Origin of the sequence: Acinetobacter defluvii (assembly GCF_001704615.3) — a bacterium.
Taxonomy (GTDB): domain Bacteria; phylum Pseudomonadota; class Gammaproteobacteria; order Pseudomonadales; family Moraxellaceae; genus Acinetobacter; species Acinetobacter defluvii.
This window is the reverse complement of the sequence record NZ_CP029397.2, coordinates 2,652,889-2,710,559: the sequence shown is the minus strand read 5'-3', so window position 1 is coordinate 2,710,559 and position 57,671 is coordinate 2,652,889. Positions and strand designations below refer to the sequence as shown.

At 38.4% G+C, this 57,671-nt stretch carries 47 protein-coding genes (2 of these 47 only partly in view); 23 read left to right on the top strand and 24 right to left on the bottom strand.

Translation table 11 applies throughout. The annotated features are described in order from the left end of the window. Window positions 1-135: the end of a cysteine peptidase family C39 domain-containing protein gene (locus DJ533_RS15395; RefSeq protein ID WP_065994446.1), read on the top strand. 393 nt of this gene lie to the left of the window's left edge; 135 of the gene's 528 nt are visible here — the last part of the coding sequence; the start codon falls outside the window, past its left edge; it ends in the stop codon at window positions 133-135. A 406-nt stretch (window positions 136-541) separates the two neighbouring features. Here DJ533_RS15395 and DJ533_RS15390 read toward each other — a convergent pair whose 3' ends face one another. The 4 genes from DJ533_RS15390 to DJ533_RS15375 form a co-directional block, all read right to left on the bottom strand. Further along, window positions 542-1,747, bottom strand: a complete 1,206-nt coding sequence (locus DJ533_RS15390; RefSeq protein WP_065994447.1) for an RtcB family protein — start codon at window positions 1,745-1,747, stop codon at window positions 542-544. Between the two features lie 414 nt (window positions 1,748-2,161). Beyond that, window positions 2,162-3,625 (bottom strand): amino acid permease, encoded by a 1,464-nt coding sequence (locus DJ533_RS15385; RefSeq protein WP_065994448.1) that lies wholly within the window; start codon window positions 3,623-3,625, stop codon window positions 2,162-2,164. Next, window positions 3,625-4,659, bottom strand: coding sequence for a class I SAM-dependent methyltransferase (locus DJ533_RS15380; RefSeq protein ID WP_065994449.1), 1,035 nt, complete (start codon window positions 4,657-4,659; stop codon window positions 3,625-3,627). Before DJ533_RS15380 ends, DJ533_RS15385 begins: the two co-directional genes overlap by 1 nt. A gap of 107 nt (window positions 4,660-4,766) precedes the next feature. Continuing rightward, on the bottom strand, window positions 4,767-6,140 hold the full coding sequence (locus DJ533_RS15375; RefSeq protein WP_065994450.1) for a uracil-xanthine permease family protein: 1,374 nt from the start codon (window positions 6,138-6,140) through the stop codon (window positions 4,767-4,769). A 174-nt stretch (window positions 6,141-6,314) separates the two neighbouring features. Here DJ533_RS15375 and typA point away from each other — a divergent pair, with 174 nt between their 5' ends. The 3 genes from typA (at window position 6,315) to DJ533_RS15360 (ending at window position 9,499) form a co-directional block, all read left to right on the top strand. Beyond that, window positions 6,315-8,153 (top strand): translational GTPase TypA, encoded by a 1,839-nt coding sequence (gene typA / locus DJ533_RS15370; protein ID WP_065994451.1) that lies wholly within the window; start codon window positions 6,315-6,317, stop codon window positions 8,151-8,153. Window positions 8,154-8,345: 192 nt separating this feature from the next. Next, on the top strand, window positions 8,346-8,771 hold the full coding sequence (mscL, locus tag DJ533_RS15365) for a large conductance mechanosensitive channel protein MscL (protein WP_065994452.1): 426 nt from the start codon (window positions 8,346-8,348) through the stop codon (window positions 8,769-8,771). A gap of 95 nt (window positions 8,772-8,866) precedes the next feature. After that, on the top strand, window positions 8,867-9,499 hold the full coding sequence (locus DJ533_RS15360) for a putative periplasmic lipoprotein (RefSeq protein ID WP_065994470.1): 633 nt from the start codon (window positions 8,867-8,869) through the stop codon (window positions 9,497-9,499). Between the two features lie 18 nt (window positions 9,500-9,517). Here the strand turns inward: DJ533_RS15360 and DJ533_RS15355 are convergent, their stop codons facing one another. Both DJ533_RS15355 and mutM read right to left on the bottom strand, forming a co-directional pair. Beyond that, a complete protein-coding gene (locus DJ533_RS15355) occupies window positions 9,518-9,802 on the bottom strand; it encodes a peptidylprolyl isomerase (protein ID WP_065994453.1) in 285 nt (94 codons plus the stop codon). Further along, window positions 9,799-10,650, bottom strand: a complete 852-nt coding sequence (mutM, locus tag DJ533_RS15350; RefSeq protein ID WP_065994454.1) for a bifunctional DNA-formamidopyrimidine glycosylase/DNA-(apurinic or apyrimidinic site) lyase — start codon at window positions 10,648-10,650, stop codon at window positions 9,799-9,801. The genes DJ533_RS15355 and mutM overlap by 4 nt, the downstream gene beginning before the upstream one ends. Before the next feature lie 306 nt (window positions 10,651-10,956). On the opposite strand from mutM, the gene DJ533_RS15345 reads away from it, so the two are divergent. Next, the gene (locus tag DJ533_RS15345) at window positions 10,957-12,069 is read left to right on the top strand and encodes an NADH:flavin oxidoreductase/NADH oxidase (RefSeq protein WP_065994455.1); all 1,113 of its coding nucleotides are present in this window, start codon (window positions 10,957-10,959) and stop codon (window positions 12,067-12,069) included. A 198-nt stretch (window positions 12,070-12,267) separates the two neighbouring features. Here DJ533_RS15345 and hemJ read toward each other — a convergent pair whose 3' ends face one another. From hemJ to DJ533_RS15310, 7 genes are all read right to left on the bottom strand, one after another. Beyond that, a complete protein-coding gene (hemJ, locus tag DJ533_RS15340) occupies window positions 12,268-12,720 on the bottom strand; it encodes a protoporphyrinogen oxidase HemJ (RefSeq protein WP_065994456.1) in 453 nt (150 codons plus the stop codon). Window positions 12,721-12,792: 72 nt separating this feature from the next. Then, the gene (locus DJ533_RS15335) at window positions 12,793-14,025 is read right to left on the bottom strand and encodes a beta-ketoacyl synthase N-terminal-like domain-containing protein (RefSeq protein ID WP_065994457.1); all 1,233 of its coding nucleotides are present in this window, start codon (window positions 14,023-14,025) and stop codon (window positions 12,793-12,795) included. 262 nt (window positions 14,026-14,287) lie between these two features. Then, window positions 14,288-18,115 carry a DUF4132 domain-containing protein gene (locus DJ533_RS15330; protein WP_065994458.1) on the bottom strand — a complete coding sequence of 1,276 codons (3,828 nt, stop codon included), beginning with the start codon at window positions 18,113-18,115 and terminating at the stop codon, window positions 14,288-14,290. A gap of 209 nt (window positions 18,116-18,324) precedes the next feature. Then, window positions 18,325-20,493, bottom strand: a complete 2,169-nt coding sequence (locus tag DJ533_RS15325) for a hypothetical protein (protein ID WP_065994459.1) — start codon at window positions 20,491-20,493, stop codon at window positions 18,325-18,327. After that, window positions 20,490-21,668 carry a VWA domain-containing protein gene (locus DJ533_RS15320; protein ID WP_065994460.1) on the bottom strand — a complete coding sequence of 393 codons (1,179 nt, stop codon included), beginning with the start codon at window positions 21,666-21,668 and terminating at the stop codon, window positions 20,490-20,492. The genes DJ533_RS15325 and DJ533_RS15320 overlap by 4 nt, the downstream gene beginning before the upstream one ends. Beyond that, window positions 21,665-24,238, bottom strand: coding sequence for a DUF5682 family protein (locus DJ533_RS15315; RefSeq protein ID WP_065994461.1), 2,574 nt, complete (start codon window positions 24,236-24,238; stop codon window positions 21,665-21,667). The genes DJ533_RS15320 and DJ533_RS15315 overlap by 4 nt, the downstream gene beginning before the upstream one ends. A 2-nt stretch (window positions 24,239-24,240) precedes the next feature. Continuing rightward, on the bottom strand, window positions 24,241-25,353 hold the full coding sequence (locus tag DJ533_RS15310; protein WP_065994462.1) for an ATP-binding protein: 1,113 nt from the start codon (window positions 25,351-25,353) through the stop codon (window positions 24,241-24,243). Between the two features lie 229 nt (window positions 25,354-25,582). Between DJ533_RS15310 and DJ533_RS15305 the strand changes: the two genes are divergently transcribed. The 7 genes from DJ533_RS15305 (at window position 25,583) to rimI (ending at window position 34,063) form a co-directional block, all read left to right on the top strand. After that, window positions 25,583-27,310, top strand: coding sequence for an EcsC family protein (locus DJ533_RS15305; protein WP_065994463.1), 1,728 nt, complete (start codon window positions 25,583-25,585; stop codon window positions 27,308-27,310). 186 nt (window positions 27,311-27,496) lie between these two features. Continuing rightward, the gene (gene rpsL / locus DJ533_RS15300; protein WP_000246374.1) at window positions 27,497-27,871 is read left to right on the top strand and encodes a 30S ribosomal protein S12; all 375 of its coding nucleotides are present in this window, start codon (window positions 27,497-27,499) and stop codon (window positions 27,869-27,871) included. Between the two features lie 177 nt (window positions 27,872-28,048). After that, window positions 28,049-28,519, top strand: a complete 471-nt coding sequence (gene rpsG, locus DJ533_RS15295) for a 30S ribosomal protein S7 (RefSeq protein WP_004655203.1) — start codon at window positions 28,049-28,051, stop codon at window positions 28,517-28,519. Between the two features lie 189 nt (window positions 28,520-28,708). Further along, window positions 28,709-30,844, top strand: coding sequence for an elongation factor G (gene fusA, locus DJ533_RS15290; RefSeq protein ID WP_065994464.1), 2,136 nt, complete (start codon window positions 28,709-28,711; stop codon window positions 30,842-30,844). Between the two features lie 93 nt (window positions 30,845-30,937). After that, a complete protein-coding gene (gene tuf, locus DJ533_RS15285) occupies window positions 30,938-32,128 on the top strand; it encodes an elongation factor Tu (protein WP_065995613.1) in 1,191 nt (396 codons plus the stop codon). 483 nt (window positions 32,129-32,611) lie between these two features. Further along, complete coding sequence (locus DJ533_RS15280; RefSeq protein ID WP_065994251.1) at window positions 32,612-33,493, top strand: metal-dependent hydrolase; 882 nt, start codon at window positions 32,612-32,614, stop codon at window positions 33,491-33,493. Between the two features lie 111 nt (window positions 33,494-33,604). Then, window positions 33,605-34,063, top strand: a complete 459-nt coding sequence (gene rimI / locus DJ533_RS15275) for a ribosomal protein S18-alanine N-acetyltransferase (protein WP_065994250.1) — start codon at window positions 33,605-33,607, stop codon at window positions 34,061-34,063. A gap of 13 nt (window positions 34,064-34,076) precedes the next feature. On the opposite strand, the gene DJ533_RS15270 is transcribed toward rimI, so the two are convergent. From DJ533_RS15270 to trxB, 4 genes are all read right to left on the bottom strand, one after another. Further along, complete coding sequence (locus tag DJ533_RS15270) at window positions 34,077-34,892, bottom strand: arginyltransferase (RefSeq protein ID WP_065994249.1); 816 nt, start codon at window positions 34,890-34,892, stop codon at window positions 34,077-34,079. A gap of 39 nt (window positions 34,893-34,931) precedes the next feature. Continuing rightward, the gene (gene aat, locus DJ533_RS15265; RefSeq protein ID WP_065994248.1) at window positions 34,932-35,663 is read right to left on the bottom strand and encodes a leucyl/phenylalanyl-tRNA--protein transferase; all 732 of its coding nucleotides are present in this window, start codon (window positions 35,661-35,663) and stop codon (window positions 34,932-34,934) included. A gap of 61 nt (window positions 35,664-35,724) precedes the next feature. Then, window positions 35,725-37,272: a class I SAM-dependent methyltransferase gene (locus DJ533_RS15260; RefSeq protein ID WP_065994247.1), complete on the bottom strand. Its 1,548-nt coding sequence runs from the start codon at window positions 37,270-37,272 to the stop codon at window positions 35,725-35,727. 220 nt (window positions 37,273-37,492) lie between these two features. Further along, a complete protein-coding gene (gene trxB, locus DJ533_RS15255; protein WP_065994246.1) occupies window positions 37,493-38,449 on the bottom strand; it encodes a thioredoxin-disulfide reductase in 957 nt (318 codons plus the stop codon). A gap of 272 nt (window positions 38,450-38,721) precedes the next feature. On the opposite strand from trxB, the gene DJ533_RS15250 reads away from it, so the two are divergent. After that, window positions 38,722-41,784: a DNA translocase FtsK gene (locus tag DJ533_RS15250; protein ID WP_065994245.1), complete on the top strand. Its 3,063-nt coding sequence runs from the start codon at window positions 38,722-38,724 to the stop codon at window positions 41,782-41,784. Between the two features lie 30 nt (window positions 41,785-41,814). On the opposite strand, the gene DJ533_RS15245 is transcribed toward DJ533_RS15250, so the two are convergent. Further along, window positions 41,815-42,360: a hypothetical protein gene (locus DJ533_RS15245; RefSeq protein WP_228716489.1), complete on the bottom strand. Its 546-nt coding sequence runs from the start codon at window positions 42,358-42,360 to the stop codon at window positions 41,815-41,817. A gap of 122 nt (window positions 42,361-42,482) precedes the next feature. Here DJ533_RS15245 and DJ533_RS15240 point away from each other — a divergent pair, with 122 nt between their 5' ends. Next, window positions 42,483-43,115 carry a LysE family transporter gene (locus DJ533_RS15240; protein ID WP_065994243.1) on the top strand — a complete coding sequence of 211 codons (633 nt, stop codon included), beginning with the start codon at window positions 42,483-42,485 and terminating at the stop codon, window positions 43,113-43,115. Window positions 43,116-43,178: 63 nt separating this feature from the next. Here the strand turns inward: DJ533_RS15240 and DJ533_RS15235 are convergent, their stop codons facing one another. The 6 genes from DJ533_RS15235 to DJ533_RS15210 all read right to left on the bottom strand — a co-directional run bounded on the left by DJ533_RS15235 (window position 43,179) and on the right by DJ533_RS15210 (window position 47,746). Beyond that, on the bottom strand, window positions 43,179-43,466 hold the full coding sequence (locus DJ533_RS15235; RefSeq protein ID WP_065994242.1) for a PA4642 family protein: 288 nt from the start codon (window positions 43,464-43,466) through the stop codon (window positions 43,179-43,181). 255 nt (window positions 43,467-43,721) lie between these two features. Next, window positions 43,722-43,994: a cell division topological specificity factor MinE gene (gene minE, locus DJ533_RS15230; RefSeq protein WP_065994241.1), complete on the bottom strand. Its 273-nt coding sequence runs from the start codon at window positions 43,992-43,994 to the stop codon at window positions 43,722-43,724. Between the two features lie 2 nt (window positions 43,995-43,996). Beyond that, window positions 43,997-44,809 (bottom strand): septum site-determining protein MinD, encoded by an 813-nt coding sequence (minD, locus tag DJ533_RS15225; RefSeq protein ID WP_065994257.1) that lies wholly within the window; start codon window positions 44,807-44,809, stop codon window positions 43,997-43,999. 69 nt (window positions 44,810-44,878) lie between these two features. Then, on the bottom strand, window positions 44,879-45,610 hold the full coding sequence (minC, locus tag DJ533_RS15220; RefSeq protein WP_065994240.1) for a septum site-determining protein MinC: 732 nt from the start codon (window positions 45,608-45,610) through the stop codon (window positions 44,879-44,881). A 140-nt stretch (window positions 45,611-45,750) separates the two neighbouring features. Next, window positions 45,751-46,800: a hypothetical protein gene (locus DJ533_RS15215; RefSeq protein ID WP_065994239.1), complete on the bottom strand. Its 1,050-nt coding sequence runs from the start codon at window positions 46,798-46,800 to the stop codon at window positions 45,751-45,753. 28 nt (window positions 46,801-46,828) lie between these two features. Continuing rightward, the gene (locus DJ533_RS15210) at window positions 46,829-47,746 is read right to left on the bottom strand and encodes an acyltransferase (protein ID WP_065994238.1); all 918 of its coding nucleotides are present in this window, start codon (window positions 47,744-47,746) and stop codon (window positions 46,829-46,831) included. 243 nt (window positions 47,747-47,989) lie between these two features. On the opposite strand from DJ533_RS15210, the gene DJ533_RS15205 reads away from it, so the two are divergent. The 9 genes from DJ533_RS15205 to DJ533_RS15165 all read left to right on the top strand — a co-directional run. Then, window positions 47,990-48,622 carry an OmpA family protein gene (locus DJ533_RS15205; protein ID WP_065994237.1) on the top strand — a complete coding sequence of 211 codons (633 nt, stop codon included), beginning with the start codon at window positions 47,990-47,992 and terminating at the stop codon, window positions 48,620-48,622. 150 nt (window positions 48,623-48,772) lie between these two features. Then, window positions 48,773-50,812: a UvrD-helicase domain-containing protein gene (locus tag DJ533_RS15200; protein WP_065994236.1), complete on the top strand. Its 2,040-nt coding sequence runs from the start codon at window positions 48,773-48,775 to the stop codon at window positions 50,810-50,812. A gap of 111 nt (window positions 50,813-50,923) precedes the next feature. Then, window positions 50,924-51,376, top strand: a complete 453-nt coding sequence (dut, locus tag DJ533_RS15195; protein ID WP_065994235.1) for a dUTP diphosphatase — start codon at window positions 50,924-50,926, stop codon at window positions 51,374-51,376. Between the two features lie 207 nt (window positions 51,377-51,583). Continuing rightward, window positions 51,584-53,011, top strand: coding sequence for a phosphomannomutase/phosphoglucomutase (locus DJ533_RS15190; protein ID WP_065994234.1), 1,428 nt, complete (start codon window positions 51,584-51,586; stop codon window positions 53,009-53,011). A 27-nt stretch (window positions 53,012-53,038) separates the two neighbouring features. Beyond that, window positions 53,039-53,947: an acetylglutamate kinase gene (argB, locus tag DJ533_RS15185; protein WP_065994233.1), complete on the top strand. Its 909-nt coding sequence runs from the start codon at window positions 53,039-53,041 to the stop codon at window positions 53,945-53,947. A gap of 206 nt (window positions 53,948-54,153) precedes the next feature. Further along, a complete protein-coding gene (locus DJ533_RS15180; protein ID WP_065994232.1) occupies window positions 54,154-54,933 on the top strand; it encodes a GNAT family N-acetyltransferase in 780 nt (259 codons plus the stop codon). A gap of 97 nt (window positions 54,934-55,030) precedes the next feature. Continuing rightward, window positions 55,031-55,879, top strand: coding sequence for a class II glutamine amidotransferase (locus DJ533_RS15175; protein ID WP_065994231.1), 849 nt, complete (start codon window positions 55,031-55,033; stop codon window positions 55,877-55,879). A 379-nt stretch (window positions 55,880-56,258) separates the two neighbouring features. Next, on the top strand, window positions 56,259-56,714 hold the full coding sequence (locus DJ533_RS15170; protein WP_065994230.1) for a bacteriohemerythrin: 456 nt from the start codon (window positions 56,259-56,261) through the stop codon (window positions 56,712-56,714). 152 nt (window positions 56,715-56,866) lie between these two features. Then, on the top strand, window positions 56,867-57,671 hold the 5' portion of the coding sequence (locus DJ533_RS15165; protein ID WP_065994229.1) for a hypothetical protein. It continues 260 nt past the right edge of the window; the window shows 805 of its 1,065 coding nt (coding positions 1-805); it begins with the start codon at window positions 56,867-56,869; its stop codon lies off the right edge, out of view.

Genomic DNA, 57,671 nt, shown 5'->3' with positions numbered 1-57,671 from the left:
GAAGATGAAATTTGCTTTTTTGATAGCTTAGAACCGATGTCACGACAAGTTTTTGAGCGACAACGTCGAGCGGAGGGTATTTGTCAGCAAGCGATTGTAATTCATTGTTATCATACAGTTGAACAACTGAGTTAAAAGCATATTAAAAGTAATACTCAGCCTAAAAAATAAATTTTTCTTTTATGTTGGCATAACTTATATTGTGTTGAAAAATAATGAATATCTTTTAAAGTCGTACAAAACTCTGTACTGTATTTTTGTTATAAGAATCAATACAGCCACAAGATAGCTAAGATATTTTACTAATGCTAATAATCCTATTATTTAACCTAAGAGTAGCACTCACATATTAAGTCATTATAAAAAGCAATTTTTATTAAATTTATTTCAAAGACCACTAAAACTTTAAAAAGAAAGAATTCAGTAAGTTGATTTACTGAACTCTTATCTCAAAGAGGAAACTTAAGACGTTATGCAAGTGTTTAATCGCACTTATATACCGTACCTTAAGACGCGAGAAGTTGGATATTGTATTTTAGCTTTAACCTTTAACGCACATGACTTGTTTGAGGGTGTGAACGACCTCAATTAAGTCAGTTTGATTAGCCATTACTTCATCGATATCTTTATAGGCACTCGGAATTTCATCCACTACACCTTTATCTTTACGGCATTCGATTCCTTGTGTTTGCGCAATTAAGTCTTGCTGACTAAACAGATTTTTGGCTTTACTGCGGCTCATACGACGACCTGCGCCATGCGAACATGAGCAAAATGAATCTGGGTTGCCTTTACCTTTGACAATGAATGATTTCGCACCCATTGAACCTGGAATAATACCGTATTCATCAGTACCTGCACGAATTGCACCTTTACGTGTCACAAAGACTTCTTCACCAAAATGTAGTTCTTTCTGCACATAATTATGATGACAATTGATGGCTTCTTTGGTCATTTGAAAGCTTGGTAAAAGTGGACGAATTGCTTCTAAAATAAGGCGCATCATTTCACGGCGATTCTCATAAGCATATTCTTGTGCCCATTCTACAGCTTCAAAATAATCCTCAAAACTGTTTGAACCTTCAGCAAAGTATGACAAATCTTTATCAGGTACATGCCCGAATCGATTTTGCGCTTCTTTTTTGGCACGTTCGATAAAGTAGGTGCCAATCACATTTCCTAGCCCTCGACTCCCAGAATGCAACATGACCCAAACATCATCATTTTCATCTAAACAAAGTTCGATAAAATGATTCCCACCACCCAACGTGCCAATTTGTTTTTGCCATGTTGAATCAAAATGACGTAACATGCGTTTCAGTGCAGGATGCTTATCGGTGATCAGTTTTAAGCGTTTGTCCAATGGTGCGAGAGTCGAAGCTTTAGCTTTGATTTGCTTATGCATTTCAAAACCGACTGGGACTTTTCGTTCAATCGCGTTACGTAATGCACTTAAATTATCAGGTAATTGCTCTGCTTTTAAACTTAATCGCATTGCGTTCATGCCACAACCAATATCTACACCGACTGCCGCAGGAATAATAGCATTTTTAGTCGGAATGACACTGCCTACTGTTGCACCTTTACCTAAATGCACATCTGGCATCACTGCAATATGGGAGTGAATAAACTGTAATTGCGCCATTTTTCGCAATTGTGTCATGCTTTCTTCATCGACATCATTGGTGTAGATTTTTACAGGAACGCCATACTCTGCTTTGGCGTTCAAAATTTTTTGTATGCCCATTTGAATTTCTCTAAGCAATTTTATATTTGTCCGAATATTCTTTTGCCTTATATTTTTAGACATAAAAAACCTAGCGAATGCTAGGTTAAGAATCTTGGCATTCGGACACTTTGGTGAGCAAGTGTCCGTGAGTGACATCTTGCTGTATTAGTTTGTGTTATTTTCCAATGTCAGCATGTTGATGTCCTCCTATAAAATCTTTTTGGAAAAGATGGATCGAATTTGGCGTCATTTTAAGCAATAAAAAGCATCTGTCAAGATGAATTAATGATTTATTTTTTAATTTTTAAATAAGTTTAGAATTTAACAAATTTTAAGATATTGATTATTAATGAGTATATTGAATTTAAATATTTATTCTGCAATAAAAAAGCCCTATCGAAATAGAGCTTAACTTGTGTGGACTATCTTAGATTAGGCTTTATCTTCATCCATGGGTTTTACATCCATTTTTTCATAAGGAATGAGTTTAGTTTTGTGTTTCCATTTATAACCAAGCCAAATTGCCAAGAATAATGGAATACTGATATAGGTTGATAAAACACCCAACCAATCACCCTCAAGAACAGCTTGATAGTTTTGTCCGAGCACGACAATCGTACACAAGATAAAAGCGAACCACGGTGCGAATGGGAAGAATTTTGCAGTATACGCTAAATCTTCAAGCTTATAACCTTGGGCTAAATAACCTTTGCGGAAACGATAATGTGAAATCGCAATCCCTAACCAAACAATAAAGCCACACATCCCTGACATATTTAGCAACCAAGTAAAGACTTGATTTTCACCAATAAAAGTCGTTAAGAAGCAGAAAGCTGCAATAAACGTAGTAGCATAAAGGGCATTCATCGGCACGCCACGCATATCTAATTTGGCAAACCATTTAGGCGCACGACCTTGGCGTGCCATGTCGAATAACATACGTGTTGACGAGTACATGCCTGAGTTTCCTGCAGATAAAATTGCAGTTAAAATCACAGCATTCATCAAGCCTGCTGCGAAGGCTAAGCCTGCTTTTTCATAGAGTAGGGTAAATGGCGAAAGAGTAATATTACCATCGCCTTCAGCGGCAAGTTGTAGACTTGGATCGGTATATGCAACCAATGTTCCAATAATGAAAATACACAAGATATAGAACAGTAAAATACGCCAAAAAATCTGTTTAATAGCAATCGGAATGGTCTTTTTCGGATCTTTGGATTCCCCTGCAGCAACCCCGACCATTTCAGTACCTTGGAAAGAGAATCCAGCAATCATGGCTACACCGACCAGTGCTTGAAAACCTCCAACAAAAGGCGCTTCACCAATCGTCCAGTTTTTTGTGACAGACTGAGTGGGATCAAGCATGATTTTACCAATCATGAATAAACCAATCGCAATGAAGAAAATAATCGCAATCACTTTAACCAGCGAAAATAAAAATTCACTCTCACCAAAGCCTTTGACTGTTAAGGCATTGATACAGAAGATGATTGCAAGGAAGATTGCACTCCACCACACCCCGGGGATATCAGGAAACCAAAATTTCATGATGAATTGTACAGCAACCAATTCAAATGCAACCGTAATTGCCCAGTTGTACCAATAGTTCCAACCCAGTGCAAAACCAAAACCTTCCTCGACATATTTATTCCCATAGGTAAAAAATGCGCCTGAAGTTGGGTTGTGTGTTGCAAGCTCACCCAGACTAGTCATCAAGAAATAAATCATGACACCAATCAAGGCATAGGCAAGTAATGCACCGCCTGGACCCGCTGTTGCAATGGTTTGACCCGATGCTAGAAATAAACCTGTGCCAATCGAACCGCCTATGGCGATCATATTTAAATGTCGAGCGCCGAGCTTACGCTTGAGTTGTGGATGATCTGTTCCGCTCATCATGCTTCCTTAAGGTTTTTTTGAGTGTTGGCAAACAACACTTTAAAACCTTGTTGATCTGCTTTGGTCGTACATTGACCAAAACTTTGTTCAATAAGTAATGGGTAATTTAGAAAGCGGTTTGCCACAATCCATAATTCGCCACCTGATTTTAAATGTCGTCTTGCAGTTTTACACAGTGTTTCACTGGCATTGTAATCGGTCTGAATACCTTGATGAAATGGTGGATTACTGACGATGGCGTGCAAAAATAAGGGTGCATCCTCAATTCCCGTAACCGCTTTAATTTCAAGTTGTTCTAAAGGGAGATTATTTTTTTCAAACGTCATTTGGGTGGATGCTAAAGCAAAAGCATCAACATCTAAAGCAAAAACACGATTTTTAGGATTTATTTTGGATAAATAGGCACTGATCACACCTGCACCACAACCGAAATCAGCGATTTTTCCTGAAGTGACTTGTGATAAATATGGCAACAATACTGCTGTACCAACATCTAAGCGATTTTGGCTAAAAACACCAGGAAGGGCACAAATACTGAGTTCACCCGCTGGCGTAGCCACAGAATAATTTTGTACCCATTCTGCTAATGCTTTGACTTTAATGGTTTTGTCGGTTGTGAGTTGCCACATTTGACAATGTCGGGCACTGTCTAATTTGATGGCATTTCCAAAAGGTTGTAGTTGTTTTGCCGCACGTTCTACCCCCCCTTTTTTCTCACCGACGAGGAAGATGGTTGAGCCTATCGCAAGACGACTGACTAAATTGTGCAAAATATAATTGAGCAATTCTTTTGACTTTGGCACAAATACAATGGCTTGATCAAAATCTTGTTTGGGTACATCTGTTCCAAAATGAACCTGAGCATTTAGTTTTTGGAAATATTGAAATTCATTAAAATTCCATGTCCAAATGCTGGCTTCGATGTCATGAGCTAAATTTGAAAGTAGGTCATCCGTTGGCGCATTCACCAATAATACACGTCCAGAGAGATAGTCATGCTGTCGAATGACAACTTCACTGCTTGGCTCCATATTCACCATCCATCATAAAAAATTAAAAAGGTATGTTTTCATTCAAAAAAGAAGCACTAACAAACCAAATGCCCAGACTCGGCTGGGCATTATAAAGAAAGACTGAATTACTTTTTAGTTTCTGGTAAGACTAAATTTAAAATTAAAGCAGCAAGTCCGCCTGTTGCAACACCTGAGCTAAAAATATTACGTGGTAATTCAGGAAGATGCTCTAAGATCTGGGGAACTTGTGCAACCCCTAAACCCAGTGCTAAAGAAATCGCAATAATCAATAAAGCTCGGCGATCAAGTGTCACACCAGACAAAATGTTGATCCCTGAAGCAGCAACCGCACCAAACATGACCATGACAGCCCCCCCGAGAACCGCTTGTGGAACTGCTTGAATGACACCTGCAACTGCAGGGAATAAACCCAAAATGATCAGCATGATCGCAATCCAAATGCCGACATAACGGCTTGCAACACCAGTCAGTTGAATCACGCCATTATTTTGAGCAAAGACTGAGCTTGGAAAGGTATTGAAAATACCTGCAAGGAATGAGTTTGCACCATTCACCAATACACCACCTTTAATACGCTCCATCCACACAGGACCATCGACAGGTTGATTGGAAATTTTTGAGGTTGCTGTGACATCACCAATCGCTTCTAGAGAAGTTACAAGGTAAATAAATGCCATTGGAATAAATAAACTCCAAGAAAAACTCAAACCAAAGTGCATTGGTGTTGGAATTTGAACCAAAGGTGCATCTTTTAAACCTGAAAAATTTAAATAACCCATATAGCCTGCAAGTGCATAACCCATTACCAATGCAATTAAAATCGCTGAGCTTTTTACCCACACGATTTTAAAGCGATTCAGTAAAATAATAATGGCCAATACAGTGCACGACATAATTAAGTTATCGGCACTGGCAAAGGTTTTATTTTCCATAGCTTGATAGCCTCCCCCCATACTGATCAGACCTTCTTTGATTAAAGTCAAACCAATGAGGAGAACGACAATACCTGTGACCAATGGTGTAATCAGTTTTTTCACCCAAGGTAAAATGCGTGACACGCCCATTTCAATAAATGAACCTGCAATCACTACACCAAAAATAGATGCCATTACGGCTTCTACAGGTGTGCCCGCTGCAACCATGGCAGAACCAATTCCAATAATGGGACCAATAAAGTTAAAACTTGTACCTTGAACAATCAGTAAACCTGCACCAAAGGGACCAATTTTTTTACATTGTAAAAAGGTTGCAATGCCCGAAATCACCAAAGACATAGATAAAATCATGTTGGTATCGTGTGTAGAAACACCAAGTGCCAAACAAATGAGTAAACCTGGGGTCACAATTGGGACAATAATGGCAAGCAAATGTTGCAAGGCGGCAAAAAAAGCAATGAGTGGTTTTGGGCGATCATTTAAGCCATAAACAAGATCAATTTGACCTGCTTGTGGGGCTTTGGTGGTATTTATATCGGACATGGAGATTGGGAGAACAACGGCAAGATGCTGCTATTCTAATCTCTTTACACTCGTTTACAAAATAAAAAGCGGGCTATTGTGAAAAAAACTTGTAACTGTCCATAAACTGTCACTACTAAAAGTTAAGATTTTTCTGTATAATTTGCCCTCAAACTTTAGGCGTATCGAATTTACATGTCAGATATTAAAACTCTCCGCAATATTGCTATTATTGCTCACGTCGACCACGGGAAGACAACTTTAGTTGATAAACTTTTACAACAATCAGGTGCGCTCGGTGAACGTGCGGGCGAGATTGAACGTGTCATGGATTCTGGCGCTATTGAAAGTGAACGTGGTATTACCATTCTTGCAAAAAATACTGCAATTAAATGGTTAGACAAACGTACAGATACTGAATACCGCATTAACATCGTGGACACCCCAGGACACGCAGACTTCGGTGGTGAAGTTGAACGTGTAATGTCAATGGTTGACTGTGTACTTCTTTTGGTTGACTCTCAAGAAGGTCCAATGCCACAAACACGTTTCGTAACGCAAAAAGCGTTCGCACGTGGTTTGAAACCAATCGTGATCATTAACAAAGTAGATAAACCAAGTGCACGTCCAGATTGGGTGATCGATCAAGTATTTGATTTGTTCGACAACCTTGGCGGTACTGATGAACAATTAGACTTCCCAGTGGTATATGCTTCTGGTCTTCGTGGTGTGGCGGGTCCATCTCCAGAAGAACTTGCTGAAGATATGACACCATTGTTCCAAACAATTGTAGATATCGTTGAGCCACCAGCAGTTGATGTTGATGGTCCATTCCAAATGCAAATTTCTTCACTTGACTATAACAGCTTCGTAGGTGTTATCGGTGTTGGTCGTATCCAACGTGGTTCAGTGAAAACCAATACGCCAGTGACTGTGATCGATAAAGAAGGTAAGACACGTAATGGTCGTATCTTAAAAATCATGGGTTATCATGGTTTAGAACGTGTCGATGTTGATTCGGCGTCTGCAGGTGATATCGTATGTATTACTGGGATGGACGAGTTAAACATTTCTGACACAATTTGTGATCCGAAAAATGTTGAAGCTTTACCTGCATTGTCTGTCGATGAACCTACAGTATCAATGACATTCCAAGTCAACAACTCTCCATTTGCGGGTCGTGAAGGTAAATTTGTGACTTCACGTAACATCCGTGAGCGTTTAGATCGTGAGTTGATCCATAACGTTGCATTACGTGTTGAAGATACTGATAGTCCAGATAAATTTAAAGTGTCTGGTCGTGGTGAGCTTCATCTTTCTGTATTGATCGAAAACATGCGCCGTGAAGGTTTTGAGATGGGTGTATCTCGTCCGCAAGTGATCATGAAAGAAATCGATGGTGAAATGCAAGAGCCATACGAAAACGTAACATTTGACGTTGATGAACAACATCAAGGTCCAATCATGGAACAAATGGGGAACCGTAAAGGTGAACTCACCAATATGGAAGTTGACGGTAAAGGTCGTATCCGTATTGAAGCAACAGTTCCTTCACGTGGTTTGATTGGTTTCCGTTCTGAATTCATGACCATTACTTCAGGTACAGGGATCATGACTTCAAGTTTCTCTCACTATGGTCCAGCGAAAGCAGGTCAAGTAGCGAAACGTCAAAATGGTGTGTTGATCTCAATGGTTAATGGTACTTGTTTAGCATTTGCATTGTTCACACTCCAAGATCGTGGTCGTCTATTTGCTGAACCACAATTGGAAGTATATGAAGGGATGATCGTGGGTATGAACTCTCGTTCAGATGACATGACTGTGAATCCAACCAAAGCAAAACAGTTAACGAATATGCGTGCATCGGGTACAGATGAAGCATTAACCTTAACACCTGCAATCAAATTTACGCTTGAACAAGCTTTAGAGTTTATTGAAGATGATGAATTGGTTGAAGTAACTCCTAAATCAGTACGTATTCGTAAAAAATACTTAACTGAAAATGAGCGTAAACGTGCTGCACGTGGTATGTAATTTTTAGAAATTTCATTCTTTCGAAGCAAAGCCGCAATTTGTCAAAGTTGCGGTTTTTTTTATAAAATGTAAACAGATATTTGGGATTTTCAAAAAACCAAGTAAATTAGGTGGAATTGTATTTTAAATAACTAATGTAATAAACATCACATTAAAATACAGCCATAAAAATTCCTATGTTGGAGCGATCACATGAGTATTATTCAAGAATTTAAAGAGTTTGCTGTAAAAGGCAATATGATGGACATGGCAATCGGTGTGATCATCGGTGGTGCTTTTGGTAAAATCATTGATTCATTGGTAAAAGATATCATTATGCCATTAATCACGGTCATTACAGGTGGCGGTGTTGATTTCACACAGAAGTTTTTTGTACTGGGAGACAATCCAAACAACTTAACATCTTTAGATGAACTTACAAAAGCAGGTGTTAATGTTTTAACATATGGTAATTTTATTACAATCTTCTTAAACTTCTTGATCTTGGCTTGGGTGGTTTTCTTGTTGGTTAAATTCTTGAACCGTATCCGTAAACCTGTAGAGGCAGCACCTGCTGCAACACCAGAAGATATTGAATTGTTACGTGAAATTCGTGATGAATTGAAAAAGCGTCAATAAGTTTAGAAAAAAATTATTGAAAAATTAAACGGTACTTTCAGGTACCGTTTTTTGTGTGTACTATGCAATTGGTTATTTACGAGGGAAATGAGATCATGCGCAAACGACTCATTTTAAGCATATTTATATTGAGTTTGGTTGCATGTGCTGAACCTGGAACCAATAAAATAGAACAAGAAAAAAATCAACTGGCAAATGCTGACAATGACAGCAGCTATCAAGGACTTACTTTTAAAGACATTCCTAATCAAGATACAAGCTATGAAACGATAGAAGCTAACAATATTGATGAAAATGAAATACTGATGAATGCCTTGCAGACCGAGTTATTAAAAAATCAGTTTGAGTTATTTGAAAATGAAAGTGGTAAAACTTGGTCAGAAAATGATTGTGATCTGAATAAAGTGATCCAAGTGAAAGGCGAAGGACTACGAGTTTATAATGCTAAAAGTAAAGTGGGTATTGGTGAAAAGAAAAATTATTTCCCAGATTTTACCATGTTAGTTTTTGGATTCGATGATGAAGCACAAGCGATTCAACATTTCACCACATTAAAATCAGCAGTTTTTTCAAATCATGGTTTTTGTAATGGTAAAACACCTGAAAATATTGTTAGACATGGCAATGAGATCTTTTACTTTGCTACACGTGCAGAAATGTTTAGAGATTACATCAATGAATATGCAGACTTTATTCAAAACTATAAAAGCATAGAACAAAGTCCTTAATTTATTTTCAGTTTAATTTTAAAAGTCCATGCGGAATTTTATTTCGAGTAAATGAAAACCAAATTGGCTTTTGATTGGTCCATGTAATTCACGTTCAGCCAAACTAAAAACGGCTTTGTCGATGGGAGCAACCAAATCCCCTTTTTTCACTTCACCAAGTTCTCCACCACGTTTGGCAGAGTTACAAGTAGAATGTTGTTTTGCGATTTTAGTAAAGTCAGCACCATCCAATATTTTTTGTTTTAACTGTTGGGCTAGGTCTTTATCTTTCACCAAAATATGTCGAACAATTGCAGTTTTCATTGGGTTTTACCTGTCGAAATTTTCTTTACAGTTTTTACTTTCTTTAAAGGTTGGCATTGTGGACAAAACACACTTGCACGTTGTCCTAGTTTTATATTTTCTAAGGTTGTTTCACAATTTACGCACATTTCACCTGCACGACCATAAGCTAAAAGTGTTTGTTGAAAATAACCATTTTCCCCCATCGCATTGCTATAGTCACGTAAGGTAGAACCACCTAAATCAATCGCTTGTTTTAAAATACGTTTAATTTCAATAACGAGTTGCTGAATTTGTAATGAGCTTAAACTTGATGCTGGCTGGGCTGGATGAATGCCAAGATGAAATAAACTTTCGGTCGCATAAATATTCCCTACGCCCACCACAACATGGTTGTCCATGATTGCGACTTTAATTCCAACATTTTTACTTTTTAATTTCTCTGCTAAATATTGCGCATTAAAATCTTCACTTAAAGGCTCAGGTCCAAGCGTATCAATCAGTTTGGTTTGAGAATGCTCATCTAACCATAAAATACAACCAAATCGTCTAGGATCATGATAACGCAGTTGAATATCTTCAAAGTCAATAATCAGGTGATCATGCTTGCGTAGTTCTTCCTCTGCCTCACACAGCCGAAAACTACCAGACATACCCAAATGCCAAAGCATGCTGTCTTGTTCAAAGGTTGCCAAAATATATTTAGAACGGCGATCTAGCTGAAGTAGCGTTTGCCCGACTAATTTTGAAATATCATCAGGAATTGCCCAACGTAAACGAGATTCTCGTATATGCACAGATTTCACTTTTTGATTTAGCAAAGGAAATAGGCTGACTTTCGTCGTTTCAACTTCAGGTAATTCAGGCATAAATATTCAGACAATCAGGAGAGTGACCAAATCAATATTGTAGTCAAGTTTGGTTTTTCAAGGAAGCTTAACATCTCAGTTACCATTTTACTTTAAATGAAATGTTTGATCTGAAGAGTTGATCAAGCTTTTTATATGTTAAATATTAACTAAAAATTCAAAATATATACCTCAGTAGATAATTTATTTGATAAACCCTATATTGGTTGAGTGAGTGTAAATGATGGAAATAGGCAGTTATTTTTTAACTTATACGGGTTAAATTAAAGGGTCGCTTGCCATAGCAAATTTATAAGGGAGTTTTGCATGTCGTTATTATTTCAACCGATTCAATTTGGCACACTCAAACTGAAGAATAAAATTGTGATCGCACCTATGTGTCAATACTCAGCAAATGAACAGGGTGAAGTCAGCTATTGGCATGAACAGCAATGGGCGAATTATGCTTTGTCGGGTGCAGGCTTATGTATTGTTGAGGCAACTGCGGTACAGGCTCAAGGGCGTATTAGTTATGCAGATATAGGTTTATGGAATGACTTACAACGTGCGCAACTCAAAGCAATTTTGCAAAAAGTAAAAACTATTTCACCCATGCCTTTTGGTGTGCAATTGGCACACGCAGGGCGTAAAGCCTCTACAGATAAGCCGTGGTTAGGTAAAGGGCAGATTGCACAAGATCATGCTTTGGGATGGCAAACAGTTTCAGCCAGTGAGATTGCATTTAACCAAGGGGATATTCTACCGCATGCGCTGACCATAGATGAAATTCAACAGGTGATTGCAGACTTTGCAACAGCAGCCAAACGTGCAGTAGATGCTGGCTTTGACTTGATTGAAATCCATGCAGCACATGGTTATTTGTTGCATCAATTTATGTCACCCTTATCAAATCTACGGACTGATGAGTATGGGGGAGGTTTTGAGAATCGCATCCGTCTGAGCTTAGAAGTGTTTAGCGCAATTAAAGCAGTTGTTCCAGAGGATTATCCGATTGGGGTGCGTATTTCAGCCAGTGATTGGATGGATGAAGAGGGCGGTTGGAACATAGAGTCTAGTGTAGGAATTTCTAAAGCTTTGGAACAATTAGGCGCAGTCTATATTCATGCCTCTTCAGGTGGTTTACATGCTCAACAAAAAATTAAACTGGGTGCAAACTATCAAGTTCCTTTTGCAAATCAAATTAAAAAGCATGTGAATATTCCTGTGATTGCAGTAGGTTTAATCACTGAACCTCAACAGGCGGAAGATATTTTGCACAATCATCAAGCAGATGCGATTGGGCTGGCACGTGCAATTTTATATGATCCACGTTGGCCTTGGCATGCAGCGGCAGCTTTAGGTGAGAAAGTTGAAATTGCACCGCAATATTTACGCTGTCAACCACATGCTTTTAAAGAGCTTTTTACTCAGTTTCAGTAAGACGTTATTTTAATGTGAGTTCGATGGAATATTTTTATAATTTTATAGAGATAAGAGAAAATCATGCCAGAGTCTTATCAAATTTTGGGTGAAATTCTACTTCGAACTCAGATTATTTTAATTACTCAGAAATTAAAGGCACTGTGATAATCTTTAGAAAACCAATTCTAAAAAGAATTGGTTTAGATTTTCCATGAATTAAAATGTAGGTTTAACTACCACTAAAATCACAACAGCCAGTAAAATAACCGTTGGCATTTCATTAAAAAATCGCCAAAATTTATGCGATTTATAATGTGCATTTTCAATCAGTTTCTTACGATAATAGCCACAAACCAAGTGGTAAATGACCAATAAGCCGACTAAACCCACTTTAAGATAGAACCAAAGTGCTTCGTGATAATGACGGGTTGCATCTCCCCAATCCACCAAAAAATGGGCGGTAATCAACGTGATAATCATCGAGGGCCACATGATGCCACGATATAATTTGCGTTCCATCACTTCAAAGCGTTGATGACTTACCGCATCATCGCTCATCGCATGGTAGACATAGAGGCGTGGGAGATAAAACAATGCAGCAAACCAACAGACCACTGCAATAATATGAAATGCTTTTACCCAGAGGAAAGCGTCAGAAGGAGCATCCATCAAATTACCCTTGTATAAAGGGCAGTGCGGAAGTGGTTGACCTACTGTTGTAATAGGTCAACCAATTTCAAATTAGCCTTCCCATTTTTTGAAAATGAGGCAAGCATTAACACCGCCAAAACCGAAACTGTTACTCATTACAGTATTCAGTTTTGCGTCACGTTTTTCAAGTACGATGTCATAACCTTTTGCACCTTCATCTAATTCTGTCACATTAATGTTTGGTGCAATAAAGTCATTTTGCATCATGAGAATAGAATAAATCGCTTCTTGTACACCTGCAGCACCTAAGCTATGACCTGTCATTGACTTGGTTGAGCTAAGGGGTGGCACTAGACCTTCACCAAATGCACGCTCCATCGCTTTAAGTTCAGTTACGTCACCTGCTGGTGTCGATGTACCATGCGTATTAACATAGTCAACTTTGTCTACGCCATGCTGTTTTGCTTCATCTAGTGCCATCAAGATACAACGTGTTGCACCTTCACCTGATGGTGCAACCATATCCGCACCGTCAGAATTGGCAGCATATGCCACAACTTCTGCAAGGATGTTAGCACCACGTGCTTGCGCATGTTCAAGGGACTCAAGTACCACAAAACCACCACCACCTGCGATCACGAAACCATCACGATCCGCAGAGTATGGACGTGAAGCAGTTTCAGGTGTGTCGTTGTATTTAGAACAAAGCGCCCCCATTGCATCGAACAATAAACTTTGTGACCAATGATCTTCTTCACCACCACCTGCAAGCATTAAATCTTGTTTACCAAGTTGAATCAGGTTGTATGCATAACCGATTGCATCCGCAGAAGTTGCACAAGCACTGGTAATCGAGTGTGCTACACCTTGTAATTTAAATGCTACACCGACATTTGCCGTGATGGTGTTTGACATGTTACGTGGCACAAAAAAAGGACCGATTTTACGTGCGCCTTTTTCTTCAAGCAGCTTAACCATTTCAGCCACAGAAGCAGTTGAGTTTCCGCCTGAACCGCCTGCGATACCGTAACGAGGATTGCCGCCTAGTTGTTCTGGGGTTAAACCCGCATGTTCAACCGCAGCCACCGCAGCATTGTAGGCATACATGGCACATACACCCATGAAACGTTTTAGTTTACGGTCAATCCCATCAAAATCTTGTTCAGCAGCAGCACTGACATGGCTTTTAAAATTGAGTTCTTCATAAGTCGGATTATGACGTGTGCCTGAAATTCCATTTTGTAAAGAATGGGTCACATCTGCTAAGGTGTTTCCGATACATGAGTTGATTCCCATACCCGTAATCACAACACGACGATTCATACAAAGTCCTTTATTTTAAAATAAGCAATACAATGGGCTCATTTAAGCGTTTTTAGATTTCTATCGCAATGGCGAAAGATATAGATTCTGTATAGATTGACTTTATCTACACAAAGCTTGGGCGTTTAGGTCAATACTTGGCTATAAGTTAGTTCTACACGATTTTAAAGGAAATGTGAAAAATAAAATATTTGCAAAATAAGACAAAACTGCCCAATTTTACCTGAAAAAAATGAGCAGTTTTTTGTGAGTATTTACATGCTTACCAAGGGGTCTTTTTTTGCCACTCGGGATCAAAACCATTACATGCATCGGCTACTTTTAAATAGTCTGCATAGCTTTCAGCCAATAAAATTGGCGGAACTTCACTGAGAAGTAGGCTGTGTGAGTTCCAAGAGCGACTGCCTAATTTATTAAATTCCAACTCATACAGGACTGCGGGGATATTTTCCTCAGGGACATAACTGCTACTAAAAACGATTTGTACGTCTATGCCAAGTTGTTTAAAGGACTTGGTATAACGGTCAAATGAGCCAGCGTCTTCAATACTTGAACGTTGATAGCCAAGTTTGTTAACCACACCCCGTAATGTAAAGGTATCGGTAATCCAGCCTTTACGATCTTCGATTTGAGTCGCTTTTAAATCCGCCATTTCAGGTAAATGATGGCTCATTTGCTCAAATAAAAACTTCACTTTGTAGTCTTTAAAATGATCTAGCCATGCCTGTGCATTTTCTTTGCCAACAATCACGGCATGTGCAATTTGAATGTAACTGTTGTTTTGAATTTCAATCTCATCATCATCAAGGTTGAGTAAACAACCATCATCACTTGGACGAAAAGCGATTTTTTCACCTGATTCAGTTACCTCAATCCACACCAAACGTTGAATCAAACGGCGTACAATCGGATGCGCATGTAAATATTCAAACCATTCAGCTTGTTTCCATTGGCGTTCGCTGCACATTGCTTCATATAAGCGTTGTGTTTGTAAATCAATCACTTGTTTAAGTTCTTTTTTACTGCTGCTGAACAGCGCTTTGGCTTCTTTAATTAAGCTTTCATCATCATTCTGACGTGCCGCAGGTAAGGCTTTTACGACTTTACCTTCTTCATTTTTGAGAACAAATTTATCTTTATCATCCACAATCGCAGTAAATAAACGTGAACCATACTCTAAGTTTAAAATGCCATTTTCATCTAAACCTGCGGTAGGAATGGTACGATCTGCGAGTTCATCACTGGTCCATTGGTTACGCTCAGCAATTTCAGCAACTAGTTCAGTTGCTAAGTTTTGCACAGATGTGGTGCGATAGCGACGTGATAGTGACAATAACAGTTGAATAATAAGAGGGTCATTGCTGATCGACAACGCAGAAATCATGGCTTCAATTTGTGAACGGCGTTGATAATGCTGTTTCATATAGTCTTGCAAAGTTTTTACTGCAAAACTGCCTTGTGCAGGATAAGTCAATGCCAACATGCCTTTACTTTTAATCGCTGAACCTAAGTAAATTGCCAATTGCTGACGTTTAATTTCTTCAATGACCTCCTCAAGCGTAATCGTTGCATAATGCCCATAATATTCAGGATATTTATGTCCATAATTTTTATAGCTATCACGATAACCTTGGAGGCGTTGAGGCGCTTCTTTAGTAGCAACCTCCATCGCTTGGTCTAAAGTTGGCGAAAGTGTATCTTGTTGAATAAACGTGTGTAATAGATGATTGGCGAGTTTTTGTTGGCTTTTCTCATCAAGTAAATCCAAATAACGTTGGAAAAGCGCATTGGCTTTCGGGTCTTTCAATTTTTCAGCAAGTACTACCCACCAATGGATAATTTCAGCTTTTACAGTCGTACCATTTTTCCACTGTACTTCAGGCAAAGTTTTGGCATCAAACCATGCAAAACTACTGGAGAGTTTGGCTTTTAGACCTTGTTCAGCTTCTGCCATTAAAACTTTTTCAGACAGATAAGGACTGATGTCTTGCCCAAGTTTTTCTAATGCAGTTAATAACGCTGCACGAACAATTTCTTTTTTCTCTTTTTTAAGCAAATCATTTAAAGGTTTGATGGCATCTGGATGTTGCAAACGTGCAAGCCATTCAATCGCTGTGATACGAATCTCTTGTTTACCAGAGCTCAATGCTTCAATGGCACGTAGATGAATATCTGGTAAAGTTTGTAAGGCTTGCTGTGCATCGAAACGTAAGCGTTTATTTTCCCCTAATGCATATTCAAGCAAACGGGGAATATATTGCTGTGGAATGCTTGGGAAATATTCTAAAATCTTAATCGCTTTGATCTCTTCAAATTGATAATAGCTATTTTCCTCCAAAGACGGACTTAAGCCCAATGCTTCAGAAATAAATTCAGGATGTTCCGCAAAGAACGGCCAAATTTGTTCAGGTTCGGTGATGTAATCATCCAAATCATTCCAATAAGACATCAGCATGCCTTGTGCAATCTGACGTTCAGTATTGCCATAACCTGTTTCTTTGAGTGCCTGATTAATTTGGCGTAGATCTAAGGTGCTATATTGGGTGGGCGGTAAGTCCTCAAAAATTGAACTCCAATGCGCACTTTGATCGTGACGGCGACTGGCATGAATGCGTAAGGCATGATGCAATGAATATTCAGGAAAACTTTGTAGCCTTTTTTGATGGTTAATGATTTGAATATCAGACTCAAAGGATTTACGTGGTGACTGACCATTAAGTTGTTCTAATAAATGATCAATGTTTCCCATTTTTAAGTTTTTTAGGCGTTTCAGGTTTTTTTGTGCCCAATCTGAGCGGTAGCTATTGGTTTTATTGTCCTCAATTTCAGCAGCAGCGGACTGTTCCGCTTTTTCTAAAATTTTCTGATAATTTTCATGCATGACTTCAATAAAGTGAGGAGGAATATCTTGTGCAATCAAAGGAGTAAAGGCAGGAATTTCAATACTTGTATCATTGACACAATCGTTCACTGCTTTTAAGCGTTGCACCGCCATTAAAATGATTTGCTGAACTGATTTTTGTTTTTCATTTTTAAGTGCTTGTTCAAGAACAGTGAAGTTATGTTCACCTAAACGTGCTAAAAGCTCTGCAGCAAAACCGCGCTCTTTACTTGAACCATTGACTAAATATTCTTGTAAATAACGCTGACTATCTTCAGCATTCAGTTGACTCAATAAACTAACAGCCAGATCACGAATAGTTTTAGAGCGCCCAATGGTCAGTTTTACGATCAACTCAGGCAGTTGTTTTAAAAGCTCAGGTTTACGTTTTAAATAATCTAAAAATACGGTTTGACCATCGACACTGAGATTTGGAATCTCCTTTTTTAAAATATCAAGATGCTGTTCGATATAAGCATCAGTATCAGACAATTCAAAAATCAAATCCATACGGTCTGTATAATAACTACTACAACCTACACGTTCAAAAATAAATAACGGTAAGTATTGCACCAATGTCGCTTCATCTGCTGCCAAAAGTTGCTCTAACTTGGCTAATGTCCACTGCTGTTTAATGTGTTTTTTGGCATCAATTTCACTAAAACCATGGCGTTGCTGCAACGTTACTAAAGCATCAACCACGATATACGTGAACCATTTTGGTATCGGTGCATAGAGTTCTTTATAATTTTTCAGTTGGGTAATGCTTTCGTACACTTTACCTAAACGGATGATCTGCTCATGATTTAAAGTGGTAAATAAATGATCATTGAGCTGTTTACGGGCTTTGATAGATTGATTTTTTAATTTTTCTTGCGCTTTGCTGAGTTGCGTTTGTGACCAATACCATTCATAAGTACCAGGATGACCAATCAAATCGCTGGCTTTTTCATCAGACAGTTGGTTGAGTTTTAATAGAATTTGCGGTTCTTCTGCCTCTACAATATAAGCGATAATGCTTTTCATCAGATTTTCATCGACCTCATTGAGTACTTTGAAAACCTCATAGAGGGGTTTGATGGTTTCGACCATTTTTTGATTATATTCTTGAATATCTGTATGTTGCGATTGTTCTGGATTGCTATTGTTTTGTTTATTGTCTTTATCAGTAAATAAAGATTCGATTTTAGATATAAAATTACTGAGCATTATAAACTTTCCTGTTATGAAAAAAGATCTACGTGTTATTCAGCAGCGTTGATTAAAAAAGTATGTTTCTATCTTAGAAAAATAAAACAAAAATAAAAGCGTGATTTTGTTGTTGTGCGACATAACTTGACTTGCTAAGGCAATTTTATTGCACGCTTGTTTCGCTGATATTCATGCTTTTATTTTGCTTTATCCCATTTTTATCGATTCTAAATTGAATTTTCTATTGGTAAGCGATAAGACAGACGTTGTATTTGTAAAAATAAATGTCGCCATTTCAGTAAAGTGGCTGCCAAATTTTCACTCGCGACTCCTGTTTGAATACTACGTTGCAACATGTCCAAGCCCAAATCTTCATACAACTGTGCTGCGTGTTGCAATTTCTGTTTGTCATCAGGATCAAGCACAGCACGCCCCGTATTGGCATAAAACTCAAGCACAGATTGGGTTTGCTGTGTGGCGATGTCCAAAGCAGAATAGTGCTGTTGGCTTTGCCACTGCTTTTTCTGTTGCAGTAATTTTTCAATCCGACCTGTGATCAATTCACCCAAACTGCTTTTTTTATAGGGTGGATGATGATAATCCAAACTGAAAATTTCCAAACCTTGCTTTTTTTGTATCATCACACTGCATGGAATCAATTGAATATTTTGCTGTGATGTATCCAAACGCACGAGGGTTGCCACGATTTTTTCATTTTGTTGAATGAGGGTTGTGAGGTGCTTAATACGAACTTGATATTCGATTTCAATCGGCAAAGTCAGTTTTAAACTTTGCCCAGCATCATCCTGAATACGACATTCAAAACATTGTTGTTGCTCGTTCAGTTCAGGTGCAAAAATCTGTTGATGACGCAGTAACACATAACGATATGGATTGATTTCCAAACTTGAGGTCGGTTGCACATATTGATACAGATCTGCCCAACGACTGATGCCGATATTGAGCTGCTGAAAATCATCCATATTCAGCGCTTTAAAGGCAGCAAGTTGACTAAATCGAGTTTCTGCGCTTGCACTGAGATTGACTTTGGAGCTTGCTTTGGAAATATTCAGTTGAATTTGATGACTGAGCAAATAATCCAAAGATGTGCCCCAAATGCCCGTTTGCGCCACATTATGTTTATCAAATGTACTGTCTAAGCGATTGGCTCGGGCTTGCGTCACTTCACGGCTATGTTGTTGTTCTACATCCCAAAAGGTTACGGTTAAACCTTGTGCACCACTGTCAGTTTGCCACCATTCACAGCCCAAAGGAATCAAACGTTCAGTGCTGTTTTCCTGATAATCACGTTGCACGACACCTTTTAGACGAGTGAAATTTTCCGCTTGGTTTTGGCTATTTTGTAAAGCAAATAAATAAGCATTCAGATAGGCGAGTTGTGAGAAAATTTGCTGTTCATCAATCTGAATATCATCTTCCAAAAACTGTCGCATCATGCCATACAGTTGTCTTAACTGCGTTGCAAGACGAGGTAAATTTTGTGCACGTGCCTGCATATTTAAAATGTGCAATGACAACACCGATTCTTTGGCCAAATGTGATAAACCTTGCTGAATAAAATGTTGGCAAAGTTGTTGTAACTCTTGAATAAATTCAAAATCTTCAGGGTTTAAAATGTGCTGATGTTCTTGGCTGAGTTGTTGCTGTAAATCTTCCGCCCATTGCCATTGTTCAGGCGCATTTAAGTGAAATAAATAGGCAATACAGGCAAGATGCACCGCATTTTTCTTATTGTCTGCAAGGTCTGACAGAATCCCATCAAAACCTGTCGGTGGAAAAAATAAAATGGCATTGTCACTGAATGTGGTTTTAAAACTGATTTTTTCAGGGGCGATGTCGATTTGACAATGCTCAGCGTTTTGACAAAAACTCTGCCAAATTTCAAAAGCCAAACGGGTTTGTGCTTTGCCTGCTTTTTTAAATAATGCACTGTCTTTCAGCGTTAAGGCGGTATTTAAAGCTGTATGTGTTGCAATATTTGCAGTTGAGCTGTGTTGGATATTGTCTACAGTGGCATCAATATTTTCCGTAGCGCTTTTATTATCATTTTGATTGCCATTTTTATGGCTTGGTTCGGCGGATGTTTCAGTGCTTTGTATGGTATTTGCAGTTAGATTTTGATTTTGCTGTAACCAAAAAATACTGATGAGAATGTGTTTACAGCAGCTTTGCGCAGGGCAATTACATTGTGCTTCAGTAATGCCTTGCTCAGGTAAAACAACCTCAAATTCTTCCACTTTGAACTGTAAAGGTGCAGTATTTCCCTGAACGAGTTGCACATCTTCAAGCGACTTTTTAGCACGACGAATCAAGCCTGCATTGCTGTGTAATGCCAAACTGTCTTCATCATAATGCAGATAAATTTGCCCAATCATTGCATCACCTCCGCAAACCAAGTGGCTAAATGATCAGGTGTCATTGCTGCGATTTGCATACCACGTTGTTGTAATTTTTGCGCCATATTACTGTCATACACAGGATTGGCTTGGCTGTCCAATGCGGCAAGCCCAAGCAATTTACAACCTTGTTCATTCAGTTGGGCGGTGGTATTTAACAAATGCTGCACCGATGCACCTTCTTCAAAATCACTGATCAAAATCAAAATACTGCGATTTGGTTGGGTAATTTTTTTGGCACAATATTCCATCGCTTTGCCAATATTGGTTCCGCCACCAAGTTGTACCGTGAGCAAGACCTCGACAGGATCATGCGCCAAATGACTGAGATCGACAATTTGCGTATCAAACAGCACCAAGCTGATTTTCACCGCAGGCAATGCCGCCAAAATACTTGCACAAATCGCGGCATACATCACCGAATCAAGCATTGAACCACTCTGATCCACACACAGTACAATTTCCCAAGACAAATGCTTTTGCACTCGTGCATTAAAAATTGGATTTTGAATAATCAGCTTTTTATGCTCAGCTTGATAATTTTTCAGATTGTTTTGAATGGTACGTTTCCAATCAAAATTTTGCGCTTGTTTGATATGCGTACGACGAAAACGGTTACGCCGACCTTGTAGGGACTGCAAAAACTGTGTGCGAATTTTTTGTAATAATTCCTCAACCACCTGACGAATCACATCCCGCACCGCTTCTTTGGCTTCGGCACTCAAACGCCCACGCATACTGAGCAGTGCTTTGGCAGTGGCAGGATTGGGTTCTAATTCACGAATACTTTGCGGGTCTTTCAGTAAGTCTTTCAACTGATAACGTTCAAGCGCATGCTTTTGCATCCGCTCAAAAGTGGATTTGGGAAATAATTTTCGACTTTGATTGAGCCAATTGATTGCAGTCAGTTGTGAACCCTCAAGCCCACCATGTCGGTTTGAACCTTGCTGAACCCCTCGGCGTTTATATTCATTTTGATATAAATAGTCGAGATTGCGTTCCAATTTAAGTTGTTCGCCTGATAAATTGGCTGCGGATAAACTTTGATCCGAATAACGTCCTAAAATCAGTCGCCAACGCCGCGCTGCATCTAAGCTGTCCAAAGCGGTTTCTTGTTGATCTAAATCGGATGGCGCAGTGTTGTTTTGTGTCATTTTTCAACTCCTGTGATCCAATCTTGCAGTTGATCATGCTGTAAAAGTTGTTGTAATTGTTGATTTAAATGTGCTGCATTCAGCATGTCGTGTTCATTGATATGACTATGGACTTGATCTAAAACCACATCTTCGGCAAGTCCTGCCATACGGGCAACATTTTGCGAAACGGATGAATTTTGCTTTGGACTGAGTTGACTGAAAATGTAACGCAGATCAGGCAAAATCTGTAAAAACGTATCTTCTCGCCAATGTTTGACCAAATCATATAAGGCATTGATCGCAATCGGGGATTGCACAAAAATCTCAGGCGCAATGGCAAACATACCTTGAATATATTGTACGGCTTCATCGGCATCACAGCCGATGGCAAAGGCAGTTTTTAAATATTGCTGTAATTGCGCTTGATCAATGCGATGATCAAGAAACATCAACGTATCCAAAGCACCTTTTAATTTACTGAGATGGTATTGATCAAACTGTTGACGTTCCACATGCTGATAAAACAATGCCAAGAGTGAGTCATTGTCTTGTTGTGATTTGAGCTTAGAAACAGACAAAATCAGATCATGCAAAGTCTTAAAACTTTTCAGATTTTCTTCGATTTTATCTTCATGCGTGTCATACAGTTGGTCGAGTAAAAAACAGGCTTGCTTCACTGCCTGAACCAAACTTTGCTGTAAAATATGTTCAGGCAATTGCAATAATTGGCGACCACTCCACAGATAATACAATTGCTGTGCTGCAGCAACGACAGAGTGTAGGCTTTGATCGGTTTGTAAATAATCATCCAATTGTTTTTGCAAAATATTCAGTTGTTCTTTTAAGCCCAAACGACAGGCTAAAGTCAGTAATTTTGCAGTTTCAAATGCCGAATGCCCAAGTCCATTTTCCTGATTATGTTGCTGTAAAGCGAGAATTTTTCCTAAGGCAATTTGCTGTAACTGATCACCCAATTCTGCAAGTTCGATCAAACGCGCTTCAACCGAGGGCGACCATGTATAACGCCATTCTTCAAACAGCAAATCTAGACCTGCGCCATGAGTAAAATCAGGACCTGACAGACGCTGTGCAAAACCACAATCGACAAATTCAAGTAAATTCAGAAATTGACTGATGTCTTGATGTAATGGTTTACGGTAAATATCAAGTTTTCGGTTGCGTGGAATGGTATCACTGACATTGAAACGATATTTTTCAATTTGTTTAAAAATATTTTGTAATAGCGCAGGGCTGTGCTGATGTGCAGCAACTTTACCAAGCTGTTGCCCACTTAAATAACTGTAAATTTCCTGAAATAACAGGTGTTGTCCATCATCCAATTCACCTTTGACCAAGGCACTTTGCAAGGCATCCAACAGGTCATAACGACTTGGGCGATAATGTCCCCGTAAATGTGCCAATTGAAATGCCAATTCTGCGGTATTTTTCAGGGCAATATAGGCTGTAACATCCAACACTTGTTTCTCATCCAAATGATGACAAATTTCGGTCAGATATTTTAGAAATTGTTGTTGAATCAAATGTTCATCAACATGTGTTTGTGACTTTTCCTGCTCATCTGCTTGATTTAAGTCTTGCCAAAACTGTTGATAAAATGCAGGCGATGGCATACCCGAAGCATAACCATTTAACGCATCCAAACGGTCAAAACTATAACGAATTAACCATGCACTTTCCTGCCATTTTTCCTTTTTATTGACTTGAATGGGGTAGCGTTTTACTGTGTCTTTTTGCGCTAAATTTTCAATCAAAGCCAAGGTATGAAAACCACCCGTGACCACTAAAATTTTATGTTTAGGGTTTAAACAGGCTTGGATTTTTTGCCACATGCAGTCTTCACGATGCAAGGAGGCTTCCTGTAACAGAACATCTTGTTCATAGTCTAAACGTGCCAAAGAGCACCATGTAAACACATCATCGAAAAATTTTTCAGCTTGTTTGAGCTTGGAAATGCTTTGTAATTCAAATAAATGATCCCAAAGTTCATCATGATTGCGACAATGCAGCTGCTGTGCAAGATTTTGAATATATTGACTGTGCGCTAAATAACGCTCAGAAATCAGATTTTTTTGTGACCAATCTAAGGATGCATTTTCCAATTTAAACGCACTTTGTTCTTGCCAAGACAGATCAATAAATTCGATCTTGGCATGTTGAGTAGTACCTTGTTTTAATGCTACCCATTCAGGTGAATATTCACAGAAAGGATAATAAGCCGAAAAGAGCGCAGGCGTTTGATCTTCTTGCGGTTCTTCATCCTCATCCGATTTTTTGTTTTGCGAAGATGCTTGAGCTGCTTTGTGTCGCTGTGCTTGTGCAAAAATCGCAATCGGTGGCTGCGTATCCGCATCCAACAAAGCTTCAAGTAAAAATTGAAAACTATGCGGTGCTTCGATCAAAATATGCGTGGGTTGGAGTGCCTGAATATACTGTTGCAAGGCATAGGCACAGGCAGGACTATGATGACGAACAGGTGCAAAATAAACCTGTTGTGCGGCAAGGCTTTGCTTGGCTTGAAATGCCTGTTGCAGTCGTTCAGGCAGTGCTGCTGCATGAAATTCTGCCATGATTAAAACTCACGGCTCGCATCAAAAAAGGCTTTCCAATCTTTGTCTTTACGGGCACGCTCTTTGACCACACTGTCCAAATAATAACGCAGACGTTTGGCATCTTCAGGATTGTCTTTAAACACTACACCGATCAATTGCTGTGCGATATGCTCAGCTTGCAGCACACCATTGCCCAAATAAATCGCTTGTAAACTTGCAGCATGGGCAATATTCACCGCTTCCGCAGTCGACATGACTGCATCAGGAGTTTTTAAATTTGCACCTTGTAGACTTTGACCTGTACGCAATTCATTGAAAATGGTGACAAGCAATTCAATCACTTGCGGTGGTACGGTCAGTTCTGAAAATAAATCACCGACTTGCTGTTTTAGTTGTAACTGTACCAATTCCGCTTCAAAGTCACGGTTTTGAATCGGTTTTACGGTTTCAAAATTAAAGCGACGTTTCAATGCAGCAGACATTTCATGCACACCACGATCACGCAAGTTGGCAGTAGCAATCAAGTTAAAACCATGCTGCGCTGAAACACTAAAATCCTGTCCCATTTCAGGAATCATCATTTGTTTTTCTGACAATAACGACACTAATACATCCTGAATCTCAGGTGGACAACGGGTAATTTCCTCAAAACGTGCCAATTTGCCTTGTTGCATTGCAAAATAAATCGGGGAGGGAATCAAGGACTTATCCGTAGGACCTTCCGATAAAAGCAACGCATAATTCCATGAATATTTAATGTGATCTTCGGTTGTTCCTGCTGTCCCTTGCACTGTGAGTTGCGAGTTGCCACTGATTGCTGCACTAAACAGTTCAGATAACATGGATTTTGCAGTACCGGGTTGACCGACAAGCATCAAGCCTTGATTGCCCATTAAGGTGACTAAAGCACGATCGACCAAGGCATCATCGCCATAAAATTTTTTTTGAATATTGAGCTGTGGATTACCTAAAATAAAATCCCGTACCGCATAGGCAGACAGTTGCCAACCTTGCGGTTTACGCTTTTGATCATGTTCTTTTAGACGTTGTAATTCATCATGATATTTTTGCTCAGCACTAAGTTTTAAAATGTGCTGTGTTGGTATTGCATCGTGTTGTGAATTGTTATGCATATTATTCAATAATCTTTTGAAATCTTGACATAAGCATAACGATGGCTTGACTGAAGTACCAGTTGTATTCGCAGCAATGCGACAAATTATGACTCAAGTGTGTTTTAGCGTTAAGCAATTGTCATGATTTTGTATTTTTAGCTCAAGCATACACAAATATAGTTGAGATAATTTTAGACTATCCTTAGTATTCGACTAAGCCGATAAAAATGAATGGAGTAGAGTGCAAATGGCAGATTCTAATAATAAACAATCAAGTAGCATGTTATCCAATACATTTGGTCTCGCTAAAAAAATTGGTACGACAGGTTTAAATTTATTCAATCATGTTGCACCAAACTCAGTGAGCAAACTCAGTCAAGCGCCAGAAAGTGACTCCGTGGTGGAAGGTAAAGCACGTACTCAAAGTATCTTTGAAAAAAAACAGTATGATAATCCACAGCAAATGATGCGTGAACATTTACCTAAAGTGTCGAGTCAGTTACTTGGTCGTCATTATAAGAAAATCAATAATGTTGCGTCATTTATCTCGCCACAGTTGAATGACAAAATGTCAGATTACTTTTTTGAGAAGTTAAATGACTTTGTGTCAGACAGCAGCTCAGTAGAAAAGCTGTTAAAAGAAGTAGGTGTGAAAGATATCCAAGAGTTGAGCCAAGATTCGGCACGTTCACAACGTATTAGCCAAGCGCTCGCCAATCAAAATAAAGTTCTTGCTGCGATTCAAGGTGCATTGACAGGTGCAACGGGTGTTATTGGTTCTGCGATAGATGTTCCAAGCTCAATTGCTTTGGCATTACGTAGTATTTACCAAACAGGGCGTGCGCATGGTTTTGAGTTGAAACCTGAAGATCATGAAGTGGTTGAATTTATTTTCAAAACAATTGACATTGGTTCTGTGGCGGAAAAACAAGCGTTGTTGATCGCCTTGCGTACATTTGCAAATACTTTAAAAACTCAGGATATGAGTCAATTTCAACAGCTACTTGGTTCAAGTAATTCAACCGATGTCTGGAAAAACTGGATTAGCAATGAAGATGGTACATTTAAGTGGGCATGGTTAGAAAATTTTCCACAATTCAATATTATTTCTAAACTTACCCCATTTGCTTGTATTGGGATTAGCGCAACGTATAGTTGGAAGTTGGTTGATGATGCAACTGAAAAAGCGCAAATCGTCTTTAAAGGTGCGCAGCAGTATTTAATCCAACATCCTCAAGAAAATATTAGTGCTTTAGCTGCGTTTGAGAAGTCTGAAATTTTGCTTGCACAAGCCAGCCCATTATTACAAGCACCTGAGCATGAAGGTGCTGCACCTGAGTTAAACACAGCAACTACAGCACAGCTCTCTGAAAATGAAATTATTCAAGATGTCCAAGTGTTGAAAAAAGATGAAGCACACAACTTAAAAAGTGATGAGGCAGAAATCAATATTGCTGATTTAGCTAAACAACACATTGCTACTGAAAATGAAACAACTGGCGATGAGCAGACTACTGAATCAGCGGATAAAGTAGAAAAGGTGGCTGAAAAATCGCAAGTGAGTCAAAAGAGTGCCACAAAAGATACTCAAGTCGATAAGAGCGACGCAGTAGCGGAAAATGCAGTTGAGCAGTCAGAGGATAATGAAATTATCCAAGATGTCCAAGTGTTGAAAAAAGATGAAGCACAAAACCTAAAAAGTGATGAGCCAGAAATCAGTATTGCTGATTTAGCTAAACAACATATTGCTACTGAAAATGAAACAATTGGTGATGAGCAAACGACTAAAGCAGCAGATAAAGTTGAAAAGTTGGCTGAAAATTCACAAGTGAGTGAAAAAAATGCAACAAAAAATACTCAAGCCGATAAGACTGTAGCAACAGAGAAACAAGCCGTTAAACAATTAGATGACATTGAAAAGGATACGCAAAAGCTTGAAGCTAAAACAAAATCAAAGGATGAAAAGAAAAGTTAATCTAATATAAACTTTTTCTTATTTTAGATGTGGTGAAGAAAACAGCTAAAAAAGTGAGAGAAATACACAGATGGTCAATATTTGATAAGTGTCGAATGTTGACCATTTTTGCATCTTGACTTACAATTGCATGCCCTCAAAAAGTGGTAATTTTTTGAGGCTTTTTATTAACGGGAGAATTGCCATATGGCAACAACAAATCAGTTGATCCGTAAGGGTCGCACAACTTTAGTTGAAAAATCTAAAGTTCCTGCGTTGAAGGCTTGTCCACAACGTCGTGGTGTTTGTACACGTGTTTATACAACTACACCTAAAAAACCTAACTCAGCAATGCGTAAAGTTTGCCGTGTGCGTTTAACTTCAGGTTTCGAAGTTTCTAGCTACATCGGTGGTGAAGGTCATAACCTACAAGAGCACAGTGTTGTTCTTATCCGTGGTGGTCGTGTTAAAGACTTACCAGGTGTACGTTACCATACCGTTCGTGGTTCTTTAGACTGTGCTGGTGTGAAAGATCGTAACCAATCACGTTCTAAATACGGTGCTAAACGTCCTAAGAAATAATTCTTTAAGAATTAAATCTTAAGATCGCAAACCGCAATCCTTTATCGTCTCGCTTGTCTGATTTCTGCATTTAAATTTGTGAAATTCAAGCGACGTGTAGTAAGGCCAGCGAATGCACCTGACACTTGGTGCTCATGCTGGATTAACCTGAAGTGTCATATTTATAGGTAGTTTAAAATGCCAAGACGTCGCGTAGTCGCTGCTCGTGAAATCCTTCCGGATCCTAAGTTCAGCAGCCAAACAATCGCTAAATTCATGAACCATGTAATGCAAGATGGTAAAAAATCTATTGCTGAAAGTATCGTTTACGGTGCTTTAGACCGCGTTCAAGAAAAAAACAAAGTAGACCCAGTTGAATTTTTCGAGACTACTCTTGAAAAAGTTCGTCCTATGGTCGAAGTAAAAGCACGCCGTGTTGGTGGTGCTACATATCAAGTTCCTATGGAAGTACGCCCATCCCGTCGTACTGCCTTAGCGATGCGTTGGTTAGTAGATGCTGCTGCTAAGCGTTCTGAAAAAACTATGGCTTTACGTCTTGCTGGTGAGTTGCTTGATGCAGCTGAAGGTAAAGGCGCAGCGATCAAAAAACGTGAAGATGTGCATCGTATGGCTGAAGCCAACAAAGCCTTCTCTCACTACCGCTTCTAAGCGGCTAAAACAGTCCCTAATCAGGAGAATACTTATGCGAATTACAGCACGATTTAACATCGCCCTCTACCAAAGTGGGGGATGGGCGGGAATTTAAGTTGTCCTTAAATTCGTATTAAGTATCCGTACGCATCAATACTTATTGATGCGTCCTGTTTTAAACAACAAAATTTAGGAATGCTAGAAATCATGGCTCGTCAAACCCCAATTTCTCGTTACCGTAACATTGGTATCTCTGCACACATTGATGCGGGTAAAACAACAACTTCAGAACGTATTTTGTTTTACACAGGTCAAAGCCACAAACTTGGTGAAACTCACGAAGGTTCGGCAACTACTGACTGGATGGAACAGGAACAAGAACGTGGTATTACCATTACTTCAGCAGCAGTAACATGCTTCTGGTCTGGTATGGGTAACCAGTTCGATCAACACCGTATCAACGTTATTGACACCCCAGGACACGTAGACTTCACGATCGAAGTTGAACGTTCTATGCGTGTTCTTGATGGTGCGTGCATGGTTTACTGTGCGGTAGGTGGTGTTCAACCTCAGTCTGAAACTGTATGGCGTCAAGCAAACAAATATAAAGTTCCACGTATTGCGTTCGTAAACAAAATGGACCGTACTGGTGCGAACTTCTTCCGTGCTGTAGAACAAATGAAAACTCGCTTGGGCGCAAACCCAGTGCCGATCGTTATTCCAGTTGGCGCTGAAGAAAACTTCCAAGGTGTTGTTGACCTAATCGAAATGAAAGCGATTATCTGGGATGAAGCATCTCAAGGTATGAAGTTTGAATACGGTGAGATCCCTGCTGACTTAGTAGAATTAGCGCAAGAATGGCGTACTAACATGGTTGAAGCTGCTGCAGAAGCATCAGAAGAACTCATGGATAAATACCTAGAAGAAGGCGATCTTACGAAAGAAGAGATTGTTGGTGGTCTACGCACACGTACTTTGGCAAACGAAATTCAGCCAATGATGTGTGGTTCTGCATTCAAAAACAAAGGTGTTCAACGTATGTTGGATGCTGTGATTGAATTCTTACCAGCACCAACTGACGTTGAAGCGATCAAAGGTATTCTTGACGACAAAGACGAAACTGAAGGTTCTCGTGAAGCGTCTGATGAAGCACCATTCTCTGCGTTAGCGTTCAAAATCATGAACGATAAATTCGTTGGTAACTTAACGTTCGTACGTGTTTATTCAGGTGTTCTTCAAGCAGGTAGCCCTGTTTACAACCCTGTGAAAATGAAACGTGAGCGTATTGGTCGTATCGTACAGATGCATGCTAACGATCGTCACGACATCGAAGAAATTCGTGCAGGTGATATCGCAGCGTGTGTAGGTCTTAAAGATACAACCACTGGTGATACATTATGTGATGAAAACCACGTAATTACACTAGAGCGTATGGAATTCCCAGAGCCAGTAATTGCACTTGCAGTTGAACCTAAAACTAAAGCTGACCAAGAAAAAATGTCAGTTGCTTTAGGTCGTTTGGCGAAAGAAGATCCATCATTCCGCGTTCGTACAGATGAAGAATCTGGTCAAACGATTATTGCGGGTATGGGAGAGCTTCACCTTGACATCATTGTTGACCGTATGAAGCGTGAATTCGGTGTAGAAGCAAACATTGGTAAACCAATGGTTTCTTACCGTGAAACGATTAAAAAATCGGTTGAACAAGAAGGTAAATTCGTACGTCAAACTGGTGGTAAAGGTAAATTTGGTCACGTATACGTACGTTTAGAACCACTTGCTGAAGATGCTGGTAAAGATTACGAGTTCGCTGAAGAAGTTGTTGGTGGTGTAGTACCTAAAGAATTCTTTGGTGCGGTTGACAAAGGTATTCAAGAGCGTATGAAGAATGGTGTCCTTGCTGGTTACCCAGTTGTAGGCATCAAAGCGACATTATTCGACGGTTCTTACCACGATGTCGACTCTGACGAATTATCGTTCAAAATGGCTGGTTCTTATGCCTTCCGTGATGGTTTCATGAAAGCGGATCCTATCCTTCTTGAACCAATCATGAAAGTAGAAGTAGAAACGCCAGAAGACTACATGGGCGACATCATGGGTGACTTAAACCGTCGCCGTGGTATGGTTCAAGGTATGGACGATTTACCTGGTGGTACTAAAGCGATTCGTGCTGAAGTTCCACTTGCTGAGATGTTTGGTTACGCAACTCAAATGCGTTCTATGTCTCAAGGTCGTGCGACTTATTCTATGGAATTTGCTAAATATGCTGAAACTCCACGTAACGTGGCTGAAGGCATCATTTCTAAATTCCAAAATGGTGGTAAAAAAGGTGACGACGAGTAATCTTTCGATTACTATAAGCCCAACTAATACATAGTTAAAAAACCAAGTGCTCATGTAGTGACCCTGCATGAGTAGTTTAAAAAGGAAGAACTCATGGCTAAGGCTAAGTTTGAACGTAATAAGCCACACGTAAACGTGGGCACAATCGGTCACGTTGACCATGGTAAAACAACTTTAACAGCTGCAATTGCAACTGTATGTGCAAAAACTTTTGGTGGTGAAGCGAAAGACTACGCTGCAATTGATTCTGCACCAGAAGAAAAAGCACGTGGTATTACAATTAATACGTCTCACGTAGAATACGACTCTCCAATCCGTCACTATGCACACGTAGACTGCCCAGGACACGCCGATTATGTTAAAAACATGATCACAGGTGCTGCTCAAATGGATGGCGCGATCCTTGTATGTTCAGCGACTGATGGTCCAATGCCACAAACTCGTGAACACATCCTTCTTTCTCGTCAAGTAGGTGTACCTTACATTATTGTTTTCTTAAACAAATGTGACATCGTTGATGATGAAGAGTTAATCGAATTGGTTGAAATGGAAGTTCGTGAACTTCTTTCTACTTATGACTTCCCAGGTGATGATACTCCGGTGATCCGTGGTTCAGCTTTAGCTGCACTTAACGGTGAAGACGGTCAATACGGTGTTCCAGCTGTTCTTCAACTTGTTGAAGCACTTGATACTTACATCCCAGAACCAGAACGCGCAATCGATAAAGCATTCTTAATGCCAATTGAAGACGTATTCTCTATCTCTGGTCGTGGTACAGTAGTCACTGGTCGTGTTGAATCAGGTATCGTGAAAGTAGGCGAAGAAGTTGAAATCGTAGGTATCAAAGACACAGTTAAAACAACTGTAACTGGCGTTGAAATGTTCCGTAAACTTCTTGATGAAGGTCGTGCGGGTGAGAACTGTGGTATTCTTCTACGTGGTACTAAACGTGAAGACGTACAACGTGGTCAAGTATTGGCTAAACCAGGTTCTATCAAACCACATACTAAATTCGACGCAGAAGTATATGTACTTTCTAAAGACGAAGGTGGTCGCCATACACCATTCCTTAACGGTTACCGTCCACAATTCTATTTCCGTACAACTGACGTAACTGGTGCGATCCAGTTGAAAGAAGGCGTTGAAATGGTAATGCCAGGTGACAACGTAGAAATGTCAGTAGAATTGATCCATCCAATCGCAATGGACCCAGGTCTACGTTTCGCGATTCGTGAAGGTGGTCGTACAGTAGGTGCTGGTGTAGTTTCTAAAGTTACTGCATAATCACTTTATTGTGTAAAAGAGCGTTCCTTTGGGGCGCTTTTTTTATGTCGATATTTTTGAGTAGTCATTTTTGATCAGTTCAAATGTGATCAAGAGAAAAATATACTCATTATTAAAATAATGTAGTGGTTATTTTAAAAGTTTGATCACTAAATAAATTTCAATTATCTTCATTTACTTATCCTAGTTTTATCTTGCATCATAACCAAGTTGATACTTCATTTCTTTATATCCTAATTAACTAGCTAATTCATTCCATTGCGCTGTATTAGGTTGTTGTTTTATCTCCTTGTGGCGTAATTAACTAGGGGGCTTTATTCCCTTGCGTCGTAATAAAGCAGTGCTTTATTACTCCTCATGTCCTAAACTGATATTTGTATGACCTTATTTGCACTTATCTATACTTCATAAAGTCGTAATATAAAAATGTAGAAAAACAAACATAAGTTTTTGGTGTGAGAACACCATTTAGGAGTAAGTGTAATGAATGCCAAAGTAAATATCTCCAATAGAGCAGGTGCTACTTTCCCTGTTCGTCGCATGAATTTTAATTTTGAAAATGTTCCTGAATATTGGATGAATGGATCGGCAGGTTTGACTCATTTTATGACAGCTTTATCAGCATTATTTCCAGCGGGTGAAAAGTTATTTATTGACTCTGTGCGTGCAGTGCGTCATTACCCTGAAATTAAAGATAATGAAGCATTACAAAAAGAAATCAGTGCTTTTATTGGCCAAGAAGCGATGCATACTCAAGAGCATGTAGGCTTTAACCAGTCAGCACAAAAATATGGTCATGATGTTAAAAGTTTAGAGCAACATACTGACTGGCTTATTCAGGGTGCGCGTAAGGTTTTTGGTAAAGTTGTTAAACCATTTGGTATGACACAGGAAATGGTAGATTTAACAGCAACTACAGCTTTGGAACATTTTACTGCAACAATCGCTTCTGAATTATTGCGTAATCCTCATATTCAGGAGTTGATGACAGATGAAACCATGAAGTATTTGTGGTTGTGGCATGCGATTGAAGAAAATGAGCATAAAGCAGTAGCATATGATGTATATGAAGAAGTTTTTGGACGTGGCGTAAAATCGTATGCACTACGCAATACCGCTTTAGTAGTAGCGATGGGGTTGATTCTTCTTGAGCAATCCTCATTCGTTTATAAACTTTTAAAAGCTGATAATAAAATAAATATGAAAGAGTTAGGTTCTATCTACAAATATGCTTACAGCCCATCAAAAGGGATTATTGCTGGTATGGCCAAAGAAATGTTGATGTATTTTAAACCAGGCTTTCACCCAAATGATTTGGATACCCAAGAGTTATTAGAAACATGGAAGGCGAAATTAGGTTTTTAAACTAAGGTATTAAAAATAAAAGGAAGATTTTTATAAATTTTCCTTTTTTATTAGACTTCTATAGATAAACTCTTATAATTCGCTTTTTACTTGAAAATATGATGAACACAGATGATTCGCTTGATGCAAACAGCTGACTTAAAGACTGTTTCTGAGATTGAAAATTTAGTTCAATCTCACCCTTGGACACATCATCAATTTCAGGAAGCGATTGAAAGTTATCAAAGTACAGTATTTGAGAAGCAAGGTGAAGTTGTCGCTTTTTGTATTTTACAGCCTGTTTTGGATGAAGCGAATTTACTCTTAATGGCAGTTCATCCTCAGCATCAAGGTCAAGGTTTTGGCTATCAACTTTTAGCAGAATCTATTCAATTATTAAAAAATAAACCGATCCAAATTTTTTTAGAAGTACGTGAGTCGAATCACGCTGCAATAGCTTTGTATGAAAAATCTGACTTTCATCAAATTGACCTGCGTAAAAATTATTATCCAAATAAAGATGGTAGTCGAGAACATGCCATTATCATGGTGAAAACCTGTGCTGAGGATTTTTCACAACTGTTTAAATAATAAAGTAAATATTTTATTTTATAATTGGTTCATTCCATTCTGAGGGAAGGGTGGTCATGAGCATATCGCCTAGTTTTTTAATTTCTTCTTGATCTAGATGTCGACTAATATGACGCCATTGTCCATCTAATAATAACTCAAAAGGTGCGTATTGTGATTTATAATTCATTTTTGCAGAGTGTGGAACCCAATAGCCTAAGTAAACATAGTTTTGTTGCAAAGACTTAACATATTCAATCTGTTTTAAAATTGCAAAAACACCGAGAGAACGACGACTTTCATCAGGATCAAAGAAGGTATAAACTGCCGAAACGCCATCATCAAGGTTGTCACACGTAGAAACACAAATTAGACGATTGTCTTTCCATAGTTCTAAAAAAAAGCTATCACTACAACTATGAATTAAAAATTTTTCAAATTGATCATAACTGGGTGGAAACATGTCGCCATCCGCATGGCGTTCATTAATATAGCGTTCGTACAGCTTGTAATGGGTAATGCTTGCATTTTGTGTAGAGGTAATTCTTATCTCTAAGTCTTGATTACGTTTCCATGCTTTTTTTTGCGAACTGTTCATTTCAAATTCTTTTACAGGGACACGGCAGGACAAACACTGGCGACACAAATGACATTCTGGGCGATATACAAAATCACCACTACGGCGAAACCCCATACGTGATAGTTCTGATAAAGTCACCACATTAATACGATGTGCAGGGTCTAAGAAAACCATCCGTGCTGATTTATTTTCTAAGTAGCTACAGTCGTGCGGTGGGGTTATATAATATTGTAAGTCATTCAAATGGGACTTTGGATGATATGAGTTCATAACGAGATGCCCCTCTTGGTTTTCCTATCCAGTTATTTTTCAGTCCATAAGTTTTGCAGTAAGTGCTATTGTTTTACTTGAAAATACACGTTCTTGATAGCTTTTCCAATCTATAGCAGGGTGTTTAATTACATCTTGTAACGATTTTAAGTATGTTTGGCGAGAAAGTGTACATGCACCTAAGCGAAGTAGGTGATCATTGACCAATTGGCAGTCAATCCAAGGCAGTTGATTTTCTCGTCCAAGTAACATCAGCGTATAAAAAGCCATTTTAGACACGTCAGTTTGTGTGCTAAACATAGATTCACCAAAGCAACCATGTCCTATGGTTACGCCATACAAGCCACCGACTAGTTTTTCTTGATCCCAAACTTCAACACTGTAAGCATAACCTTCTTGAAATAACGCACAATAGCCTTGAATGATGCCTTCAGAAATCCATGTTTCATCCGCATAACTACGAGGTAGGGAGCAAGCACGAATAACTTGATCAAAAGCTTGGTTAATCGTGATTTTATAATCCAGCTTTTTCATATTACGAATTAATGACTTACTAGGATGATAGTCGAGTGGCCGAATAATACAGCGCGGTTCAGGACTCCACCAACAAATCGGATCACCTTCAGAAAACCAAGGGAATAAGCCACGTGAATAGGCTTCAAACAAAGTAGAAGGGTGTAAGTCAGCACCGATACAAATCAGTCCTTCACCTTCAGGATCTGTTTGTACTGGATCTGGAAAAACAAATTTTGATGGAATTAACATAGACATTAATTTAAAAAAAGATCAGCTTTATATTAGCTGATCTTTTTCTTTAGCGTATAGCAAGCGTTTAGGCAAATAATTTTAATTGTTTGGCAATTTTGATTAAATCGCTATCTAAAAATACTTGAGCTTTATGCTGTAAAAAATTCAAGCTTAGCGTTTTATCTTGAATGGTTGTACCTTGATCGACCACAAACCAACTGAGTTGATCTAAAACATTTTGGACATATTCAGCAAATTGTTGTGCAGTTTTTAGACCATCCATAAAATGTGCACGATAAAACAATTGCGTAAATTGGTCTGTGCTTAAACCTATACCCGAAATCGGACAAGCTAAGACTTGATAGTTGTTATGAAAGCTGGCTTGTTCAAGAATAAAACGATTCAACTGATGTGCATGGTCAAGCATTTCTTGTGAAGTTTCTGCTTGACAAGGTTGCGCTAAACCTAGATGACATAAAATCACCAAAGCATTTAAGATCTTAGCATAGGATTGACCAGGCAGTTGTTTTTCTATATTGGCAATGGTTTGTGGTGCATAATTTTCTTGTTTGAAAAACTTGCCAAGCGGTTCATACACATCTTGAATTAAATTAAATTCACCTAAATACCCAGAAATCGTTTTAGGGAAATTTTCAGGCGCAGTTAAAATCACAAAAGCAGTATTTCGCAAACGTTCCTGAGTTTGTAAAGGTGTTAAGGTGTTTTTACCACGAATAAATAAATCACGTCTAAATTGGGTATTCGCAAAATAATCACGACATTGTTCTTTAAAAATCGGATGTTCGATTTGATTTAAAAACTGCTGATGTTCCTCAGAAAAGTTGATGTTATCTAAATGTGTATTTAAATCGGTTGAACCTGCATAAGTGAGTTTGACATCTTCTAAAATACGCACAACTTGTTGAAATGAAAAACATTGCCAATCTTGGTTGAGGTATTCATGAATTAAATAATTCGGATTTTGTTTTTGTAAATCTTGAACTTTATTTAAAGCATTTGGATTACGTTTAGCAAAATTTGGATTTTGTGCCAATAATGCCTCACTGAATGTCAAAGAATCTTTTACTTTTTGAATGGGATTGGTACTGGTGCTGTTAAATTTAAAATGGCTATGGAACAGTTCACGAATCGGCATATTGGCTGCCCAGCCTGTCAGACAATTATAACTGATATACACGATACCATTCGGTTTTAGGTATTTACGAATAAATTTTAAAATAATGTGTTGATTTTCATGACTAATCCAACTCCAGATCCCATGTAAGCTAATAGAATCTAACATTGGTAAGTCTTTATTTAATAACTCTTCAAAACTGGCATCATAAAATTGATGTGGTGTATGACTCTGTTCTGCAAGCATGGTGGCATGTGCTGCGTGTGCAGGATTAAAATCTGTGCCGATAAATAAGCCTAAGTTGGAAGCAGCATGAATATTTAGACTAACCCCTTGCCCAAAACCCAATTCACAATGTAAATGTGATTCATTAGAAATTGGGCTATCTACGCCATTGAGTAATAAGCAAAATTTTTGATAATTCGGACTTAAATCTTTGTAATAACCGTAAGTATAATTCACTTCAGTTTGGTAACCATCTGTCCAAGTGTTGCTCATTTTTTTAGCCTTTAAAATGCAATTTTAATAAAAAATTATTGTGAGAATGAATCGTATAAAAGTTCTATTAAGATGCAACAAATGAGTATTAAAAAGCAATATTAATTTTTATCTATGAATGAGGTATTTGTCTGTAAAAATAAAAAATGAATAGCTTAAAATACTCAATTGCTTATGAATAAAAAACCGCCAGTATTGGCGGTTTTCTAAGCTTTGAAAATTACTTTTCTAAACTGTCTAAATAACGATCTGCATCCAATGCTGCCATACAGCCAGAACCTGCAGATGTAATCGCTTGACGATATACATCATCTGCTACATCACCTGCAGCAAATACACCTGCTACAGAGGTTGCTGTTGCATTGCCTGCTGTACCACTGTGTACTTGGATATAACCATTGCGAAGTTCAAGCTGACCGTCAAACATGGCTGTGTTTGGTTTATGACCAATGGCTACGAATAAACCTGTGACAGCCACTTCTTGAGTAGAATTGTCTTGGGTTGATTTTAAGCGTACAGACGTTACTCCAGAAGCGTCATCGCCCAATACTTCTTCAACGGCATGATTCCAAATGATGCTAATTTTACCTTCTTTTTCTTTTTCAAACAGATGGTCTTGTAGAATTTTTTCAGAACGCAATTTGTCGCGACGATGCACCAAAGTAACATGAGATGCAATATTTGATAAATATAATGCTTCTTCAACAGCAGTATTACCACCACCGACCACCATGACATTTTGGTTTTTGTAGAAGAAACCATCACAGGTTGCACATGCACTGACGCCTTGTCCCATAAAAGCTTGTTCAGACTCTAAACCTAAATACTGTGCTGTTGCACCTGTTGCAATAATTAAAGCATCACAGGTGTATTCTTCCATATCGCCTTTTAGGACGAATGGGCGAACTTTTAAATCCACTTCATTAATATGGTCATATAAAATCTCTGTACCAAAACGTTCAGCATGGGCTTGCATACGCTCCATTAAGGCAGGACCTGTTAAACCTTCTGGATCGCCTGGCCAATTATCTACTTCAGTGGTTGTGGTGAGTTGACCACCCAATTGCATACCCGCAATTAACGTGGGTTTTAAATTAGCACGAGCAGCATAAACAGCAGCACTATAACCCGCAGGACCAGAACCTAAAATAATTAAACGTGAGTGACGAGCGCTCATTTATGCCTTCCTTTTTATATCAGAAAATATAGAATCTGTTAAAATTATACGTGAAAGTTTAGTCGGATTGGGGTGGTTTAATGTCGATAAAATTGATGATCTAAATCGAATTGAACCATATACCGAATATATACAAATAAGTTAACAACATACTGCAACAATCTTGCATCTTTTTTGTAAGAACAGGTGCATAATATAAAGATTTCTTCTTTAAAGATAGCGCTACGCTTCAATAAAAGAACATTGATGATTCATTGGTTACAGGACAGTATATGACTGCGGTGTCAAGTGTTTACCCACAGCGATTGGTATTAACCTTATTCTTGATTTCATTTGGGATATATCTGTTTTTGGCAACAGTGACCTATACGCCTTTTGACCCAGGCTGGATGCATATTTCAAGTGATACACAACAGGTATCAAATGCCAGTGGTGTGGCGGGGGCATGGATTGCAGATTTACTTTTTGGCTTTTTAGGATGGGCAAGCTTACTTATTCCATTTTATTTATTTGCTGAAGCCATACAAGTTTGGTGGCCAAGAAGCTTTTTGAATCGTCCTTTTCGTTATGCTGCGCAATTTTTTATTTTATTGACCACTGCAAGTTTATTGTATTTGCTGTGGAATGTCCCAGCGGATACGTTAGATAATGCTTCAGGCGGCATCATTGGTTATGAACTGGGGGAAAGTTTATCCCAATTACTGACCATTTATGGTGCATGTGCGTTTTTATTGTTATTGCTGGGTGTTTTATGTACCTTGGCTTTTGGCATTCAGTGGAATAAAACATGGGCGACCCTAAAAGCAACTCCTGCGTATTTACAGGATTTATTCTATAAAAATGTACCTGAAAGTGAATCTGCTTATGATTTAACCGCAACCGCCAAACCCGTCCTAAAATCTAAAAAGAAAGAAAATAATCAACAACAAGAGCATACTGAAGTTGTTGCAGAAATGAATGCCAGCAAATCGCCGTTAGCAAGCAAACATGAGCAAGCAGCAGAACGTTTGTTTGAGGATATGGTGGATCAACAGCAGCAAGTTCAACACACTTTATTGGTTGAAAATGAAATTGATGATGAAGAGCTAGAAAAAACTTTAGCCAAAGCACACCGTTTAGAACAAGAAAGTAAAAGATTTGTTCCTACTGGCGAGGTTTGGAAGCCGTTAGATCAAAATCAAGATCATAATCGAGATATTGATGCTTTGCTACGTGCATCAGAAGATGATCAAATTACTTTAAACACTCAGTCTGAGAGCATCAATCCCACCATTCATACAGCACAAAATACCACGACTTTTAAACAGTCAACGCATGATACTAAAGACTTGGATTGGGATGATGATCAAGTCTTTGATGATTTATTGGCAGTTGTTCCAAGTGATCAGATTGCAACCGATGTACATCGCCCATTTAGTCAAACCGCAGCAGAAAATTCAGCTACGCATTTTTCAGAGTTTGATCAAGTTGCTATAACCTCTGAAAATCATACAGTGAGCAACCAAAATGCACATAATTTAGCTGCGGAATTAGATAATCTGGCACATCTTGCTGATGTGTCTGTAGAGGAGCCTCTTATTCAGACAGAGGTTCGTACAACCAGCAGTTATGCACAATCCTCACCTTTGGTTAAGGCTGAAATTCAAACTCATTTAATGACTTCAACAGTATCAGATGAAGAAAAATCACGTATTTCTTCAAATAAAGATGCATTTAGAGAAGCTTGGCAAGAAACAGCAGGTAAACCTGTCGATGAAGAGCTAGAGGAGGAATTTGATCTTGATGCGCCTCTGACAGATGCTTTTGGTCGTCCTATGTCACGTGCTATGCAAGTGGCACAGAAGCGTAAAGATTTACCAACCTTGCCAGGTTATGAATTATTAGACAAAGTTGATCCGAATAAAAAAGTAAATTATACCGCTGAGCAGTTGGCTCGTTTATCTGAGTTATTAGAGATCAAATTACAAGAATTTAATATCAAAGCGAAAGTGATTGAGGCGCAACCAGGTCCAGTTGTCACACGCTTTGAGCTAGATTTAGCACCAGGTGTAAAAGCCTCTAAAGTGACGAATATTTCACGAGATTTGGCACGTTCTATGTCAATGGCATCAGTGCGTGTGGTCGAGGTTATTCCTGGCAAACCTTATATCGGCATCGAAGTGCCGAACAGCGCCCGTGAAATGGTGCGCTTGATTGAATTATTGGAAATGCCAGCTTTCAAAGACCCTGCTGGTTTGCTTTCAATGGCAATGGGGAAAGATATTTCAGGTAGTCCTGTGATTACTGATTTGGGTAAAGCTCCCCACATGTTGGTTGCAGGAACAACAGGTTCTGGTAAATCCGTCGCAGTCAACTCGATGATTCTCTCTATGCTTTTGAAATATACTCCTGATCAATTGCGTTTAATTTTAATTGACCCAAAACAATTGGAACTTGCCAACTATAATGATATTCCACATTTATTAACACCGGTTGTGACGGACATGAAGGATGCTGTCAGTGCGTTGAATTGGTGTGTAAATGAGATGGAGCGTCGTTATAAGTTGATGTCATTTTTAAAAATTCGTAAATTGGCAGACTATAACCGTAAAGTTGAAGAAGCCATTGCCAATGGTGAGGATTTGATTGATCCAACGTGGAAAGCTAGTGATTCAGCAACACAAGAACGTGCGCCACGTTTGCAACCGTTACCTTCGATTGTGATTGTTGCCGATGAGTTTGCGGATATGATCATGCAAGTCGGTAAAAAAGCAGAAGAAATGATTACTCGTTTGGCACAAAAATCTCGTGCAGCAGGAATTCATTTGCTGCTTGCAACACAACGCCCTTCAGTTGACGTAATTACGGGTTTGATCAAAGCCAATATACCAACACGTGTGGCTTTACGTGTAAATAGTAAGATTGACTCCCGTACCATTTTAGATGCAGGCGGTGCAGAGGACTTACTTGGTCATGGTGACATGTTGTTTTTAGGACCAGGTAAAATCGAACCTGAACGCGTGCATGGCGCATTTATTTCAGACGATGAAGTGAATCGAATTTGTGACGCATGGCGTGAGCGAGGTGATCCAGATTATGTGGATGAAATTTTAACGCCATACGATGAAGAACCCACCTCGAAAGGCTTTGAAGATGGCGATGGTGACCCAAACCGAGATGCTCTATATGACCAATGTGTGTCATTTGTGCTAGAAACACGCAAAGTATCTGTATCTTCTTTACAACGTAAGTTTAGTTTGGGATATAACCGAGCTGCACGTATTGTAGATCAAATGGAAGAACAGGGGATTGTCAGCAGTATGGGGCCGAATGGTAAACGAGAAATTTTAGTTTAATTCAAATGCCAAGTTGCAATGTGCTACGGTTCATTGCAATTGTCCTGTCAGTTCTAAATAAATTGACAGGAGTAACAATAGCCAAATGATTACTCCAAAAACCATTAAAATAATGTGTGTGGTTGTAAATTTTTCTTGCTCAATCGTTTCCATATTTTCAGTACGCCGTTTGGCGTAGTTGAGTGCCATAAAAGCAGGAATATAAAAAAGCACACTACAAATATACAAAATGAAATAAGGTGCAGGTAGATAAGATAAATATGAAAAAACCATCACACCTAAAAACATCCAACCTGATGAAAATTTTTTAGAATAGCCTTGTTGTTGTGCATATTTTTGGATTCTTTCAAAAAGCCCATAAAGAAAAAATATTGAAAAAATGGCACGAAAAGCAGGTTGAATATCAAGTTGATCTTTTTGTAGAAAGAAACGCCAAGTTTTAAACATCCACCAAATATTGTATAAACCCAATGAGAGTACTGAAAGCAATATAAATTGATTTAAATTTAAAAGTGTTCGATCTTCAGTTCGAATATGTTGGGAGTTGAGCATTGAAGTTGTATTTAAATTTGTCATGTTATTTTTCATTATAAATTGTGACGAAATTCTAAAATTAATTTATTGATTTCGCAATCCATGAATTTAGCTTAAATCTCTTTTTGAGATAAAATAGTTTTTTATCCTCAAGGTCGTTCAGCATGTGGTTAGCATTAAGTACCTTAGTTTTTATTCATTTTTGTGCTTTGATTACTCCTGGTCCAGACTTTTTTGTGGTGACACAAACAGCGATTAGCCGTTCTCGTACTCAAGCGATGTGTGTGGTGTTTGGAATTACCGTGGCTGTGTTGCTGTGGGCATTTTTTGCATTGGTTGGTTTGAATATAATTTTTGAGAAGTTTGTTTGGCTGAAACAAATCATGATGATTTTAGGTGGAATATATTTGTGTTGGCTCGGTTTTCAAATGTTGAAATCCGCATTTTCAAAGCAAAAAGTTAATCAATCACCCAATGAAGCCGTCAATATAGAACTTCCACAAAGTTATATTCGATTTTTTGTCAAAGGCTTATTAACCAATTTATCCAATCCCAAAGCTGTGATCTATTTTGGAAGTGTATTTTCGATGTTTTTAGCCAATCCTCAACTGGATCATTTACATGCAGTGATGTGGGTGATCATAGGTATAGAAACGTTGTTGTGGTTTAGCTTCGTCGTGTTTGTATTTTCATTACCAAGCTTTAAAACAGCGTATCAAAATGCAGCCAAATGGATTGATGGTGTATCAGGAGGGATTTTTACAGCTTTTGGTGCTTATTTGATTGCGAACAAGTAGTTAAAACTATTTCAATAAAAAAACCTGCATAAATTGCAGGTTTTATTTTTTATCTCGTTTAGCTTAAGCAAATTTTGCCAATACTTCTAAAAAGCCATCTTTTTGACGTGGAAATTGTGCGATCACATCATGAATACGTTGACCTTCAGGATTGGTTGCATTGATATCACGACCATCCGCTTTAAACTGAACCAATAGACGTTCATAGTCTGCTGGACGCATATGTTTAAAAGCGTGATAAAGCACATGAAAATCGGCATTTACGCCTTCAGGAGGAAGTTGATTGAGATAGGCAAAAACACGCTCGTCTGACCATTCTTCATTGAAAGTTGCTGGCTGTGAAAGTGCCATAATAGCATCTCCTCAAATTCTATTTTAGATATTAAAAAGGCAAAAATAGGGCAGAAAAAGCTTATTTAGCTCAATCTGCCCACTCGAAGCATAGCTTCTTGTCTTGCGACAAAGCCTTAAAGCCATGCTTTAAGTTTACTTATCCAGTCTACTCGAAGCACAGCTTCTCGTCTTGCGACTGGACAAAGCAATGCTTTGTTAATCCAGTCTCATATTTTGCCTTGAATCAATTCACTTGACTAATCAATAATGAAATTAACGTTCTTCAGGTAAATTGATATTCATTTCTAACATTTCAATATTTGCTTCTGAACGAACAGACATTTGAATGTGTTGTTCATCAACACCACGCACATAACGGTTAACCACCTGCATGATTTCTTTTTTCATTTGGTCAATTTTATCTTGACTCAAACGTTTGCCTAAACCTTGTTCAGATGCAACAATGACTTTTAAACGATCTTTAGCAGTTTGTGCACTCGAAGGCTTTTCATCACCACTAAATAACTTACTCCAAAATCCTGCCATTATTACGCTCCAAATAATCTCGCTAACCAACCTTTAGGCTTAACAGTAATATGTCGATATGGACGCTCTTCGCCCAGGAAACGTGCAACTAAATCGTCATAAGCTTGTCCTGCACTAGCATCTGTATAAAGAATAACGGGTTTACCTTCATTTGATGCTTGTAACACGCTTGGGCACTCGGGAATCACACCTAAAGTCGGAATGCGTAAAATGTCTTTAGAAATATCGTCAATGGTCAGCATTTCTTGTTTATCAGCACGTTCTGGGTTAAAACGCGTGATACATAAGTGCTTGCGAACACGTCCTTCATTGTTTTCGATTTTCTTCGTTTTACTATCAAGCATACCGATGATACGGTCAGAATCTCGAACTGAAGAAATCTCAGGATTGGTGACAATAATTGCTTCGTCAGCATGGTACATTGCTAAAATCGCACCACGTTCGATCCCTGCAGGTGAGTCACAAATAATATAATCAAACTCTTGTGAAAGCTCATCCATGACACGTGCTACACCTTCATCGGTTAAAGCATCTTTATCACGGGTTTGTGAAGCAGGTAAAATATAAAGATTTTCAATATCTTTATCACGAATTAAAGCCTGTTGCAGACGTGCTTCATTATTTAAAACATTCACGAAATCATAAACGACACGACGCTCACAACCCATGATCAAGTCTAAGTTTCGTAGACCGACATCAAAATCTATCACAACAGTTTTATGACCACGAAGGGCTAGTCCTGTTGCAAAAGATGCACTTGTTGTAGTTTTACCTACGCCACCTTTGCCTGATGTAACGACAACAATTTTGGCCACCGAATCCACTCCTGTTATGGTCATTCATCCCCTTTGCGAGGGGAGTTTATTATGGTGTTAATTTATACATTAAAATTGCAGAACTGAAAACTCAAGTTCTTGTTGGTCATTCAAGTAAATATGCACAGACTTTTTAATGAATTCCGCTGGAATATCATCTGCTACGCAATATGTTCCCGCAATAGAAACCAATTCGGCTTCTAAGGAATGACAAAAAATTCTTGCTGCAGTATTTCCACCTGCACCTGCGATGACTCTACCACGAACACTGCCATAAATATGTATATTTCCTGAAGCAATCACTTCAGAGCCACTATTTATGCCTGCGTTCAAAATAATATCACCATGGTCTTGTACTAGACATTGCCCAGTTCGCAAAATTTCATCATGATATGACGTAATATGACTAATCGTTGTTTGTTGTTGTGTAACAGTCGATGGCGTATCTGTACTTTGGCTAGCATCAGGGGCTTTTACTGCGGCTGCGATAGCTTGTTCCTTGGTTGCTTTAATACGCTGTAAAGGGCGATCAGCAGGTAATACGGGGAACTGAATGGCACGTGCTTGATCACCTAAGACACCATCAATCACGCCCATCGGTTGTAAATCTAGGCTAATTAAAAGCTGAATGAGTGCAATGAGTTCCTGCTCAACACTACTGTCGAGGATCACTAAAGCCCCTTGATAAGAGGTTTCTTTCATCATTGCGCTAAGTTGCTGGCGGATGGCATCTTGATCATTTGTATCAAAGGTTAATCGGGTAAAATTAACCATTCTGCCTGTAATCCGTATATCAGCCATAACTATTCCTTAAAGGCTTATCACCTGAAAATTATAAATAAAGTCAAACGGTCAAAACTGCACAAATGCTAGAGCAAAATGAAGGATTTCTCTAGCATAGATACAAATATTTGCATTGATTTGTTCAATCTTTGAATCACTTAGTCTTTGCTTTGATCGTATTGTTCTAACTCGATCTGCCATTGTTTAATTTTGACTTGTTTACGCAAGGATTCTAAGCTTTCATAAACCGCCGACTCAACTAACTCTTCCAAGGCTTTATTTTCAATATTTAAATGACTGACTTTGTCAGAGATCAAGGTATAAATTTGATTGGGTTGTGTGGCTGTCCCTTCGGTCAAAGGATCAATTAAGCCATTGGTAATATTTTCACCTAAGCGCTGACCAATACTTTGAATTTGATTTTCAATCATACCACCCGCAATTGGAATTAATCTCAGTAATTGAGTTAACTGCGGTGTATCTTCAATCGCTTGCTTGACGATATGTCCAACATTATCAGCAATTAAACGTTGTTGAGCCTTCAATTCTGTCGCCAATGCTTCTTGTAAAATTTCAGCCAAAGCCTGTGCAAACATATCTCGGTGATGATCGACCAAATCATGAATAATTTTTTTATGGCTCGAACTATTATCCAGTTCATATTTAATACCATCAATTACTGAAACAACTACGCGATCAGACAACTCCTCCATAACCACACGATAGTAAAATAAAACCTTTTTCATGATATTGTCAGGGATGACTTTATAACCCAGTTCATGTAAACGGTAGGCAATAATCCCTGCACGAATTAAACGTAAAAAACGTAAATAAGGAATAATCGCTAATACTTCATACCAATGAATAAATGGAAAAAAGAACCAACGTTGATGATGTTTATAGACGATTGCAACCAACCAACGGATACTGAGCTCAGCCACCAAAAATAAAATAAACCATCCTTCAGTTTTAATCACCCACGGATGTAAGTCCGATTTATAAAAGGCTAAAACCTCAGGTAAATGGATTTCATCAAAAAATAATTTCCCAAAACTGCTCATGAGAAATAAATTGGCGCATAGACAAAACAGGTTGAAGACAATGATGCCCATCATAAAAATGTCATACACTAAAAAGAGTTTCCAGCCCAAAGTATTATGATTGTCTGGACGAAAAGTCTTTTTCTTTGTTGCAGCCTGTTCTGTCATAACGATCCTTGTATTTGTGATGCTATTTTTAGTGTTGATATTTCTGTTTCATGGTGGTGATGAGTTGATCTTTATCTTGCCATAATTCATCTACCCATTTTTGAAACTTGGCACGATATTCAGCATCTTCTTCATAATCGCCACCTAAGACCCAAGTCGGGATCTCTATTTTACGCAGATTAACCGCAATACGAGGTACTTCACCTAACCAAAACTCACCATAACCAGGCGCACCATCAGGATAGACAATGGTCATGTCAACCAAAGCGTCAATTTGATCTCCTAATATATTCAAAGCCAAAGCCAAACCACCAGCTTTAGGCTTTAATAAGTTGGTAAATGGAGAGTGTTGCTGTTGATGTTTCTCTGGAGTAAATCGTGTACCTTCTAAATAATTTAACAAGGTGAATGGTTGACTCAGCAATTGTTCACATGCTTTACGAGCCTCTGCCATATCTTTATGTTTTAAATCAGGATTTTTTTTAATTTGTGCTTTGCTGTGACGCTTCATCATTGGAAAACCTAAAATTTTAAAGGCTTGCCCAACAAATGGGATGAAAATAAGTTCCCATTTGGTAAAGAAACGGGTAAGTGGCATACGTGTTAAACCAAAATATTGGTTGACTGTGGTATCCACCCAGCTTTGATGATTACAGGTCATTAGATAACGCCCCTGCATATTGAGATCAAGCGCATCATCGACAGAAATATCCCACTGGGTTTCTGGTAATATGTGATCAATTAACCAATTATTCACACTTAACCAACTATTGGTAATTTGGATATTAGTTTCATCGACTTTCTTGGATTTTTTAAATAACTTGGTCAAACCTAGCGCAAGTACTGGCGGTCCATGAAAAAAAGTACTTCCTGTAATCACAGAACCCACAGTTAAGCCTTTGCTTATTTTTTTTAAAAAAGGTTGTTTCTGTTGTTGAGATGACATAAAAAAGTCCTAGAAAAGAGTTTTATTTGTACATGAGTTGTCCTAAATATAGACTTTGTTCATGCAATTAAAAAGTCCGAATTCTGAACTATGTATAAATTATGATGAACTACGCTGAAAATACTCGCTTATTTATTTCAAAATGTAACGAATTGCGGTATTTTTAACAAAATGTCAATGGTTTAAGCGCATGATTTAAATCATGATGATGACATAGAAAAACACTAACCTTGGAGGCATGTAATGCGTGCACTTGTAATCTCAGCTGTAGTAGGGGCTTTGGCACTTTCAGGTTGCCAAAACATGGAATATGATAAAGCAGCCATTGGTACTGGCTTAGGCGCATTATTAGGCGCTGGTATTGCTTACTCAAATGCCGACAAAGACAAAATGGGTCAAGCGGCTGCAATTGGTGCGGTCGTGGGTGCGGGTGCGGGTGCGCTTCTTGACCAAAAAGAAAAGCGTTTACGTCAAGAACTTGCTGGTACAGGTGTTGATGTAAACCGTAACCAAGATGGTTCGATCAACATGATTATGCCGAGTGTAACTTTCGCAACTAACTCGGCATCAATTCAACCGCGTTTCCAATCTGCGTTAAATGACGTAGCACGTGTATTAGCGGAAGGTGGTACTGCTGGTAAATTAGCACTGGTTATTCATGGTCATACAGATAACACAGGTAATGATTCAATCAATATTCCATTGTCTCAAAACCGTGCTAACTCAGTATTAAATTATCTTGCAGGTCAAGGGATCTCAGCTTCTCGTATGACCGCACGTGGTTATGGTTCAACTTCTCCGATCGCAGATAACTCAACAGCTGCAGGTCGTGAACAAAACCGTCGTGTAGAAATTACAGTTTATGAAACTAAATAATGCTCGTTATTAATTCGTAATTAAGCGGATTTAAGAAACCACCTTCGGGTGGTTTTTTATTTGTTAAAAAGCTTGGAAAATGTCATGAAAAATTAGGCAAGACTTGTTTTGATGACTATAATCGAGCTCGAAGTTTTTAGAGGATCAACAATGTCAAAAGCAAGTCAGTTGAATGACAAGCAACTTGAAGCCATGAAATATACTCAAGGACCCTTGTTAGTACTTGCAGGGGCAGGTTCAGGCAAAACTTCAGTGATTACGCGTAAAATTGCCTATCTTGTACAACAGTGTGGTATTCCAGCATACCGTATCACGGCAATGACATTTACCAATAAAGCTGCACGTGAAATGAAAGAACGTGTGGGCAAATTACTAGGTAAAGAAGAAGGCAAAGGACTTTCAGTTTCAACCTTCCATACTTTTGGCTTAAATCTCTTACGTTTAGAATTGAAACATACGCCATTAAAAAATAATTTTTCGATATTAGATGCAGATGACTGTAAACGTATTCTAATGGATTTGATGCATCGTGATAATTTATCAGGTGCGGAAAGCAAAGATTTAATTGCTAAAGCCATGAAGAAAATTTCGGATTGGAAAAATGATCTGATTTTACCTGAGCAAGCACATAATACGTGTGAAACCACAGAAGATGTTCAGTTTGCACATTTGTATCAACTCTATGAACGTAATCTACGTGCCTATAATGCAGTGGATTTTGACGACTTAATCGTGATGCCAACACGCCTTTTGCAAGAAAATGCTGAAGTACGTGAGCGTTGGCAAAATCGTGTACGTTATTTATTGGTGGATGAATATCAAGATACCAACACCGCACAGTACATTTTAGTGAAATTATTGGTGGGTGTGATGGGGCAATTCACCGCAGTTGGTGATGATGATCAATCTATCTACGCATGGCGTGGTGCAAAGCCTGAAAATATGGCGTTGCTTAAAGAAGATTTTCATAATTTAAAAGTGATTAAGCTTGAGCAAAATTACCGCTCAACCAGTCGTATTTTAAAAGCAGCAAACCATGTAATTGATAACAATCCACATATCTTTGATAAAAAACTGTGGAGTGACAAAGGACATGGTGAAGTGATTCGTGTCATCACTTGCCGAAATGATGATGATGAGTCTGAACGTGTGGTGAAGGATTTGCTGACACATAAACTCATGAATGGCAAAAATTGGAAAGATTATGCGGTGTTATATCGTGGAAATTTCCAAGCACGTGTCCTCGAAACACAACTGCGTCAGATGCAAATTCCATATAAACTCTCAGGTGGTCAGTCTTTCTTCGCACGTGCTGAAATCAAAGACATCATGAGTTATTTAAGGGTGATTATTAACCCTGAAGATGACAGTGCTTTTTTACGCATTATCAATACCCCAAAACGTGCGATTGGTCCTGTTACACTCGAAAAACTGGGTCTATTTGCCCAAGAAAATCATTTATCACTTTTAGCTGCAGCAAGTGATCAGCGTTTAAGCATGGTTATGCCGAAAAAAGCCACCACTCAACTTGCTGAGTTTGCGGATTTTATCGCTAACTTTACCCGTGAATTGTTAGATGATGATGAGCCTGTACCCAAAATTCGTCAGATGATGATGGAAGCAGGATATATTGATTATTTACGTGAAACGGCAGCCACACCTGCACAAGAAAAGACTAAATTGGACAATGTGGAAATGCTGTATAGCAGTATCCAAAGTTTGATCAATCGTGCTGAAGATGTGGATGAAAAAAATATCGAAAGTGTGATTCGTAAAATGGTGCTGCTCGATATGCTGGAGCAACAACAGGAAGAAGAAGATACAGATAAAGTCAACTTATTAACACTACATGCGTCAAAAGGTTTGGAGTTTCCATTTGTCTACATTATGGGCTTAGAGGAAGAATTACTACCCCATAAAAATTCGATTGCAGCTGAAACCATCGAAGAAGAACGTCGTTTGATGTATGTGGGGATTACCCGAGCACAACAAGGGCTGACATTGACGCTTGCTGAACAACGTAAAAATGGCGGGCAAATGAAGCAAATGACCCCAAGCCGCTTCTTGGATGAGTTGCCACAAGATGAGTTGGATTGGCTAGGTCGTAAGAAAAAACTGGCTGAACATGTCGATCCGAAACAACAAGCACAACATTATTTGCAAAATTTAAAAGCATTATTAAAGCGTTAGTGCCTGAATATATTTTGATTTAATTTGCTTTAAAGCGCTCTAAGACTTTTGAGTTTTTCAAAACTAGAGCGCTGATGACTTTTTCTGTTTGATTGAATATAGGATTTTAATATGAAAGTTCAAGTAAAGGTACTTGATCCACGTCTAGGTCAAAAATGGCCGATGCCAACCTATGCAACGACAGGTTCAGCAGGTTTGGATCTTCGTGCATGTGTTGAAGAGGCGACACAAATTGAGCCTGGACAAACAGTTTTAGTGAAAACAGGTTTGGCGATTTATATCCAAGACCCAAGTTTCGCAGGCTTAGTGCTACCTCGTTCAGGTTTAGGACATAAACATGGCATTGTTTTAGGTAACTTAGTCGGTTTGATCGATTCAGACTATCAAGGTGAGTTAATGGTATCTGTATGGAACCGTGGACAAACGACATTTACTTTAGAGCCAGGCGAGCGTTTAGCACAATATGTATTGGTTCCTGTAGTTCAGGCTGAGTTTGACCTTGTAAATGAATTTGAGGCAACTGCACGTGGCACAGGTGGTTTTGGACATACGGGTAAAAATTAAGACATTATTTTTAAATAAAAAGTCCGTTTATCGGGCTTTTTTAAATTTCTACAATAATGTAACTAAAATTATATTTAAAATAAGAGATAATGTTACATATAGTGTAAATACAATTTTAATAGAATTGACTGATATCCTGAAAATATTAATTTGAGATTGCTCTAATACTGGCAATTTAGAGGGATAAAGTCATTAGAAGTATTGCTTATGATAAATTCCTTAGAATTTCCACATCATATCTTTCGGGCATATGATATTCGTGGAAAAGTAGAGCTATTGAAACCAGAATTGATTTATTGCATCGCACAAGCATTAGTCAATCAGTACCGACAACAGCAACAAGACCAGATTGTAATTGGGTATGATGCACGTTTGACGAGCCCAATTTTTGCTAAAATTATTGAAAATGTATTTTTAGAAAATGATTTTAAAGTCATTTCGATAGGTTGTTGTTCTTCCCCTCAAATGTATTTTGCTGCGCGAAAAGCGCAAGGCAATGGCATTATTGTCACAGCAAGTCATAATCCCAAAACAGACAATGGAATTAAATGGATCATTAATGCTGAGCCACCATGCCCAGAGATGATTCAAGCGATTGGAAATAATGCCGAACAACTCTTAACGCAACATCAAGTAAATATTGCCTTACCTGATGTTAAACATGAGATTAAAGCCGAGTTTTGTACCGCGTATCAAACTGCGATATTGCGAGATATTTATTTAAAACGTCCGCTGAAAGTAGTGATTGATGGTTTAAATGGTTCGGCAGGTTTTTGTTCACACATTATTCTTAAAAAATTAGGCTGTGAAGTGATTGCCTTACGTTGTAATGCTGATGGGAATTTTCCTGATCATGCACCTGATCCATCTCAAGCAACACATTTAGAACTATTGCGTCAGAATATTTTAAACCATGAAGCGGATCTGGGGATCGCACTTGATGGTGATGGTGATCGTGTCGTCATTTTAGATGAAAATGCGCATATTATTTCTGCGGATCGTTTGATGGCACTGTTTGCTCAAATTTGTTTGCATGCAAATCCACATCGAGAAGTTGTATTTGATGTGAAATGTTCTTCAATGGTGCGCCAAACGATTGAAAAACTAGGCGGGAAAGCCACTATGATCCGTACAGGGAGTAGCTTTTTACGCAAATATTTAACCAAATCTAAAGGGCAGGCAGTATTTGGGGGTGAATACGCTGGGCATTATGTCTTTAATGATGGGCGTGGTTTGGGCTATGACGATGGTTTGTATGCCGCTTTAAGAGTGATGGAGTATTTATGTGAGTTGCCACCGAATATGACTTTATCGCAAGTTTTGGCAGCATATCCTGAACGTTGTTATACCGAAGATACCTATATCAGTACTCACAGCACTAACCCGAAAACCGTCTTGAGTGAAATTGAACAGCTCAGCACAGGCTATGGTGCAGAATTAATAAAAATAGATGGGATTCGACTTGATTTTGATCATGGTTTTGGCATTATTCGAGCATCAAATACAGGTGAGTTTTTTACAGTCCGTTTTGATGCAGATAATCCATCACGTTTAGATGAAATTCGACGAACATTTGCGTCTATGTTGCACGATCATTATCCTATGATTGCTCAAGATATTTTAAAAGCTCATTAATTACCATTTCTGAAGGGGAGAGGCGTAATGCCACATCAACATACTGGCACTGACAAAGCACAAATTTTGACAGAAGCTTTACCGTATATTCAACGCTTTTCAGGTAAAACGCTAGTAGTAAAATATGGTGGCAATGCGATGACTGATCCAGCTTTGGAAAGTTCTTTTGCACGTGACATTGTATTATTAAAAACAGTGGGCATTAACCCGATTGTGGTACATGGTGGTGGACCTCAAGTCGACTCATTTCTTAAACAGTTAGGACGAGAGTCTGATCGTATTGATGGGATGCGAGTCACTGATCCAGCAACGATGGAAGTTGTAGAAATGGTACTAGGGGGTAGTGTCAACAAATCTATCGTGAATTTGATTAATAAGCATGGTGGTCGTGCCATTGGTTTGACAGGTAAAGACGGTAATTTATTACGTGCTAAAAAATTGTTGATGGAAAAAGTTCAAGATGATGGTGCTATACAACATATTGATCTTGGTTTAGTGGGGGAAGTCACTGGTGTGAAAACGGATGTATTGGAAATGTTCACCCAAAGTGATTTTATTCCTGTCATCGCTCCTTTAGGTGTAGATGAAGACGGTCAAACTTATAATATCAATGCAGATTTAGTCGCAGGTAAAGTTGCTGAAGCATTAGGTGCAGAAAAACTGATTTTACTGACCAATATCACAGGTGTTTTGGATGAAAATAAAAACCTTTTGACAGGTTTATCGACTCAAGAAGTTGATCACCTGATCGAAACAGGAGTGATTTATGGCGGTATGATTCCAAAGGTCGGTTGTGCTTTGGATGCGGTCAAAGGTGGCGTTGTCAGTGCGCATATTGTCGATGGTCGTGTTCCACATGCGACATTGTTAGAGATCTTTACTGATCATGGTGTGGGAACATTGATTACCAACCGAACAAAATCTATTGCTGTCTAAAATAATGTATTTGTAACAACACAAGTCTGCCGAGTGCAGACTTTTTATTTTTCAATAAAACTGTTCTATAAAGAGAAAATAAGACACAATCTATTTATTTTAATGGATAATATTTTTATACATGTGTTTTTTAATGTTCATAAATTAGTCATGTGTTTGTCATTTAGATTCTCTAGTGTGATGAAAGGCACAAGGAGTTCTAAATTATGTTAGCAAAATTAAATCAATACAGACAAAACATTAGTTTTCCATTAACTCGTCCTAAAAAACCACAAACCCAATATAAATTTGAATGGGCAGAAGACATTAAACAACTTAAAGAAATTCAAAAATTCCGTGCAGTACAATTTTCAGAGCAATTTGGAATACAGTTTGAAAATGGTTTAGATCAAGATTTATATGACTTAGATTGTCATCATGCAGTATTGCGTGACAAGTGGAGTAATGAAATTGTTGCTTATACGCGTTTAAAGTTGGTTCAAGGTTATGATTTAGCAAATAGTTATAGCGCTCAAGAGTTTGATGTTTCTCAGTTTTCTCATTTAAATAACATTGTTGAAATTGGTCGTACGTGTGTGCATCCACGCTATCGTAATGGTAAGGCATTGTCTATTTTATGGTTAAATTTAGTACCAATGGTGCTTTGGAAGATGAAAGCCAAACACCTAATGGGATGTGTGTCTATTCGCCTCGAGGAGAATAAAGCACGTGCCTATTACACCCACCAATTTATTAAAAAGCTCAATAAAAACCAAACAATAGATGTGCCCGCAAAACCAAGTTATGAACCCACGCATCCTGAATTTAGCTTTGTACAAGATGAACGCATTCCTAAATTGTTCGATGTATATTTGAAAATGAAAGCCCGTTTGTCCCAGCAAGCGTATCATGATCAGGATTTTAACTGTTTGGATTATTTTGTATTTTTAGATGTAAATGAAATTGCAAAGAATTTTGTGCTAAATAAAATGGTCAATCGCTCCTAATCTCAGAAAAACACATTTCGTTTGTAAATATTCAGATTTGCAAGCGAGGTGTGACTGATGCACAATGTTCACATCATGATTATGTTCAAATAAGATTATGTGCCAACTACTTGGAATGAACTGTGCAACACCGACAGATATTACTTTCTCTTTCCGTGGTTTTTCTCAACGGGCAGGGATTACGTCTGATCATTCAGATGGTTTTGGCATTGCATTTTTTGAAGATAAAGCATGCCGTTTATTTGTCGATAATCAGTCCGCAGTTGAGTCTCCGATTGCGGAGTTGGTGCGTAACTATCCAATCAAGTCAAGAAATGTCATTGCACATATTCGTAAAGCAACGCAAGGTAAAATCACGCTGGAAAACTCACATCCTTTTGTGCGTGAGCTATGGGGCAGACAATGGATTTTTGCACATAATGGTGATTTACATGATTTTCATCCACGACTTTCAGGGCGTTTTACCCCTGTAGGTAATACAGACAGTGAATTATCATTTTGTTATTTACTCGATAAGCTTGTGGAAAAATTTGGTTATCACGAACCTGCTTTAAACGACATTTTTACTGCTCTAAAAGAAATTTCTCCGCAAATTGCAGAGCATGGTACATTTAATTTTTGTTTGTCGAATGGGCAAGCGCTTTTTAGTTACGCAACCACAAAATTGCATTGGATTGTACGTGAATATCCATTTCAACATGCTAGTTTGATTGATCTTGATGTCGAAGTTGATTTTAGTGAAGTGACCACACCAGAGGATCGGGTTGCGGTGATTACCACTGAACCATTAACCCATAATGAAGTTTGGCAAGCTTATCAGGCTGGGGAAATGATTTTATTTCAACACGGGCGACCGATTAAACAAGCAATGACAGTAGTTGAACGTTTACAACGTGAAGCAAAAGACCCAAGTTTAAAACGTGTAACCAAAGCCGATCAATATTAAATACCATTAAAATAGTTTTAAAGGGATATGTGATTTATATTTAAATAAAGGTATATTTTATATATGCTTTTAACTTATTTTTATAAAATAAAAATAATAAATTGAATTGTTTTATTTTATATTTAAAATCCACATATTTATGAATTAATTCTAATCAATATTCTAAATATTTTCATTATCTTAGATGTTAGATTGGTTAAAAAATACTTTACCCTTTTAGTTGGGTTATTTATTTATCGCTCTATAAAACAATAGATTATATTTTTTTGTCAAACAATAACTTAAATCCGACCAAAATGCTTCATTTTTATTTTTCTGTTTCACGCTTATCATAAGGATGCTAAGTAGATATATTTTCTAAGTTATATGGGGTGTTGGTATGAGTATGAAGTGGCTTCCTGAATATAATACAGGAATCGAAGTTATTGATGATCAACACAAACGCATTTTAGATTATATTAATGATTTACAAAATGTAGATGTCATTACAGATCGTGCAAAAATCAAAGACGTTTTAGATAATATCATCGATTATACGCAATCTCATTTTACTTTCGAAGAGAGTTTGCAAGAAGAAGCAAACTATAAATATCAAGTGCCACATAAACGTGTGCATGATTTATTTATTAAGCGTATCGAAGGTTATCGTCACGATTTTGAAGCAGGTAAATCTATCGAAAATGAATTGAGTGAAGTGTTGGCAAAATGGCTCATTAATCACATTCAACATGATGATGCTGACTACGTTGGTGCTGTGAAACAAAATATGATTGGCATTATTCATGAAAATGAAAAGAAAAAAGGAAAGAATTGGTTCCAACGCTTTTTCTCTTAACACATAATAAGAATGAAAAATAATAACGAAGAAACTTACTAGCGCAGCAAACCATAACTGGTTTGCTTTTTTTTGTCTATTCTTTGATTTTCAGTGTCGACAAAGGCAAAATAGCAACACTTATTATGAAACACCTCATGTAGGATTATTGTATGTCACGATGGTTATCGCCGCTCATGGCATTTTGTTTATCATTTATGATTATTGTCGGTTTAGCACCGAGTTTAGGTATTCAGGTTGATCGACAAATTGATTTTTGGTTGTTGTGGTTAGCAACAATGTTAATTTTGGCATTGCCGATTACTTATTTAGAAATTGCTTTAGCAAAGCGTTCCAAACAAAGCCCTCTTGCAGCTTTGGGAGGTTTGACGCGTGATGCTGATGCTTCACAAAAATGGCGTATTGTGGGATGGCTCTCGGTTGCATTTATTCCATTTCTTGCGGGTGCAATTTTAGCAAATGTCACATCAAGTACATCACAATTTAGTCAGATCGGCTTGCAGGAAAATCTGTTCTTTGTGATTTGTGCTGTGATTGCGTTTGGATTGTCATTTTTATCTCGCCAAATTTTAGTTTTATTGACAGCGTTGGGTGTTATCGCATCTTTGGTGCTTGCAAATGTATTTGGTACAGCGCTACAGCCGTGGCATGTCACACCAGTTGAGTTTAAAGAATGGGGGAATGCAACGATTCTTGCACTTGTCGCAAGTGGTCTAGGTTTAGGTTTGTATTGGCAAACCAATACACTGCATGCCAAAGAAACTCAAGCGAGTAGTTCTGTATTACCGATTTGGTTTGCACAGCTGATTGCTGTGATTGCATTTGGTTTCTTTGCTATCACTGCACAAATTCCTGCGTTTGCATTGGTTTTTGCTGCGATTGTAAGTGCTGCCTTGTTATTACAATTGGCAAAAGAGCAATTAAGCCAGCGTCAAATTGCGCCTGTTTTACAGTTCG

What these genes read in the sequence shown, in the direction of transcription:
- DJ533_RS15240 (WP_065994243.1), top strand. Translation starts at nt 42,483, where the DNA reads ATGTGGTTAGCATTAAGTACCTTAGTTTTTATTCATTTTTGTGCTTTG.
- dut (WP_065994235.1), top strand. Translation starts at nt 50,924, where the DNA reads ATGAAAGTTCAAGTAAAGGTACTTGATCCACGTCTAGGTCAAAAATGG.
- typA (WP_065994451.1), top strand. Translation starts at nt 6,315, where the DNA reads ATGTCAGATATTAAAACTCTCCGCAATATTGCTATTATTGCTCACGTC.
- DJ533_RS15315 (WP_065994461.1), bottom strand. Translation starts at nt 24,238, where the DNA reads ATGGCAGAATTTCATGCAGCAGCACTGCCTGAACGACTGCAACAGGCA.
- minC (WP_065994240.1), bottom strand. Translation starts at nt 45,610, where the DNA reads ATGGCTGATATACGGATTACAGGCAGAATGGTTAATTTTACCCGATTA.
- trxB (WP_065994246.1), bottom strand. Translation starts at nt 38,449, where the DNA reads ATGAGCGCTCGTCACTCACGTTTAATTATTTTAGGTTCTGGTCCTGCG.
- DJ533_RS15360 (WP_065994470.1), top strand. Translation starts at nt 8,867, where the DNA reads ATGCGCAAACGACTCATTTTAAGCATATTTATATTGAGTTTGGTTGCA.
- DJ533_RS15245 (WP_228716489.1), bottom strand. Translation starts at nt 42,360, where the DNA reads ATGACAAATTTAAATACAACTTCAATGCTCAACTCCCAACATATTCGA.
- DJ533_RS15235 (WP_065994242.1), bottom strand. Translation starts at nt 43,466, where the DNA reads ATGGCACTTTCACAGCCAGCAACTTTCAATGAAGAATGGTCAGACGAG.
- DJ533_RS15200 (WP_065994236.1), top strand. Translation starts at nt 48,773, where the DNA reads ATGTCAAAAGCAAGTCAGTTGAATGACAAGCAACTTGAAGCCATGAAA.
- tuf (WP_065995613.1), top strand. Translation starts at nt 30,938, where the DNA reads ATGGCTAAGGCTAAGTTTGAACGTAATAAGCCACACGTAAACGTGGGC.
- DJ533_RS15175 (WP_065994231.1), top strand. Translation starts at nt 55,031, where the DNA reads ATGTGCCAACTACTTGGAATGAACTGTGCAACACCGACAGATATTACT.
- DJ533_RS15270 (WP_065994249.1), bottom strand. Translation starts at nt 34,892, where the DNA reads ATGAACTCATATCATCCAAAGTCCCATTTGAATGACTTACAATATTAT.
- rpsL (WP_000246374.1), top strand. Translation starts at nt 27,497, where the DNA reads ATGGCAACAACAAATCAGTTGATCCGTAAGGGTCGCACAACTTTAGTT.
- DJ533_RS15390 (WP_065994447.1), bottom strand. Translation starts at nt 1,747, where the DNA reads ATGGGCATACAAAAAATTTTGAACGCCAAAGCAGAGTATGGCGTTCCT.
- DJ533_RS15310 (WP_065994462.1), bottom strand. Translation starts at nt 25,353, where the DNA reads ATGCATAACAATTCACAACACGATGCAATACCAACACAGCACATTTTA.
- DJ533_RS15280 (WP_065994251.1), top strand. Translation starts at nt 32,612, where the DNA reads ATGAATGCCAAAGTAAATATCTCCAATAGAGCAGGTGCTACTTTCCCT.
- DJ533_RS15305 (WP_065994463.1), top strand. Translation starts at nt 25,583, where the DNA reads ATGGCAGATTCTAATAATAAACAATCAAGTAGCATGTTATCCAATACA.
- hemJ (WP_065994456.1), bottom strand. Translation starts at nt 12,720, where the DNA reads ATGGATGCTCCTTCTGACGCTTTCCTCTGGGTAAAAGCATTTCATATT.
- mutM (WP_065994454.1), bottom strand. Translation starts at nt 10,650, where the DNA reads ATGCCTGAATTACCTGAAGTTGAAACGACGAAAGTCAGCCTATTTCCT.
- DJ533_RS15375 (WP_065994450.1), bottom strand. Translation starts at nt 6,140, where the DNA reads ATGTCCGATATAAATACCACCAAAGCCCCACAAGCAGGTCAAATTGAT.
- mscL (WP_065994452.1), top strand. Translation starts at nt 8,346, where the DNA reads ATGAGTATTATTCAAGAATTTAAAGAGTTTGCTGTAAAAGGCAATATG.
- DJ533_RS15260 (WP_065994247.1), bottom strand. Translation starts at nt 37,272, where the DNA reads ATGAGCAACACTTGGACAGATGGTTACCAAACTGAAGTGAATTATACT.
- DJ533_RS15320 (WP_065994460.1), bottom strand. Translation starts at nt 21,668, where the DNA reads ATGACACAAAACAACACTGCGCCATCCGATTTAGATCAACAAGAAACC.
- DJ533_RS15345 (WP_065994455.1), top strand. Translation starts at nt 10,957, where the DNA reads ATGTCGTTATTATTTCAACCGATTCAATTTGGCACACTCAAACTGAAG.
- DJ533_RS15190 (WP_065994234.1), top strand. Translation starts at nt 51,584, where the DNA reads ATGATAAATTCCTTAGAATTTCCACATCATATCTTTCGGGCATATGAT.
- DJ533_RS15205 (WP_065994237.1), top strand. Translation starts at nt 47,990, where the DNA reads ATGCGTGCACTTGTAATCTCAGCTGTAGTAGGGGCTTTGGCACTTTCA.
- fusA (WP_065994464.1), top strand. Translation starts at nt 28,709, where the DNA reads ATGGCTCGTCAAACCCCAATTTCTCGTTACCGTAACATTGGTATCTCT.
- DJ533_RS15355 (WP_065994453.1), bottom strand. Translation starts at nt 9,802, where the DNA reads ATGAAAACTGCAATTGTTCGACATATTTTGGTGAAAGATAAAGACCTA.
- DJ533_RS15180 (WP_065994232.1), top strand. Translation starts at nt 54,154, where the DNA reads ATGTTAGCAAAATTAAATCAATACAGACAAAACATTAGTTTTCCATTA.
- rpsG (WP_004655203.1), top strand. Translation starts at nt 28,049, where the DNA reads ATGCCAAGACGTCGCGTAGTCGCTGCTCGTGAAATCCTTCCGGATCCT.
- DJ533_RS15170 (WP_065994230.1), top strand. Translation starts at nt 56,259, where the DNA reads ATGAGTATGAAGTGGCTTCCTGAATATAATACAGGAATCGAAGTTATT.
- DJ533_RS15210 (WP_065994238.1), bottom strand. Translation starts at nt 47,746, where the DNA reads ATGTCATCTCAACAACAGAAACAACCTTTTTTAAAAAAAATAAGCAAA.
- DJ533_RS15325 (WP_065994459.1), bottom strand. Translation starts at nt 20,493, where the DNA reads ATGATTGGGCAAATTTATCTGCATTATGATGAAGACAGTTTGGCATTA.
- DJ533_RS15330 (WP_065994458.1), bottom strand. Translation starts at nt 18,115, where the DNA reads ATGCTCAGTAATTTTATATCTAAAATCGAATCTTTATTTACTGATAAA.
- DJ533_RS15380 (WP_065994449.1), bottom strand. Translation starts at nt 4,659, where the DNA reads ATGGAGCCAAGCAGTGAAGTTGTCATTCGACAGCATGACTATCTCTCT.
- DJ533_RS15335 (WP_065994457.1), bottom strand. Translation starts at nt 14,025, where the DNA reads ATGAATCGTCGTGTTGTGATTACGGGTATGGGAATCAACTCATGTATC.
- DJ533_RS15215 (WP_065994239.1), bottom strand. Translation starts at nt 46,800, where the DNA reads ATGACAGAACAGGCTGCAACAAAGAAAAAGACTTTTCGTCCAGACAAT.
- DJ533_RS15385 (WP_065994448.1), bottom strand. Translation starts at nt 3,625, where the DNA reads ATGAGCGGAACAGATCATCCACAACTCAAGCGTAAGCTCGGCGCTCGA.
- rimI (WP_065994250.1), top strand. Translation starts at nt 33,605, where the DNA reads ATGATTCGCTTGATGCAAACAGCTGACTTAAAGACTGTTTCTGAGATT.
- DJ533_RS15250 (WP_065994245.1), top strand. Translation starts at nt 38,722, where the DNA reads ATGACTGCGGTGTCAAGTGTTTACCCACAGCGATTGGTATTAACCTTA.
- aat (WP_065994248.1), bottom strand. Translation starts at nt 35,663, where the DNA reads ATGTCTATGTTAATTCCATCAAAATTTGTTTTTCCAGATCCAGTACAA.
- minE (WP_065994241.1), bottom strand. Translation starts at nt 43,994, where the DNA reads ATGGCAGGATTTTGGAGTAAGTTATTTAGTGGTGATGAAAAGCCTTCG.
- argB (WP_065994233.1), top strand. Translation starts at nt 53,039, where the DNA reads ATGCCACATCAACATACTGGCACTGACAAAGCACAAATTTTGACAGAA.